The following is a 57,671-nucleotide window of genomic DNA, read 5'->3' on the forward strand; positions in this document are numbered from 1 at the left end:
ATCAAATCTAAAATTTTCATTTCAAATTTCGCCTTCCTTATATTAAATAAGCAAAAATCCATCATTTATTCCCATTGACTTCAATGTTAATTTTCTTTTTATAGCCACTTTTGTCACAAATTTTACTGCAAATTTTGTTGCTCACATCGAGAGAGACGCGATAAATCGGCGTCTCTACCTATCACACAAACATTTGCTGCAACAACCCCTTTTTCCAAATCGTAGCCTTTTCTATTTGTCCTTGGCAATGATTGATTTTTTCATCGATTGCCGAAAGAAAATTGGCGATTTTGGTTTGTTCTTTTATACAAGGAATAAAAATTTTATAAGCTGAAATTTGTGGGACTGTTAATTGCGGAACACCTGTGCTTTCAATTGCGAAATTGACATTGTTAATTGCTTCTTCTAAAAATTTTGAAATAACTTCTTGTTTAGGAATTATAACAATTAGACGGACAATCGCATTGAAGTTTTCTTTACGAACATTAGCAAATCCTAAGTTACCTCTACCACTCACTGTAACACAATTTGCTTGATACTGAAAGGTTGTTGCATAACCATAAATTCCCTCGCCAGCTCCGTTAGCATAAATTGGATAAATATATTTTCCGCTCTTTTCTTTCTCATAATCTAATTTTATTAAATCGCCTCCAGCAGAAAATTTTCCTAATTCCCCCAACTTCTTCTCCTCCCAATCCGCAAAATCATTCCCTGAACCTGTACCGAGCGAAGTCGAAGTATCATCCTTAAACCTCAGTTCTTGAGAGAATATTTTCTGCATCACACCTTTTTTGTATTGCTCCAAAAGGATTTTCTTTTGTTTTAAGGCGGATAGTTTTTCATCTACTGCGATTAGGAATGTGGCTATTTTGGTTTGCTCGGGAAGGGAGGGAAAAGATATTCCTATTTCCGAGAGAGCTGCCGAATTAATTGCTGGATAACTTGTACCAGTACACCTTAGCATTACTTCAGCAACAAACTTTTCAGTATGCAAAAATTGAAATAAAAATTGTCTGTCATTTTTCGTTCTAATTTGAGCATAACCAGTGGATGCCACATAATCGCCGTCTTTATTAAAAAATAAATTATTTTGTTGATATGGCCTTACAGTTTGGAAAAGAATGTCTTCTTTAACCAAAATTCTTTGAGCTCTGCTCGGGGCTACATCTTTATTTATAATATTTTCTTTTACTAATAGACCATTTGTTACACTTTCCAAATCTATATAAACAAAAGAAATAGGAAGTGAATTATTCTTAGGATTGAATGTAGAAAATTTACTTAATTTCTCATGCTCCCATTCCCCTTTAAACTCCGGAAATCTTAATTGTGGTAGTAGTTTTTCCATGGTTATTTTTTTGGGTTTTTAGGTTCTAAGAACGATTTAGCGTTTGTACTGGTTACTATTTTTTTACCTGTTTTTGCTTCTAGTTCTTTCATAGCAACTTTAGCAACATTACCACCTTGTTGTGCTACTTTTTTACTTTCGGCAAAACCTTTTGGGTTTACCGCCTGCGAAATATCCTTAGTAGAAACTTCGGCAAGCATGTTTAGAATCAATTCTGTATTGGTCATGTTGTCTCGCAGGTTTTCTTTCTTTAGACCTTTTAATACTTTATATTCTTTAGTAGTTTTTCCAGCCCAAGCTTTGGTAATTATATCTGTAAGTGTAGCAAATTGCTGTCCCTCCTTTAGTCCTATACTTTTCCATTCGTCGGTCAACTCTTTGCGAATTTCAATACTTTTTAGGCGTTGGTTAATCCAGTTTTCAGAATAGCCTAATTCTAAATATTGTGCTAATGCTCTGTCAATAGTGATTTCGGGATCTTGCATTTCATCTAATCGTTCACTAGCAATTTGTGCTAACCATAATTTAAAAGGCTCTGCTTTTGGGGAAGGAATAGATTGAATTAACCTAAAAAGTTGTTCGGTATCTGCAACATCGGTCATTCGCAATTTGCCATCTGGAGCTTGCATTTTCAACTGTCCGATTTTTTCGGACAGTTCACTTCCTTCTTTAGTTAGTTTTGATTTTAAATCACTCCAATATTTTCTTGGTCGCTCACTATTAGTCAAAATTTCTATTACATCAATAATAGAAATATACCATTTTTCTTCAGCGTTATCCCAACAGGTACGGACTTTAGTATCTTCAAAAAGTTGAATTTTATTTTGTTTTTCCATCTTAGGTCAGTTTAAAAATGCAGTACTGTATTTCGTTTTACCCGCTGCAGTTGTCAAGTAATCCTTGCCAACTGAAATTGCTTCTAATTCCTTTTCTTTCAGGATGTTTATACTATGTCAACTTATATTTTGTTCAGCCGTGTCAAAAAGTTCCGTTAATTGAATTTGATTCATCCAGACATCTCCTTTTTTAGCAAAAAAAGCTACTGATGCTTTACCGTATTCTGTATTATAAATAATAATTTCTTGTTCTTCTTTTATGTTTTACTATCTAAAAAGGCATTTCAATTCCTAATTCGGCACAAAAAATCGCAATCGCTTTGTCAGTCTCTTCAATTTGAATATCCAATGCTTTTATTTCATTTGCAATAGCATTAATATCAATACTGTCTTCGGCTTCAAACGTATCTACATAACGAGGAATATTCAGGTTGTAATCCTGAGACAACATGAAATCTAGAGTTGCAATTCGGCTGTATTTATCTTCTTCGAGGCGGTTGCTGTAAGTATTTATGATTTTGTGAATGTGTTCGTCTAGCAAAACGTTCTGGGTTTTTACCTTATCAAAATGTTGGCTGGCATCAATAAACAAAACGTCTTTTGGGTTTTGTCTTGTTTTTTTCAACACCAAAATACACGTTGGTATTGAGGTTCCATAAAAAATATTCGCTGGTAAACCAATCACGGCATCGAGATAATTTTTATCTTCAATCAAATATTTACGAATGTGACCTTCGGCACCGCCACGAAACAAAACGCCGTGTGGCAGTACGATCGCCATAGTTCCGTTATCGTCTAGCTGGTGTACCATGTGTTGCACAAAAGCAAAATCAGCTTTGGAACTTGGTGCTAGTTTTCCGTAGGCCGAGAAACGCTCATCAGTCATAAATAATGGGCTTGCGCTCCAGTTGGCCGAGAAAGGTGGGTTGGCCACAATGGCTTCAAAACGCTGGTCAATGTGTTGCGGCCGTTCTAAGGTGTCTTCATTCTTGATGTCAAAACGTTTGTAATGAACATCATGCATAATCATGTTCATACGACATAAGTTGTAGGTCGTAGGATTCATTTCTTGGCCGTAAAAAGCACTAACGTCTTTAACTTCTTTGGCAACACGCAACAATAAAGAACCCGAACCACAAGTAGGATCATACACACTTTTTAGTTTGTCTTTACCCACGGTTACGAGTTGTGCCAGAACGCTACTCACTTGTTGAGGCGTATAAAATTCTCCCGCTTTTTTACCAGCTCCACTAGCAAATTGTCCAATAAGGTATTCGTAAGCATCGCCAAGGACATCGCTATCTGTGTTTTCTAAATCAAAATCAATTTCATCTAAATGGGTAAGTACTTTTACAATCAATTCGTTTTTATCACTCTCGGATTTTCCGAGTTTGTGCGAAGTTAAATCCAGATCCGAAAACAAGTTTCCAAAATCTTCTTCGCTTTCTGATCCCATGGTGCTTTGCTCAATGTGAGTGAGCACTTTAGCTAGATCTCCTAAGATGAAATTATTTTTTCCACCGGCATTTCCTCTATGCGCCAATTCAGAAAACAGCTCGGAAGGTTCTAAGAAAAAGCCCAGTTTATCAATAGCGAGTTGTTTTACTTCCTGTAGTAGCAAAGCCTCGTCAACATGGCCGATAATGTCCGCAAAAGTTAATCCGTCCGGTTGTAGTATTTGGTTGGCATACAAATCCATCTTGGTACTCAGGTATTTGTAGAAAATAAAACCTAATATGTAATCTCTAAAATCGTCGGCATCCATTTTACCACGTAGGGTGTTTGCGATGTTCCAGAGTTGGTGTTCTAATTTTTGTTTTTGTTCGGCTGCCATTAAATGTGTTGATTCAAAATTTATGTCAGTAGCTAAAATTGCTTTACCTACTATAATTATTTCTTTCTACTATGTTAATTGTAAATTAGTTGCGACTAAAAAGCATTTCTGAATTCCCAATATGCAAGAAATTTACTTTGCTAAGATATTGAAAAAATAAAGTTTATACGTACGTTAAAAGGCAAAGAAGTTTTATTTGTGGAACTTTTTTAGGCTGAAGGAATAAATGCTGACTGTTGATTTGCGTATTTTTTGCACTTTAGAAATAACGATGTTGTTTTGGGACTGTAAATGTGCGCATTAAAAAGTAGTAAAACCAAAAAACCCACTGCGAACAGTGGGTTTTTGTGAAGGCAGAAGGATTCGAACCTTCGACCGTCCCGATTAACAATCGGGATGCTATATCCAACTGCCTATTTGTTTGATTCTTGAATCATTTTTTCAAGCCTTTTTCTGCTTTTCCATTTTTTAACCTCCAATTCTCTTTTATATGCTAAGGATTTTGTGTCAAATTCTTCATGGTAAACCAGCGTTTTCGAAATGTTTTTAACCAAAAAACCCACTGTGATCAGTGGGTTTTTGTGAAGGCAGAAGGATTCGAACCTTCGACCGCCCCGATTAAAAATCGGGATGCTATATGCAACTGGCTAATGGTTTGATTCTTGAATCATTTTTTCAAGCCTTTTTCTGCTTTTCCATTTTTTAACCTCCAATTCTCTTTTATATGCTAAGGATTTTGTGTCAAATTCTTCATGGTAAACTATTACCCAATCTTTTGACTTTGAAGTAAATCCAGCATGATTAGATAAATGTTTACGCAAGCGCTCTTGCAAACTTTCGGAAGTATGACCAATGTAATATTGATTTAGTGCTGCTGAATATAAAATGTAGAAATAATTCATAGCTTTTTCGATATGTATTAAACCAAAAAACCCACTGTAAACAGTGGGTTTTTGTGAAGGCAGAAGAATTCGAACCTTCGACCGTCCCGATTAAAAATCGGGATGCTATATCCATTTGGCTATTTGTTTGATTCTTGAATCATTTTTTCAAGCCTTTTTCTGCTTTTCCATTTCTTAACCTCCAATTCTCTTTTATATGCTAAGGATTTTGTGTCAAATTCTTCATGATAAACTATTATCCAATCTTTTGACTTTGAAGTAAATCCAGCATGATTAGATAAATGTTTACGCAAGCGCTCTTGTAAACTTTCGGAAGTATGACCAATGTAATATTGATTTAGTGCTGCTGAATATAAAATGTAGAAATAATTCATAGCTTTTTCGATATGTATTAAACCAAAAAACCCACTGTAAACAGTGGGTTTTTGTGAAGGCAGAAGAATTCGAACCTTCGACCGTCCCGATTAAAAATCGGGATGCTATATCCAACTGGCTATTTGTTTGATTCTTCAATCATTTTTTCAAGCCTTTTTCTGCTTTTCCATTTCTTAACCTCCAATTCTCTTTTATATGCTAAGGATTTTGTGTCAAATTCTTCATGATAAACCAGTGTTTTCGAAATGTTTTTAAATAAAAAACCCACTGTAAACAGTGGGTTTTTGTGAAGGCAGAAGGATTCGAACCTTCGACCGCCTGCTTAGAAGGCAGGTGCTCTATCCAGCTGAGCTATGCCTCCATTACTGTTGTAAAAAAGTCGGGGTGGCAGGATTCGAACCTGCGGCCTCCTGCTCCCAAAGCAGGCGCGATAACCGAGCTACGCTACACCCCGAAAAACTAAATAATAAAGCGGAGGGACAGGGACTCGAACCCTGGCACCGATTACTCGGTGACAGTTTAGCAAACTGCTCCATTACCACTCTGGCACCCCTCCAAGCTCAAAGAAACGTGTCTTGTTTTGCGGTTGCAAACTTAGGACTTCTTTACGTTACACACAACTATTTTTAAGATTTTTTTTATTCTTTTTCGGCTAGCTGATAAAAACACTTCACAATCAAACAAATACAATTAAATAAATATAAAAATGATTATCCTACCGCCAAAATGTGAATTTGCCTAAAAAAGTTTAAATTTGCTAGATAAACTAACAGAATCATAGTTATGAATAAAAGAGTTGTTATCGTATCTGCCGTTAGAACACCTATCGGAAGTTTTATGGGGGGATTATCAACAGTTACTGCACCACATCTAGGTGCAGCAGCTATAAAAGGTGCTTTGGACAAAATAAATTTAGATCCAAATCTAATTGATGAAGTATTTATGGGCAATGTCGTTCAGGCTGGTACAGGCCAAGCTCCCGCTCGTCAAGCCGCTATATTTGCAGGATTAAGTGATGCAGTGGCCTGCACCACTATTAATAAAGTGTGTGCTTCAGGAATGAAAGCAGTAATGTTAGGCGCACAAGCCATTCAGTGTGGTGATGCCGAAATTGTAGTTGCAGGTGGAATGGAAAATATGAGTTTGATTCCGCATTACCTTAACTTAAGAAATGGGACAAAATTTGGCCCCGCTACAATGATCGATGGCATGCAAAAAGATGGATTAGTAGATGCCTATGACAACAACGCAATGGGAGTTTGCGCTGATTTATGTGCTACTGAATATCAATTTAGCCGTGAAGATCAAGACAATTACGCAATACAATCTTATCAAAGAAGTGCAAATGCTTGGAATGAAGGGAAATTTGATAATGAAATTGTTCCTGTTGCTGTTCCACAAAGAAAAGGGGATCCAATTATGGTAACCCGAGACGAGGAATTTACCAATGTAAAACTTGAAAAAATACCCACATTAAATCCAGTATTTACAAAAGACGGAACGGTGACTGCAGCTAATGCTTCTACCATAAATGATGGTGCCGCTGCAGTAATCTTGATGAGTGAAGAAAAAGCGATTTCATTGGGATTAAAACCACTAGCATATATAAAAGGATATGCTGACGCGGCCCAAGAACCAAAATGGTTTACCACAAGCCCAGCTAAAGCGTTACCAAAAGCATTAGACAAAGCAGGAATAAATATTGATGAGGTAGAATATTTTGAGTTTAACGAAGCATTTGCAGTAGTTGGATTGGCAAATACTAAAATTTTAGGTTTGGATAATGATAAAGTCAATGTAAACGGCGGAGCAGTTTCTTTAGGGCATCCGCTGGGTTGTTCTGGAGTTCGTATTATTGTTACCTTACTTAATGTTTTGGAACAAAATAATGCTAAAATCGGTGCTGCTGCCATTTGTAATGGTGGAGGTGGTGCTTCGGCAATTGTAATCGAAAGACTTTAAATAATTATACTTTATGGGTTATACATTTTACAACGTATAACCCATAATTATTAACCTCTAATTGTATATAAATGTTTGGAATATGTAATCTAGCAATGATACCTCTTCGGTCTGAACCTAGTGATAGAAGTGAAATTGTCTCTCAAGTTTTATTTGGTGAACATTTTGAAATTGTGGAGCAGCTCAAGCAGTGGACCTACATTAAAATGCAGTTTGATGGTTATCAAGGATGGATCGATTTTAAACAATTACAGCTAATCTCTGAAGTGAGCTATAACCAATTATCTTCAGAAGCTATTGTTTTAAATGCTGATTTGATTGAATACATTACCACTCCATCAAATCTTTTGATTCCTATTCCTCTCGGCTCTTGTTTGTCGTTTTTAAACCACTCCGACATTAACACTGCTAATTTTGAATTTGAAGGCACAAAAGCGATTGGTATAAAAAACAAATCATCTTTAATAACTACAGCATTTATGTATTCGAATGCGCCTTATTTATGGGGTGGAAAAACGCCTTTTGGCATTGATTGTTCTGGGTTTACCCAAATGGTTTACAAATTAAATGGCTATAAATTACTTCGCGACGCCTCGCAGCAATCCACGCAAGGAGAAGCGCTGAGTTTTATTGAAGAAAGTGAAGCTGGTGATTTGGCCTTTTTTGATAATGATGAAGGAAACATTATACATGTTGGAATTATTATGGATGATAATTATATTATTCACGCCAGCGGTAAAATAAGAATCGACCGATTAGATCATCTCGGTATCTTCAATGCCGAGACTAATAAGCATACCCATAAGTTAAGGGTTATTAAGAAAATTATTTAGATACTGATTTAAAAATATCTGCAAAGAATAATATGAAAGATAATTTTAAATGGTTCGTGGTATAATTTATCTATACGTTTTTATTTAAAAACAATTGATTGATTGTTCTTTGATCGTGCTTTTCATTAATAGAATTTTATCTAGATGATTACTTAGTTGATAGCTGTATTGCGTCACCTAGCGTGTTTTTGGCTAGCAGTATTATGAATAAAGAGGAAATAACGTGGACAATCCCGAAAGCTTTCGGAGTATTGAGAAGCCGAAAAATGGGTAGTTCTAAAAAATGAAAAAGTTCTTTTTCATTCTTACAAAAAGGTTATAGCTATTAATTTAAAACAATAATACTAATTAAAAATAACTCTCTCCCAACATTAAAAGCTGCTAAAATATACTTCTTCTTTATAAAAACAGCTGTTAAACTATGTGAATATTTAAATATTTCCATCATAAAAAACTATTTTTGTTCATCACATTTTTTAAAAAATATCAATGGATCAGGATAAATTTATTTTTTGCTTAGAGGCCGTTCCTGATGCAGAAATTCAAAATAATACAGAAGTAGTAAAGCATTTAGAACAATTAGCTTTGGATTATGATATATCAAGTATATACAAAACTTGTGATACTATTGAAGGACTTGAAGAAAGTTTAGGTGCATTGCTTTATGATGATCATAATTTTAAAGATTATGAAATTATTTATTTAGTGATGCAGGGGCAAGACAATACAATTTGTATTCATGATTACTATTACAGTTTAGAGGAAATCGCAGAACTTTTTGAAGGGAAACTAAAAGGCAAAATTGTTCACTTTGCCAATGAAAAAGTATTGGATTTAAGTAATGACGAAGCACAGTATTTTATTGATGTAACTGGAGCAAGAGCAATTTCAGGTTACGGTGCTGCTTTTAATAATTTTAGCAGTATCCATTTAGATAAAGTGTTTTTTAGCTTATGCCAAGATCAAGACAACCTCGTTGAAATTGTGGAAGAGCTGCATCAGAAATTTTATGCGCTTTGTAAATTGCTAGATTTTAGATTGTATTATTAAGCGGATAAAAATTACCCGCTTGTACCTTTAAGTATAAGTCATATTTTTAACTAACTATTTATAGATCATTATTTTTATTTGCAACATCCTTCCTAATTTATAATCACATCAAGATTACTTCTCATTTGTAGTATAACGATATTTATATGCACAAATACATTTATTATCATATCTTATTTCAATACTTAAGAGTGAATATATAATTTCATTATATAGAACTGAATTCCTCGAAAAAAAAACATAATAGAAATCGATTTTAGATTATAGTAATTAGGTGTTTATACCGTAAAATGTTGTTTTAAATACTGTTTTCTATCTTCTATAGTATTTTTTATGGAGAATAAGCAATGGATTTTTAAAACTTCGCTACTGTATCAATATTATCACTTCTTTAGCAACAAGCACAATATATTTTCTATTAAAATTAATCTTCACTCCTATTAATCAATCAATTAAAATAAACTGATAAAAAAATAAATATTTGTCCTCGAACACATTTATTTAATAATTCTCTTGGTTTATAATAACGTTTTCATATATTTGTTCTTTAAAATTCATTTAATTGAATTTAAATGTTAAAAAACAATGTTAAATATCACTTTGATTATGAAAATAAAACTTTACTCTATTTTATTTCTTTTATTAATTAGCCTTCAATATTCCGCTTATGCGCAAATAAGCTCATCGGGTAGTTGGAACCCTATTGGTAATGTCAACTTAGTTATAGTTACAGATGATATTAACAATGGAGACGGAGTTGGAGATGGCGCATTAGCAATTATTGGCAAATCAGCTGTTATTGGTCAAGGTGCATCCTATACATTTGATGGAACGATGCAAATTGGGCAAACAATATCAATTAGCACCAATACTTACAATCAAAGAGCTTCCTATATTAATTTAAAAGTAGAATTATACAATTTAACTGATAATAAAATACTTGCTAAAACTCCATCAGATATAAAGTTTGGTACTAATGATAAAGTTCCAGTTAACACTGTCCTCAGTTATAATCCAACAGCAAATGATTTAGGAGATGTATTGCAAGTTCGTTATATAAGGACAGATCCTGATGGCAACACTTCCAGAGTATTTGCCATTGATAATTTAAGCTTAAATGGAAATTTTGTTTCGTTAAGTTTAGGAGAATCTTGTCCATTCTCAATAAGCAAAGATCTACCATTACTGCCTTCAAATACTAATATAGAGGCTCAAATCATAAGTGCTGTAAACAAGTTTTCTACTCTGTATTTGGGGAGCACTGCACCTTCAACGAGCGCATTAAATAGTGCAGTAACGGCCTATAATAATTTAGGTATAACCGTCACAGCTGGAGTTATTAACGGAAACACTCAAACTAATTTTCAAGGTTTAACATTCTTAAAAACTTTTGCACAACAACTAAAGGCCAATCCTGCAGATGCAACTACAAAGACAATGGCCAATAATACAATATGGTGGATTGCAAAACAATTTTGCTCAGGAAGCATTCCTGTAGACATTCAATTATATGATTATGAAGATTTTGCAAGACCCGCTATACTACTTAAAGATTTTTTAGACCCTGTAGTAAAAAATTTATTTTCATATACATTGTACCAACATTCCGTTCAATTTGAGCATTTCTGGGCTCCAGTGTATGACTCTGCATATCAAGAAGCCAATGGTGCTATAATTACAGATGTGGTTTATAACATAGGCGACGTTTTGTTAGCTTACAGCTTATGGCAAGATACTCCTGAGGAACGTTATAGATATATGCGAGCTTATAAGAGATATATGAATCGATATTTTTCTTATACTGTGGGAACAACAGATGGTATTAAACCTGATGGAACGGGCTTTCACCATTGGGTTGCCTATAATAATTATATGTATTCTTTTAACACAGCAGCTGATATCCTATCCTACTTAACTGGGACAGATTTCCAAGTAGAGGAACCGAATTATAAAGTTTTTCGAGATGCCTTTTACGCACAATTTATACAGTCTAATGATTACAATTTTAGTGGTGGGCCTACAGGGACTCAACGTACAGGGACTCAGGCTTTATCAACCGCAGGTAGGAACCCACAGAGTAGAACTAATACTTTATCTCAAGCTTCTCTTAAAAGATTAGCAATAGTAGGGGGAAGCATTTTGCAATTATCAACTGCTGACCCACTTTTAGCAGGTATGTATAATAGAATATATGGTATAGACACACAGTTCAATTCCAGCACTGTGACCCCATTTGCTGGTGGTTTTTTCCAATTTAACCATGCAGTAGCAGGCGTTTATAGATATGAAAACACTAAAACCCTCGTATTTAATAAAGGATTTACCAATAATATGTGGGGAGCAGAAGCTTATATAGGTCAAAATAGATATGGTCGCTATCAAAGTTATGGCGCTCTAGAAGTTATATATCCAGGCGATAGAGCATCTGGAAACGGATATGATTTAACACTTAATACTTCAAATTCATCATGGGATTGGAATTTTAATCCTGGAACTACTGTAATCAGATTACCATGGGCGGATTTACACACAGAAAGAGGACGATTAGACGAGTTACAACAAAAAAGATTTGTAGGTTCACTAACTTTAAAAAATAAAAATAGTGCGCTTTTGTCTAGCATTCATGGGACTTTTGGCATGTTTGCAATGGATTTTCAAGAAAAAACAGGGCAAGGATTTTCTAATATTTATGGTCCCGAAAAACATAATAGTAGCTTTACTTTTAAAAAATCTAATTTTTTCTTTGATGATATAATTGTGTGTTTGGGTTCTGGAATTTCAAATAATGATACTGCTAATGAAACAGTCACTACTTTATTTCAAAGATTAGATAACAAAGGAATCGGTGTAAATGTAAATGGAACAACGCAAACATCAGGAACATCAACTTATGCAGGGACAACCGCGAACAATTGGATTCTTAGCAATTACGGAACAGGATTTTACCTAGTTTCTGGAAACGATAATCTTGTTGTTAAAAAAGAAGCACAACAAACCCCAAATCAAAATCAGACATGGCCAGTAACATTGACTACTCCAACTAATCCTATCAACACTTATTACACAGGTTATATTAATCATGGTACAAATCCATCTAATAAGAGCTACGAATATGTGCTAAAACCTAATAGCAGTGCCTCAGAAATGCAAGCTTTAGATATGGCTATCCAAAATGCAAACAAACCGTATATTGTTCGTCAACAAAATAGCAATGCTCATATCGTGGAGCATATTGCTAAGAAGATTTGGGGTTATGCAATCTTTACTGCTGCAAGCAATTTGACTTACGATTTTATTACAGGAGTGAGTGGATCTTGCTTAGTAATGACACAATTAGATCAACCAAACGGCACTTTACTTTTATCAATTAATAATCCAGATATTGGATTTACTTCGCAAGCTAGAACTCCATCTATTGCTGTGACAAGACAAGTAACATTGCAAGGAGAATGGACATTAAATGGCACTTATCCAGGTGTAGCAGTACTACCTTCTAATACAAATCAAACTACAATTGAATTCACATTAGTGGATGGATTAGCAAAAGAAGTTGCATTAACCAATGCAGCGTTGAGCAGCCAAGAGTTTGAAAAATCAGCTATACTAGTGTATCCAAATCCAGTTAGTGATATTGTTACAATAAGTGGATTAGAAGCAGTGGCTATAAAAAACGCATCTATAATTTCTATTCTAGGACAAAATCTAGGAAATTTTAAAATTAGAAATAATCAAATAGATGTCTCTAATTTAAGTGATGGTGTTTATTTATTAAAATTACAATTTGAAGATAACAAAGTAGTTACAAGAAAAATAGTAATTAAAAAATAAATTTTTCCTAGATTTTTCAGCCATCAGATACGGTATACCAAATTGCAGTTCGTTAAGCATGAACAGATGGAACTAGTAAATTCTTTACTGCAGTATACAACGTAGCTAGAGTAGTAGCAATAGACAACTAAAAAGTCAATGGCATATTTGTAAAAATTGATAAAGCTTCATTTAAAAAATAATTACTTAACAAAAACAATTTAACTTTAAAAATCAAAAACTATGAAGAAAATTACTTTTATGCTTTTAGCAATTGCTGGTTTGACAGCAACAACACAAGCTCAAAATCATTATTTAAAAATTGTGCATACTAAATCAGATAATACAGCTTCAGGGGCACGTCTTATTATTCCTGATAATGATTTAATCGATGTTACTGCAACACAATCAAAAACAATAACTTTTAAGATAATGATACCTACAACAGTAGCAAACACTACTAATTTCGGTAAAATTATGAGTAAAAATGACACGTATGTTCTTAACTCTGCTGGACAGTATGGAATTAGCTTTGGAAGTGCGCCAACATCAGCACCAAATTCCCATAAAGATATCAGATTAATAGCTACAAATACTTCACCTATATCGCCAACTAGTGGAACAAACTCAACACTGACTCCTGTTACTGGTAACAATAACAACAATGCAATAGCAACAACATTAAATGATGGAAATTGGCATCACTTTGCGCTTGTATTAAATGACACAGATGGTAAATCCCGACTTTATTATGACGGAGTTCTACTTGTTACTTCCAATGCACCAACTGCTATAAATATGTCTAGTACAAAAGATCTTATATTCAGTGGTTCTGCCACTGGAGGCGGTGGTGTTACAATGAATATTGATGATATCCGTATATGGAATTCTGCTTTTACAGATAGCCAAGTAGTTACAGATGCAGCAGCTACTGTGGCAGCGACAACAGCGGGTTTACTAGTTGCTTTTGACTTTGAGGGAATACCAGCAAATCAAGCTACTATACCGGATATTACAGGAAACACAGTTGACGCTAGTTTGAACCGCGGTGGCGATAGTGGTACTAATTTAATAGAAGGTGATGCAATACCAACACTTTCCAAAAAATCTACTATTTTATCACAAGGTATTTCAGTTTATCCAAATCCTACAAATAATGTAATAAATATCATTAAAAAAGATTCAAAAATTGAAATTAAGAGAGTTAGTTTAATTAATATACTTGGACAAACTGTCTATTCTGATGCAACTGAAAAGTCAATAAATGTAACAGCTTTTGCAAAAGGACTTTATATTCTAAATATTGAATCAAATGATGGTGGCATATCAACTTCAAAAGTAATTGTTGAATAAGGTTTTTTAATGAAGATTATTTATGAATTAATCAAGACGGACTAAAATATTATTTAGTCCGTTTTTTGTTAAATTAAAAATAAATTTTTCTTTAATTTCAAGCATGAAATTTCTAAATCACTTAAAATGAACACAAATTTTAAATTTAATTTTGTATATATGAAAACGTTTTCGTAATCTTGTTCAGCTATTATATATAATATCAAAATTATTAATTTTTAAGTTTTTTTTATCATTAAAATACGATCTTAATTTTAAAAAAGTTAATGATAAAATTGATGTGTATATTTAAAAAATCGAAGGATTTTAATTTTTTCGTGAAATGATAAATCATTGTTTAACAAATACAAACGTAACGTAATCAATACACTACAAAGATTTTATTGCCGTTGTATTCAAGTTACTGGCTAGAAAAAACCCAACATCACATAACATAATCCCTTATGACTTACTCTATTTTTAATTTTAAGAAGCAAGATGCATTATCAGCATTATTTTTATTAACATCATGCATCGGATTTTCACAAAACGATTACAAACCTGCGGTAGAATCTTTTGAGACTGCACAAGCCTTAAATGCTTATAAAGCTACTAATGGCAAAATTTCTATAAGTGACTCTCATAAAAAGTATGGGAAATCATCTTTGCAATGGGAATGGAAAGGAAAAAGCTCGATAGGAACTTCAAATTTTAAAATATTGACCGCAGAAGAAAGTCCATTAGAGTATGGATTATTTTTTCCGTCAAGTCCTACATTACAGATGGCCATCTATAATGAAAAATCTCAAAATGGAAAAATCACAATTTCATTTGAAAAAAATGGTGCAAAACAAGTAGAATTTGATGTACCATTAGCTTTTACAGGTTGGAGAACGATATGGGTCCCTTTTTATGAAATGCAGGGTAACGCTCCTAAAAAATTAGCAGCTGTCGATTACGATTATTTTAGAATAACAGCATCAGAGCCTACTGGTAAGCTGTTTTTTGATGATATTATTTATTCTCAATATCAGGATGACCGACACCAATATCCAGACGAGATTGTACCCTTTATAAAGTCAAAACAAAACTTATCAGAAGACCACTGGATGCCATTGATTGTTAATTATGATCGTATAAAAAATTTAAAGCCAGCTCCCATTACAGATGCAACAGAAGCAGATCTTAAAAAACTGGAAATCATTATCGATCAAAATTTAGGAAGTGATAAAAAGTCTAAAGTAAACTTAAAGTCATTACGTGAGGATTATAAAAAATTAAATCTAACAGATAATGGCAAAACAATAGTAGGTCCACCATTAACATTTAAAGAGCATCAAGATTATTACGATGAAAAACAATTAGGACCTAGAACTTTTACTGATGTTCAAGATTTTGGAAAGACCTTAAAAAAAATAGCTAGTTCATATAATAATGGAACTCCAGCCGAGCAAGAAGAAATGAAAACCATGTTCCTTAATGGAACAAAATATTTTCTTGATCAAGGTTGGCAAGCAGGCTCTAATGGCGGTACAAGACATCATATAGGTTATAATGTTAGACAACTTACAGAGGCAGTTTTCACCATGCGTCAAGTATTAAAGGACAATAATTTATTAGCTGAAGTTGGTGCAAGTTTGCATTGGATTTTCAATATAGGTAACCTATTAGACGATCCTAATAATTTCCATGTGAATATTGATTATTTAAATACACAATCGTATTACCATTTAATGCTTATTTTCTTATTTGAAAACCAAGAAATGCAAGCTGCAATGGTACAAGCGTACTCCAATTATATTTCGATCACCTTAGCGCAACAAAGCGAAGAATGGGGTTTTAAAGTAGATGGCACGGCATGGCATCACAATGGGAGCTATCCCGCTTATGGACTTGGAGCATTCCAAAATGTTCCAAAAGTGATTAAGACGCTATCAGGAACTCAGTTCAGAATAGGCACTTTAGGACATCAGAATTTTAAACATTCCTTTTTAACGTCAAGAGCATATAGTCAATTATACAATTGGGGATTTGGAAATGCAGGACGTCATCCTCTTGAGAATAACAACATGCAATCTTTAAAACCACAGTTTTTAGAAATGGCTTATTCAGGAAATCCTGAGGGCACTTCTGCTATTGACACCGATGTTGCAGCTGCTTATCTAAGACTTTGGGGAAAAGAAGATCCTAAAACTACAGCAATTTTTGCGGAAAAAGGAATTCAGCCAGAAGTATTATCAGGATACCGCTCCTTGCCTTATGGCGCAACTGGCATTTACAGACGCGATGATTGGGCAGCAATTATTAAAGGTTATAGCAAATATGTTTGGGCTTCAGAGATATATGTAAAGGCAAATAGATACGGTAGATACCCTGCAAATGGAACTATACAATTGTTAAATGCAGACGGTGAAACAGCAAGTGGTTTTGTGCAAGAAGGTTGGGACTGGAACAGATATCCTGGAGCTACTGTCATACACTTACCACTAAAAGAGTTAGAACCAAAATTACCACTGATTATGTTCCGTTCTAATGAGTCCTTTGCTGGATCAACGGTATTAGGTCAAGATGGAATTTTTGGAATGATTTTAAAGGAATCTAAGGGTTCTAATGCAGATGGAAATGAATCAAACCTCGGATTTCCAGGAAAATTAACAGCTAAGAAATCAGTGTTTTCTTTTGGTGGTAAAATGATCGCGATTGGAACAGATATTGCCAGTATTGACGAGAAAAATCCAACACAAACTAACATTTTTCAGTCTTCTATAAAAGATACCAAATCTGCTATAGTAACCGCTTCAGAAACGATAACGAAATTCCCTTATGATACGGAACTAAAGATTAATAAAAAATCAGGAAACTGGTTAATTGATCCTTACGGAAACGGCTACAACATTTTGTCAAACACAGCTGTAAATTTCAAAAAAGCGAAGCAGCAATCGTACCATAATGAATATTCTATTAATACTGGAATAATCGAAGATCCTGTTAATGGAGCGAAAGAAACATACGGTGATTTTGCTTCTGCTTGGATTGATCATGGTTTTGCACCAAAAAATGCGTCTTACCAGTATGTTATTTATCCGTTTTTGAGCCAAGAGAAGCAAAATAATTTTGGAAAAATAGTTAAAAACGACAAATCATTTGAAATAAAAAGAGCAGACAGTGTAGCACATATTGTTTTAAATAAAGAAACAAATACCACATGTTATGTCATTTTTGAAGCCAATCAAAGTTTAGATAAAGAAATTGTAAAAGAAGTTTCGGCACCAGCTTTAATAATGGTTAACCAAAATAAAAAAAATGCTTTAACCATTAGCGCAGTTCAACCTGATTTGAATTTTCCAGAGTATAAACCCGGTAAATTTAGAAATTATAGTAGAGCCGTAGAATTAAAAATTACTTTAGTTGGAAAATGGACCACTGCATCTCAAGATTATATCAAAAACATAGATAATTCAGGGGCTAACACTATCATTACATTAGAATGTATAAATGGCTTGCCTAGAGAGTTCATAATGAATAAAATATAAGTAATAACCTTTCTTTTCTATAGTCTCGAAAAATAGCGAGATTAAATTAAAATTATAAAGTAAATAGAAAATTATGAATCGTATTTTTTATATCCTTTCATCAGTCATTATTTTAAGTACTTCCATTTCTTATTCGCAAGAAGCAGCTATTTGGAAAAAATTTACTGGCGAAATAACCGATCCTAAAATACCAACTTTGTTTGATTACTCCTATGCGGGATATAAACTTGGATCCGAAGGTATTCCTGATCAATTTGCTAACTTAAAAACATTTAATATTGTAGATTTTGGAGCAATACCTAATGATGCCATTTCTGATCAAGTAGCCATTCAAAGTGCAATTGATGCCGCTGAAAAAAATAAAGGAGGTATCGTTTATTTTCCAAAAGGAGAGTTTCTGGTAAATGTAAAGCCCGATAAAACAAATCCTATTGTGATAAAATCCTCCAATATTATTTTGAAAGGAAGCGGTATGGGTAAAAATGGTACTGTTGTAAATATGGTAGATCACATGCTACAAAGAACTCCTGACGAAGCGGAATGGAAAGTAAGCTATATGTTTACTTTTATATCACCCAAGGGAGAAAATGCAAAAACAGCAATTGCAAAAAGTGTAAATGAAGGTGATTTTACCATAGAGGTAGCAGATGGAAGTTTGTTCAAAAACACAAAGTACGTGCAGTTAGAAATGCCATACAATTTAATTGCTGCAAAAGAAGCCTTGAAGGGAAAAGAGCCTCGCCCACACTGGGAGCGCTTATTAGAAAAAGGAGTAATGTATATAGAAAACCATGAAATTAAGAGTATATCAGGTAATACGATTACATTACAAGATCCAGTTATAAATACTATAAAAACGGAATACAACTGGATCGCTAAACCTTTCTATCCTTTAGAAAATGTTGGGGTTGAAGACATTTTTTTTAAAGCTAATTTTAATGATGCGTTTGTGCATCATAAAGATTTTTTACATGACAATGCTTGGTCTATGATTTCAATGCAAAGAGTGGCTAATTCATGGGTTAGAAGATGTAAATTCAGCAATATGACTGGGGCAGTATCTTTAAGTAATAGTTATGCATCTTCCATTTTAATGCTTTTAATTGAGGGAAATGCAGGACATAAATTGACAAATGTTGCCGAGTCTAGTAGAATTTTAACTGGATTGATAACGGATAATACTACTAGCGGTCAATTTCATGGAGCGGCTATGTCTCATAGAACCTCTGGATCTGTGATTTGGCGTGTGAAAACGCCTAAACAAGGATGGGATTCACATGCAGAAATTCCTAAAAACAATTTAGTGGATAGGTATGAAGCTTCTAAGATGACTAATCATGGCGGTTTTCATGGTAATGAACCACATCATTTAGAAGGTTTAACGCTGTGGAATTACAAACGAGTAGGTACACCTGAGCTTAATTATGATTTTTGGAAATTATCAGGAAGAGGAATGTACTGGGGATTTTCAGTTGTAAATCCTATAATTGTTGGTTTACACGGATCAAATACAACTTTTAATGAAGTAAATCTTGGATATCTAGAAAGCTTAGGTAAAGCTGTTCTTCCAGAATCACTGTATGAAGCTCAATTAAAATTCCGTTTGAAAAAGACACCAAAATGGGTGACTTCAAGTCTTAGGGAATGGGAGAAGATGGAGAAACAGTAGATTTATAATTTGATAATAATGTCTTAGCAATAAATATAGAGATTAAAAAACTCAACTGATGAATAAGAATTTTTTATACAAAATAATTGTACTGAGTGGTATTCTTTCTGTGATGTCTTGCAAAACAAATATGCAGAAAGAAACAGTTAAAAATAACGATACTTCAAATGTAAGTACTACACAAATTTCAGAAGAAAACCCGTATGCAGATGCTAATAAGCCTACTAGCTATCAAAGTAACATAGAAGCTTACTATAAAAGCAACACTCCTTCTAAAGTAGATTTACCTTATGAAACGGAGGAAGAATATCAAACACGTATGCAGTGGTGGAAAGATGCTAAATATGGTATGTTTATCCATTGGGGTTTATATTCTGCATTAGGAGGCGAGTACAATGGGAAAGTAACACCAAAGATTGCTGAGTGGATACAAAATACGCTAAAAATACCTGCTAGTGAGTATAAAAAATTAGTGGAGCAGTTTAATCCAGCAAAATTTAATGCTGATCAGTGGGTTTCAGTTGCGAAAGATGCTGGAATGAAATACATGGTCATTACTTCAAAACACCATGATGGGTTCGCATTGTTTGATTCAAAAGTTTCTGAATATGATGTGATGAGCACTCCTTTTAAACGTGATATTATCAAAGAACTAAAGACGGCTTGTGATAAACAAGGGATAAAATTTGGCTTATATTATTCTCATGCTATCGACTGGGATCACCCAGAAGCATATATTGGTGAGGGTGTATTAAGGGAGCGAATGAATACAGTGGATTTTGATGCTACAAAAATGGATAGAGCTAAATATCTAAAAGAAAAATCTTTTCCACAACTTAGAGAAATATTAACCAATTACGGTACTATTGACATCCTTTGGTTTGATATGGGTAAAGGATTGGACAATGAAGAGATTCGTCAGTTTGTAAAAATAGCAAAGGAATTGCAACCAAATATTATTGTTAGCTCAAGAATTGGTGATGAAGTAGCGCCAACGAGTATTAATAAAGATATGTACTTTGACTTCTTTACACCATCTGATAATTATTTTACGGGTGATGATCTTGCTATTCCGTTTGAAATGGCAGGTACTACTAACACCTCTTGGGGATATAGAAAAGACGATCAAGAATGGAGAAAACCACTATTTATGCTTAATTCATTGATAGCATCAGCTAGTAGAAATGGAAATTATCTTTTAAATGTTGGCCCAATGGCAAATGGTCTGATGCCTGAGGAACCCGTTAAGAATTTAAAAATTGCGGGACAATGGCTTAAAGAAAATGCAGAATCTGTCTATAGCACCACTCCTTCCCCTTTTCCATGGAATTACAACTGGGGATATGTGACTCAAAAACCAAATAAAATATACTTAAATGTCTTTAATTGGCCAGTCAGTAATGAAATTGAATTAAATGGAATCTTGTCAAAAGTGGACAAAATCCATGTACTAGGATCAAATAAAAATGTAGCATTTAAACAAAATGGACGTTTTTTGACTATTGATTTGGCAGGTGTCCCAAAAAAGGAATTTGCTACGCCCTTAGTTGTTGACTATAAAGATGCTGTTTTAAAAATCGATCATACTATATCGCAAGGAGTTCACAATGATATACGTTTAGATAGAATTAATAGTGAGTACTTGAAAGAGGAATCATTGTCTTCGTGGCAGTTCACAGTTCATACTCCTGGAAAATTTAAAATCAATATCTTATCTAATGAAAAGGGTAATCATTCAAAACCAGAATGGACAGGCTCAGAACAAAAAGGAAGTGTTCAAGTGGCAGGAAAGATTATCCCTGTAACTTTAAAAAGAGATACTGAAAAAGTAAATCCTACTCTATTTTTTTATAACGAAATAGGCAGTAATGTTGGTGAAGTTGAATTTTTGAAAAAAGGAACCTATACTTTACAATTAAAAGGTTTCAAAATAGGTGCTGATAAATGGACAGAAGGTTTAGGACTGGATAGAATTGAGTTGATAAAGATGTAACACTTATTTTTATGAAACATGTTGACAAAATTAAATTGTTTTATCTTGCTATAATTCTAGCTGTTACAGGCTTGAATGGAGTCAACGCTCAAAAAGTAAAGCAGCCCAATATTATTTTGATAATGACAGATCAGCATCAAGCAGAAGCTTTAAGCATCGCTGGAAATACTGACTTGAAAACACCAAATTTAGATAAATTAGCAAAAAGTGGCATCAGGTTTGAAAAAACCTATGTCACTTTTCCCTTATGCACTCCCTCTCGATCCAGTATGTTTACAGGCAAAATGCCACATAATTTAGGGGTGAATTCTAATGAAGAAGGGGACGAAATTATCAAACCTTCTGAAAAAGGATTAATGCTGGGCAATGTATTACAGCGTGCAGGTTATGATTGCGCTTATGGCGGAAAATGGCATGCTCACGAAGCAAGTATGGTTGCTGGAAACGGCTTTGAAATGATCGCTCCTATGGGAGATATTGGTTTAGCTGAAAAAAGTATTGCGTATTTACAATCACGAAAGAAAACGGAAAAGCCATTTTTTCTAACCGTCTCCTTCGATAATCCCCACAATATTTGTGAGTGGGCAAGAAATGAACCTCTCGCTTACGGTAATATTACCGAAGTCCCGCTAGATCAAACACCTCAATTACCTAAAAATCATATACAAGCTGCTACATTCCCCGAAGTTTTAAAACTAGAGCAAGAAGCGAGTAAAAAAATCTATCCTACAAGTAATTATACGGCAGAGGATTGGCGTCAATATAGGTACACGTATTATAAATTAGTTGAAAAAGTAGATGCTGAAATAGGAAAAATATTAAATGCAATTGATGATCTTGATTTACGTAAAAACACATTAATCATATTTACAAGTGATCACGGAGATGGTAATGCCTCTCATGGCTGGAATCAAAAAACTGCACTAATTGAGGAATCTATCAAAGTGCCTTTTATAGCCAGTTTTGAAGGGAAGATTTTAAAGAATCAAGTTAAAAACACTTTAATTTCTAATGGATTAGACTTATATCCAACGCTCAGTGAGTATGCAGGAGTAGACATACCAAAAACTTTGATAGGTAAAAGTTTAAAAGCTGTTTTCGAAATACCAAATAGTTCAATTGAAAGGGATTTTATTGTAACTGAAACTAAGTTTGATGGAAAAACAGCTTATGGAACAAGCGGAAGAGCAGTAATAGGAAAGCGCTATAAATATGTTTTATATAGTTGGGGCAAAAACAGAGAACAATTATTTGACCTTGAAAATGACTCATTAGAAATGAATAATTTAGTGAACTCAAAAACACATATTAAGATAAAAGATCAATTTAGGAAATACTTATACAATTGGTGTAAAGAAACGAATGACACCTCATTTCTTAAGAAATTGATCTTACCAAGCGACAGCAAATTGTCGTCTAGTTCACTATTTGATAAACCATATTGATAAAAAACTTAAGCAAATTCGCATATTTTTAAAAAATCTAATAACTGTAAATCTGAAGTTAAAAAGTTAAGTAGTTATGAGCGTATTTAAGTCTGACAGAAACGAATTTAAGTATTTAAAATTATGTTTTTTTATATGCATTACGATAGCTTCCATATCCTGTAATTCTTTAAGTGAAGTAAATTTCAATAGAAACTTATTAACGGCAAATAACTGGATTATTGAGCAGCAACCTGGCGGAAAAGTTGAGTTTAGCAATAATGTAATGGAAATCACAGATGCTAAAGGCTGTACCCTTTGGTTTAAACATAAGCTAAGTGCTCCTATTACAATTGAATATGACGCCACAGTAATTAATGCGAACGGCCCTTTAGATAGAGTATCTGATTTGAATTGCTTTTGGATGGCTAACGACCCAAAAAATCCTAATGATTTTTTTAAAGAATCGAAAAACAGACAAGGACTTTTTCCTAATTATCATGAACTAACGCAATATTATGTAGGTTACGGCGGCCATGATAACACTAAAACGCGGTTTAGAAGATATGACGGAAATAAAGACAGACCTCTTTTACCAGAACATGATTTAGATGATAAAAAATTTATGATAGTTCCTAATAAAAAACTTCATATAACTCTTATCGTAAATAAAAATCAAGTTAAATATTTACGTGATGGCGAAATTATATTTGAAATTGTAGATAAAAGTCCATACTTAAGCGGATATTTTGGAATTCGCACCGTAGAAAACCACATGAAAATTGAAAATTTAAAGATTTCAAAATAATGTTTCGATGTTCAATAGAAATTTTAAAAATTATACAGTTTGCCATTTCGGACCATTATTTTGAATAGTATTAGGTTTTATTTTTATTAGTCGAACTTCACAGAAACTCAACATAGTGTTCAAATCCATACTTTGAACGCGCTAAGCGCCATTAGCTTGTATCAACATTTCAAAAGATAGATATTAGGGCAATTTCCTCTATGTAAATTGATTTAAAAATTACTACCACAATTTTTTTTTACATCTTCTGGACTTTACGTCATTTTTAAGAATATGGCTGTTCTATTTTTTAATATAATAATTGTATAGGCGTTAATTTATTTGATAGCGTCAAAAATGAATTGCACTATTATTTTTTTTTAGATAAATAGCATCAATTTATAAATCATACTTCATTTAAATCAGTACGAAATGAAAAGGTTTAAAGTGATAAAAAAATAAGTCTATAAATTATCAATGAAATTGCTTTTAATGAAATAAGATAATACGTTAACAAAATCGCTTAAAGCAGTGACTTTATTAAACTATTGAAAGCAAAAAAAGATATAATGCTTATAATTCGTTAATATATTAATTAATCACAAAATAAAAGAACATAAATTTTTTTCTATGAAAACGTTTTTATATTTTTGGAATTACTATTTTACAACCAACATATACTTATGAAAAAAAAACTTACCTTAAAACATCAACAAATTTCAGATGTTTTTAAACAGCTCCTTATTGGTGTCTTTTTACTTGCGAGTGTAGTTTCTGCACAAGCACAAACTAAAATAATTACAGGATTAGTAACTGATGAACAAAAGATACCGATTCCAGGTGTTTCAGTTGTATTGAAAGGTGAAAAAACTGGAGTACAATCAGACATGAATGGAGAATTCAAAATTCAAGCATCGGCAACAGACCAATTGACACTTTCTTTTGTTGGCTTTGAAACAAAAACCGTAAATATAGGAACTGCAGCAGTCCTGAATGTCGTTTTAGAAACTTCCACTATCGGACTTAAAGATGTTGTGGTCACTGCTTTAGGAATAAAGAAGAGCAAAAGAAATTTAACTTATGCCACACAAACTGTGGAAGTTCAAGATTTAACAAGAGCAAGAGACTTAAATGTAGCCAATTCACTCTCTGGAAAAGTAGCAGGTATTGATATTTCACGTTCTTCTTCAGGATTAGGTGGCTCAACAAGAGTTACTCTTCGTGGTGATCGTTCAATCAGTGGAAACAACCAAGCGCTGTATGTAGTTGATGGAATTCCTATTGATAATTCAGGAGGTGGACCTGAATCAGCAGCTGGAGCAGGTGCTACTAGAGGTAGAGACTTAGGAGACGGAATTTCAAGTATAAATTCTGATGATATTGAGTCTATTAATGTACTCAAAGGCGCATCAGCAACTGCATTATATGGAAGTAGAGCTGCAAATGGAGCTATAATTATTACCACTAAAAAAGGAGGCGATAAAAAAGGACTTGGCGTTTCATATAGTGTTGGTTTTCAGGCAGACACACCACGAATTCTTCAAGAGTTGCAAAACGAATATGGTCAAGGAAACGCTGGAGCATATATAAAATCAGCTGAGCAAAGTTGGGGACCTAAAATGACTGGATCACAAGTTCCAACATGGAGCGTAGATCCTGCTGATGCTGGTAAAACTTATGCATTTAGTGCGCAACCCAATAATATTAAAGATTTTTATAGTACAGGAACTAACTTAGTAAATACAATTGCTTTAAGTGGTGGTATAGAAAAAACACAAGTGTACTTCTCTTATACAAATACTGATGCTACTGGTATTGTTGATAATAACAAACTTAAAAGACATAATGTCAATTTAAGACTTGGCAGACAATTTGGTGAAAAACTAACTCTCGATGCCAAGGTAACTTATCTTAATGAATTGATTAATAATCGTCAAAGAACAGGAGATGCTTTTGACAACGTAAATAGACACGTATCACGTTTACCTAGAAACATAACTACTGAGGACGCCAAGAATTATAGTTATGTGGATGCTACAGGATTTACACGTCAAAATTTTTGGAATCCAGGTTCTAATGGGGGGAGTAATCCCTATTGGACAAAAAATAATGTAACAGCTATCAATGAACGCAACCGTATACTAGGCTTTGCCTCATTGAATTATAAAATTCTTCCAGAGTTAAGTTTAACTTTTAGAACGGGCTTAGATAAATATATTGACGATGTAGAATTAAATTGGGCAAACAATACCTATACAATTGCCGAAAAAGGAAATTATAGAATTGAGCAAAGAGATGTAATGGAATTAAATAATGACTTCCTTTTTAGTTATGACAAAGACATTAATGAGAATTTTACCGTTAGTGCTAATTTTGGAGGAAATATTCAACAGAATAAAATTATATCAAGTTTCACTGATAATGGGGGTTTAATCATAGAAAATTTCTTTACGACTGGTAATGCTGCCGCTGGAACGTTTGATAGATTTATAGTAGAGAGGGAGAAACAATCTTTGTATGCTACGACTGATATTGGGTTTAAAAATTTAGCTACTTTAACGCTTACTGGTAGAAACGACTGGTCTTCTACGCTACCAAAAGGAAATAATTCATACTTTTTCTCCTCAGCGGGTATCAATACTATTGTCTCTGATATCTTTACATTGCCAGCTGTGATAAACTTTGCAAAGATTAGAGCTTCTGTAGCTCAAACAGGTAATGATGCGGATCCATACAATCTGACCCAAACATTTACTAGTGCTGTAGGTGGTAATGGTGTTATTATTAATCGTGATCCTCGACTTCCTATTTCTAATTTAAAACCAGAAATAACAACTTCGCAAGAAGCAGGATTGGATTTAAGACTTTTAGATAACAGAATTAATATCGAGTTTACTTGGTTTAATAGTAATTCTAAAAACCAATTACTACCTGTAACACTTCCAGCAGCTTCGGGCTGGACTTCAGAATTTATTAATGCTGGTAATGTACAAAATAGTGGAATCGAACTTACCGTTGGAGCTAAAATCCTAAAACAATCTGAATTGAAGTGGGATGTAACTGTCAACTATTCTAAAAATAAAAATGAGGTGATAGATATTTCGCCAACATTAAATGAGTTCGTTTTAGGTGGTGGTGATTTTATGAATACCGTAAAAGTGATAAAGGGAAGACCTTATGGAGAGTTATTTAGTCGTGGTTATACACGTAATGCAACAGGACAAGTAGTTGTTGATGCTAATGGATTACCCATAATTACAGGAGCGCAAAATGTTTATCTAGGTAATACAAGACCTGACTGGACTGGAAGTGTTATGAATAGATTTTCTTACAAAGAGGTATTTTTTAGCTTTTTAATAGGAGCACGTATTGGTGGAGTAGTTTCCTCATACACTAATGCAAATACTTATGGTGATGGTATAGCTGAAGCTACATTAGCAGGTCGCGATGGATTTGTTTTTGATGGTGTTTTCGCTGACGGCACAGCTAATAACAAAACAATTACAGCAGAGCAATATTGGACTAAAGTAGGTGGAAGAAATACTCCTGCAGGTGAAGTGTTTACATATAGTGCTTCTAATATTCGCTTAAGAGAAGTCGTTCTAGGATTTAATTTGCCAAAAGAAATATTTAAAAAGACCGTTTTCCAAAATGCAAGTTTATCCTTTTCAGGTAGAAATTTATTTTTCTTTAAAAATAACGCGAAAGGATTTGATCCAGAATCAGTGGTGGGAACAGCCAATAGTTCCGTGGGTATAGAAGCTTTTTCGGCTCCATCAACCCGTACTTATGGCGCTACACTTAACTTAACATTTTAACGAACTAAAAAACACAGAAGCTATGAAAAAGATATTAAATTATACACTTCTTATAGTGCTTACAGTAAGTATTGTCGCTTCCTGTACGGCAGACTATGAGGAATTAAATACCAATAAAAACAAAATATCAGAGATAAATAATGCATCATTAGAATATGTATTTTCAGCAGCACAATATGGTGGGATTTTTGGTAGAAGAGGACCATTTCAATTGTTTCAAGCACTTTACTCTGACTTACAATCTCAATATTTTGCCACAACTGCTAGAAACTTCACCTCAGATAGAAATCAAATGGTAGGAAACTGGTTAAACGGTGGTTGGAATCATTTTTATGGCATTGCCAATGCACAAATGGATGTTGTACTAGATAATACCAAGCCTGGAGGAAAATTGGAAGACCCAGTAAAAAATGCTATTGCTAAAATATGGAAAGTTTATATGTTTATGCCTGTAACAGATTATTGGGGGGCAGTTCCGTATTTTGAAGCAGGTAATGGTAAAAATGTGGTGTTATATGATAGCCAAGAAGATATTTACAATGATTTTTTTAAAATTTTAAAAGAAGCTACTGTAGTATTAAATGGGTATACTGGTACAGCTAAAGTTTTTGCTAAAGGAGATTTGATATATGGTGGAGACGTTAAAAAATGGCTAAAATTGGGTAATACTTTACGATTAAGAGCTGCCATGCGTATTTCTATAAAAAAACCAGCTATGGCAAAAATAGAAGCTGAAGCGGCGGTAGCAGCTCCTGGAGGCTTACTTCTATCTAATGCTGATAATGCATTTTTAATATCATCGGCTACAACTCCTAATCCTCTTGCAGATATTTCAAATTATTCAGAATTTAGGATGAGTGCTGCAATGGAAAGCGTTTTAAAAGGATATAATGATCCACGTTTACAGAAATTCTTTAATCCAGCTGCTTCAAGTGGAGCCTATAAAGGAATAAGAAATGGTATGACTCCAACTCAAATGTCACTACCATCAAATGCAAATAATGCAAATTCAAATATTAATTCTGCTTTTGGTTTTGATAATAGATTTATTGCCCCTTGGACAGTCTTTACAGCTTCTGAAACCTATTTTTTATTAGCTGAAGGAAAATTGAACAATTGGGATATGGGAAATGGAACAGCAGAAAGTTTTTATAATGCTGGTATTACAGCATCGCTTGATCGTTGGGGTGTCAAAGATGCAGCTGTAATTAGCACATATATAACTGGAACTAGCTTGCCAATTGCTTTAGGAGATGTAAACAACACACCAGCATTGACTACTATTCCTGTTGCATTTGCAGCTACGGTTGCATTACAACGCGAACAAGTGGGTACTCAAAAATGGTTGGCATTATATCCTTATAGCCCAGAAGCCTGGTCTGAATTTAGACGTACTGGTTTTCCTAAACTTTATCCTCGCTTAAATTCTGACAACACTGACTCACCTGCTACAGATGCCGCTAGCGTTAGAAGAACAACCTACCCTCCTATTGAAGCTGCTGTAAATCCGCAGGGACTTGCATCGGGAATTGCAAAATTAGGCGGAGCAGATAAAACAAGTACTAAAGTTTGGTGGAATCAATAAATAAAAACACCATTTTCATACAACTGTTCTTTAGTTTATGTAAACTTTAAACAGCACTTGTAAATAGCAGAAAACAGTTGTTTCTGCTATTTACAAGTATTTTTTTTATAAATTGTCACTAATATTAAATCAATTCTAAATGAAACAAAATCTAATTTTGAGCTGCTTATCTGTATTGAGTTTCGGCTTATTTGCTCAAACATCAAACACAACTACTGCAGTAAAAAAACCCAATGTTATTTTTATTTATGCTGATGATTTGGGCTATGGAGACTTAAGTTCGTATGGTGCCACTAAACTTAATACACCACACTTAGATAAACTAGCCCGTAATGGCGTCCGTTTTACTAATGGTCATGCCACTTCTGCAACTTGTACACCTTCCAGGTATGCGCTACTTACTGGCGAATATCCTTGGAGAAAATCAGGAACTGGAATTTTACCAGGTGATGCCGCTTTAATAATTCCTACCAACAAAACTACCTTGCCAATATTATTTCAAAAAGCAGGTTATAAAACAGCGATTGTCGGAAAATGGCATTTAGGACTGGGAGAACAAGTTGCTAAAAATTGGAACGGTGAAATTAAACCCGGACCAAATGAGGTTGGTTTTGATTATTCTTATATATTTCCAGCGACTGCAGATCGAGTACCAACCGTTTTTATGGAAAATCGTAAAGTGGTCGCGCTAGATCCTTCGGATCCTATTTTAGTAGATTATAAAAATAAAGTTGGCAATGATCCCACTGGAAAAGAACATCCTGAATTACTAAAAATGAAATCTTCACCAGGACAAGGACATGAAAACACTATTGTAAATGGAATAGGAAGAATTGGCTATATGAGTGGAGGAAACAAAGCTAGATGGGTCGATGAGGAAGTTTCAACTACTTTTTTAACAAAAGCTAAAGAATATATTGAGGAAAATAGTAAAAGCCCATTTTTTTTATATTTCACTCTTACAGAACCACACGTTCCCCGTATGCCTGCAACAATGTTTAAAGGAAAAAGCGGTTTAGGTTATAGAGGTGATGTTATTTTACAACTCGATTGGACAGTAGGCGAAATCATGAAACAACTGGAAGAGTCGGGTATAACTAATAATACAATGGTTATTTTTTCTAGTGATAATGGAGCGGTATTGGATGATGGTTATCAAGATGAAGCAGTTACGCAATTGAATGGACATACGCCAAACGGAATTTTACGCGGTGGAAAGTATAGTGTATTAGAAGCAGGAACAAGAGTGCCATTTATAATAAGCTGGCCTGGAGTGACTCAACAAAAAGTTTCTACAGCCATGGTAAGCCAAATGGATTTATTAGCCTCTTTCTCTAATCTATTAAATCAACCTATTCCAGCGGGTGACGCTCCAGATAGTGTAAATACGATAGATGCATTTTTAGGAAAATCAGATATTGGAAGATCAGTGCTTATCAAGCAAGGTGGGAATGTTTTAGGTAAAGGAGGAACATTAGGAATTGTAAAAGACGGTTGGAAATTTATACCGCCAAATAATGGAAGCCCCTATGAAAAATTAGTAGACATTGAAACGGGAAATTCCACTGATCCTCAACTCTATAACTTAAATGATGATTTAGGTGAAAAATATAACATAGCCAAAAAATATCCAAAAAAAGTAAAAGAATTAGCAAAGCTACTTGAAAATGAAATAAATAAATCTTAAGAGCATTATTCACTAAAAAAGAACTGCAGATTTACTGTTATTAAATGAGAATATAAAAAATAGTATTCAAACGACAGTATTTTTTAAGAGATTTAGTAATTACTTACACCGCAGATTCGCAGATTTTTTATTTTAAATTTTTAAAGATCTGTGCATCTGCGGCTAATTTTTTAAAGAAACTTAAAATACAAACTTCAATTCTTTAAATTTTATTAAACGCTGATAAACTTTTTACAGAATTAATTATTAACCAATGGAAATACACCGCAGATTCGCAGATTATTTAAATTAAAATCTGTGAATCTGTGGCTAATTTTTTAAAGAAACTTAAAATACAAGCCTCATGACTTCTAATTTTGCATATTGCTGATAAAATTTTACAGAATTAACTTTTGACTAATAAAAATACACCGCAGATTCGCAGATTATTTAAATTAAAATCTATGAATCTGTGGCTACTTTTTTAACAAACATAAAATACAAGCGTCAAGACTTTTAATTTTGTATAATGCTGATAAACTTTTTACAGAATTAATTATTAACCAATGGAAATACACCGCAGATTCGCAGAATATATGATTTAAAATCTGTGAATCTGTGGCTGCTTTTTTAACGAAACATAAAACGCAAACCTGACTACTCTAAATTTTATTAAACGCTGATAAACTTTGGAAAACCAACATAGTAACTAATCAAAAAGCACCGCAGATTCGCAGATTATTTAAATTAAAATCTGTGAATCTGTGGCTAATTTTTTAACGAAACATAAAACACAAACCCGAATACTCTAAATTTTATTAAACGCTGAAAACTTTTTAAAGAATTAACTATCAAACAATAGAAATACACCGCCGATTCGCAGATTATATAATTTAAAATCTGTGAATCTGTGGCTAATTTTTTAACTCAAGCTAAATACAATAACAGTAAACATTTTCAATTTTATTTGACGATCTATAATCCTACTCTATTATGAAAATGAAATTCATCCACTTATTCCTGATTTATTTATTAATCAATTCTCTATCTATTATTGCTCAAAAAAAAGAAATTTTCGAAAAATTAAATTTAGGCCTTCCCGCTCTCGAATCAGTTAATCTGCAAATCCAGAGAGGTCAAAGCAAATTAGCCGCAAAAAATCTTTTAGAATATTACCAACAAAAACAAAACTTGTTTCTTAAAGTCAATAAACAAGATCTTACTTTTATTAAGCAGAATTATTCTGAAGATGTAAAAAATACTATTGCAAAAGCAGAATTAGTTTTAGATAAAAACTTTATATTTAGAGATGATTGGGATATGGAAAAAACCAATATCCCCTATCAATTTAAAGGACAAATTGACTGGAAAGCAATGCCAAATGGCGATGAGGAATGGTGCTTTATGTTGAATCGTCATAAGTATTGGATTGATTTAGGAAGAGCTTATTATTTAACTGGTAATGAAAAATATGCTAAAGCTTTTGTAGAGCAAGCAGAGCATTGGATCGACAATAATCCATTAGAAGATCGCTTAAAAAAATTATCATGGAGACGAATCGAAGCGGGAATTCGTTGTGAAAACTGGGTAAAAGCATTCGAATATGTAAAAAATGCTAAAAGTATAACGCCTGCATTTTTGACTAAATTTATGTTATCACTATATCAGCATGGTGAATATTTGAATAGTTCATTTTCAGCATTTTCACAAACCAGTAACTGGGGTGTGTTAGAATTTCAAGGTTTATTTACGCTGTCTCATTTTTTTTCAGAATATAAAATAGCTCCGCAGTGGCAGAGAGATGCACTTGCCAATTTAGAAACCTGTATTAAGTTACAGGTTTTAGACGATGGCAGTCAATGGGAGCAATCACCTATGTATCATAACGAAGTTTTTCACTGTTACATGAACGTAAATCTTATTGCTCAAACAAAAAATTTAAAATTGCCAGAAATTATTATAGATAAAACCAAGGATATGGCTTACGCCAACGTAAAATGGCAGAAACCTAATTTTCATCAACCACTTTTAGGTGATAGTGATGATACTGATTTAAGAGGAATTCTCACACTAAGTAGTTACTTATTTGACGATCCTGTTTTGAAATCAAGAGCTTTTGATAACTTAGATTACGAGACTTATTTTTTATTAGGTTCAAAAAATAGTGATCAGTATAAAAACATACTAACGAAAAATCCAGATTTTACCTCTATCTATCAGCAGAGTTCAGGAGATTTCTTTATGCGTTCCAGCTGGAATCGAGATGCGGCTTATACAGGATTTCATTTAAAAAAATTAGGTTGTGGACACGGTCATGATAATTTGCTGCACTTTACAATTTATGCTAATAATCAAGATTATTTAATAGACAGCGGCCGATTCTCTTATGTTGATAATGACTGGCGCAAATTTTTTAAAAGTAATAGTAGTCATAATACATTAAGTGTGGATAATCTTCCTAACAGTATTTACAAAGATTCATGGCTTAATGAAACCGAAGCGAGATCACAAGGCGATTTTACTGTAACGACGTCACTATATGATTATGGAGAAGCTGAAAATACCGCTTACAAAAGATTAAAAGATCCTGTTTCTATAAAAAGAAGAATGTTATTTCTAAAACCTAATATCTGGGTTGTATTTGACAGTTTTTCAGCTAACGGTAGTCACACTTATACGCAATACTTTAATTTCCCAGACAAAAATATCGTTATTAAAGACGATGGATTGAGCACAACTTTTCTGAAAAATAATTTAAGAATCCAGCCCGTTAAAAATACTACTATAAAACTAGTGGATTCCTGGTTTTCTCCCGAGTATAATCTTAAAAAAGAAAATTTACGAGCTGAAATTAGTAGAGAAGGTAATGGATTTGACTCATTTATTTCCGTTTTATACTTTCCTGAACAAACAAATTTAAAGTATCAAAAAATTCCAGTATATAATAGAAGTGATATTTTATTGCTTGACAGTGAAGCCGAGGCAATAAAAATTACTAGTAACGATGTGGAATACACTTTGCTTGTAGTTCATAACTCACCTGTTCCAGCGGCTAATTTTTTCAAAGTCAATAATATTTTAGTACGGGGAGAAGTAATTTTGATCGAAAAAAACAAAAAAGAAACTACAACTTATATCATCAAAGAATAATTAAAAATAGTCGCTATTAAAATTTATCCTAAGTAATTAGCAGAAAATAATGCCGCTATTCTTTACCATATAAGCCATATAAGCTTTCAGTATAATCTTTTAAAAGTTTTGAATTAAGTAATAGTAATTATATAATGTCGTATTTTTAAATATAACAAAAAGAATTTAACAAGCTGATTTTTAGTTGTTTTTCCTAATATTGATGCTTTTGACTTTACGACTTTTAAACTTTCGACTTACTTAGATAAGATTAAAGGATAATTGATTAGTATCAATTCAAGAACACATAAGTAACTAAACCATAACAGCTAACTACGACAATAATTTATTCACATATTTTACAATCTATTTAAATAAATTATTTCGGTAGGATATTGTCATATACTTTGATTTTTCTGTTGCATAAATGCAATTTATAATTACAAAGAATGACACAGCGAAAGTAATGCTATCTTATAAACATCACTGAATATAATACTGCAACATTTAGAATCATGCTCTTTGAATAATAGCATATTTATAAAAAATTTAAAAATTTTGCTGAAAACAACATGGCCTAAATACTGATCTTTTAAATCGTAAAAATCATTCTGTAATCGATTGATTATATTTTCATAAATCAATACTAATTTGGCGTTTTTTTTACTAACAATTTTTTAAATAGATATAGGAATCCTTGCATACAAATTGTAGATCAGCATAAAATAAAAATTATACCTTAAAATGTAGTAACATCAAATTAAAACTCATTCGTAAACTATAGTAGTATAATAGCAAGTAATGAGATTTATATATTTAAATTATATTATGCAAGTATATGGTCAATATAATTGTCGTGGTTAAACCTTCACGTCAATATTAAAAAAACCTCCATTACTTTTACTTCAAATTAATCAAAGAAAATTTAAATAGCTTATTTAATAAAAAACACTTTACGCACTTTAATGTCTTAAAAATATTAGAATTCTTGACCGAACAATAGAATTAAAGCATTAAATGATTAAAATCTACTATATTTTTTCATATTTAATATTTTTTATTTGGTATTATGAAAACGTTTGCATAATATTGTATCATATTACTACTAAACCAATTTAAAATGTTTATGAAAAAAAATTTAAAATTGAAAAGTCAATCTTTAACAAGTGTGTTTAAATACTTATTTATTGGCATTCTCATGACAATTGCCCCTGTATATGCTCAGGCGCAAAACAAAACAATTTCGGGCGTAGTTACTGACGATTTAAAAGAAACGCTTCCCGGAGTAACAGTTACTATTAAGGGATCAAAAACCGCTGCGCAAACTGATGTAAATGGAAAATTTATGATCACCGCAAGCCCAAAAGATCAACTTGTTTTTTCTTATATCGGGTTTGAAACAACATCAGTACTTATTGGTGCAAAAACAGTGATCAATGTAAATCTAAAGTCACAAATGAGCGACTTAGATGAAGTGGTAGTTATTGGTTATGGAACTACTAAAAGAAAAGATCTAACAGGAGCTGTTGCTTCTGTAACCATGAAAGATCTTGCTAAAGCGCCAGTTCGTTCCTTTGATGAAGCATTAGCGGGTCGTGTAGCCGGAGTTCAAGTAACATCAGCAGATGGTCGTCCAGGTTCAGGAGTCAATATTGTAATTAGAGGAAACAACTCTGTTACACAGTCTAGTAGTCCTTTATATGTCGTTGATGGTTTTTTATTAGAAGATCAAAACAATAATACTATTAATCCAGCTGACATTGAGTCAATTGATGTGTTAAAAGATGCATCAGCAACAGCTATTTATGGCGCAAGAGGAGCTAATGGTGTTATTGTAATCACTACAAAAAAAGGTAAAGAAGGTAAGCCAGTATTTAGTTTTTCTAGCTCAACGGGAGTTCAAGAAAACATCAATCCTATTGAAATGATGAGTCCTTACGAGTTTGTAAAATATCAAATAGAACTGACTCCAGAACTTACAGGAACACCAAAAACTCCTACTGAACTGTATCTTGCTGATGGAAAAACATTAGATTATTATAAGACACAACCAGCTATTGACTGGCAAAGTAAAACTCAACGTGCCGCAATTATTACTAATAATAATCTTTCTGTATCGGGCGGGACTAAAAAATTAAAGTATGTGTTTTCTGGTTCTACAATAGATCAAGATGGTATTCTATTAGGATCAAATTATAAAAGATATCAGGGTAGAACGGTATTAGATTATAAAATTACTGATAAACTAAAAGTGGGTGTTAATGCTAATTATAGCTTCTTGAAGCAATCTGGTGTAAATCCTGTAGTATCAGAAACGGGTAGTTCAACATCAAATATAATGGTAGCAGTTTGGGGAGCTAGACCAGTGCTTACTGATCCTTCTATGGAAGATTTCTTTATCGATCCAGATATTGATCCTCTTAATGATTATCGAGTAAATCCAGTCATCAACTTGCAAAACATGTATCGTGTAAACAATACTAAAAACTTCAGTGCTAATTCATATCTTGAATATCTTTTTACAAAAGATTTAAAACTAAGATCTACTTTTGGTATCACTGAAAATCGCTTAACGCAAAATAGTTTTGACAACTCAAGAACTCAATATGGAAATCCAGCGGGCTCTAATGGAGGACCACAAGGGAGTATTATCAACATTAGTTCAAGTAACTGGTTAAATGAAAATACATTAACATGGAATAAAAAGTTAACTAAAAAGTCAAAAATAGATGTATTAGGCGGATTCACAGTACAAAAATCAGATCGTTGGACTAATGGGATTTCAGCTAAAAGATTGCCTAATGAAGATTTAGGCTTGGATGGACTTTATCAAGGAGTTCAACAAAGAGTGGATTCTACAGCGTCTGTTTGGACCATGTCATCATTTTTAGGAAGAATAAATTACAATTATGATTCTAGATATTTAGTTACTGCCTCTTTTAGGGCAGATGGTTCTTCTAAATTTCCATCAGAAAATCATTGGGGTTATTTTCCTTCAGCGGCAGCATCTTGGACATTTAAAAACGAAAAATTCTTAAAAAGAAATAAAGTATTATCAGAAGGTAAATTACGTGTGAGCTATGGTGTTACAGGAAATAATCGTGTAGGTGATTTTGATTACCTTACAAGATATTTTAATCCAATAGGTTCAAGTTATGTTTTTAATAACCAATACGTTTCTGGAGTTGTAGCTACTAACCTTGGTAATTCTCAGTTGAAATGGGAGTCAACAGAGCAAGTAGATGCCGGACTAGATGTTGGATTCTTTAATCAAAGAGTAACAATTTCTGCAGATGTATATAGAAAGTTGACTAAAGATTTATTATTGCAAACACAACTTGCCCCTTCTTCTGGATTTGGTACCGCTACTAAAAATGTAGGTAGTGTAGAAAATAAAGGACTAGAATTAAGCCTTACTACTAGAAACATTCAAACAGAAAATTTCTCTTGGACTTCTAGCGCTAATATTTCATTCAATAAAAATAAGGTAGTTGCTTTAGGTGAAGATGGAAGTTCGATACAAAGATCAATACCATGGGACAATTTTTCTAGAAATATCTCAGCTTATATCACGAAGGTAGGTGAACCTTTAGGTTTAATGTATGGTTACGAATCATTAGGAACTTACAAATATGAAGATTTTACTCAAGATAGTAATGGTCAGTATTTTCTAAAAGCTGATGTAAATACGAGTGGCAAACCGCGCACGGGTGATATTAGAACTAGAACACAACCTGGAGATCCAAAATATAAAGATCAAAATGGTGATTTAGCAACTACAACCGCTGATTACACAGTAATAGGAAAAGGACAGCCAATTCATACTGGTGGATTTAGCAATAATTTCACTTATAAAGGTTTTGATTTAAATGTGTTTTTACAGTGGTCTTATGGTAACGATATCATGAACGCAAACACACTAATGTTTGAAGGGAACGCGCAAACGAAAACATTCTTAAATCAGTATGCAAGTTATAATAACCGCTGGTCAGCTGATAACCCTACATCTGATATACCTAGAACAAGAGGATATAATACAGCATCATTTGGAGGATATTCTTCAGCTATTGTAGAAGATGGTTCGTTCATAAGATTAAAAACAGTTTCTTTAGGATATAATTTCGAATCAGAATTTACTAAAAAATTACGTTTAAAATCATTAAGATTTTACCTTTCTGGACAAAACTTAATTACTTGGACTAAATATTCAGGATCAGATCCAGAGGTTAACTCCTATGGTTCTGCATTAACTTCAGGATTTGATTTTTCATCTTACCCACGTGCTCGCACAATAGTTTTTGGAACAAATATTTCATTTTAATAACATAATATCATTTACAAATGAAAAAAATATATATCACATTAGCATTAGTAGCCATGTTGTCTACCTCGTGCGAAGAATTTCTAAATACTAAACCAGTTGATAAAATTGGTAAAGAGCAATACTTCACTAATGAAGAAGGATTATTGCAAGGTTTAGCCGGAGTATATGACCCATTAGGAGCGGCACCCTTATACGGAGAAGCATTATATACCAAACTAGAAGCTTGTACAGATGAAGGCTTTTATGCCAGAAGTGGTCAGAAAACAGAACCTATGGTATATGTTTTTAATGCAACTGATCCCAATGTTTCTAATATGTGGAATACCCTATATGATGGATTAAATAGAGCTAATGATTTAATTGCGAATATTAATATCCCAACAATGGATGAAGGTAAACGCCAAGTTATCTTAGGTGAAGCATTATTCTTAAGAGGCTATTATCATTTTATGTTAGTGAAAGGATTTGGAGCAGTACCGATGAAGACATCTCCTACAACCACACCAAATGGCACACAACAACCCGCAACACCTATCGCTCAGATTTACGCTCAGATAGTGAAAGATATGACAGAAGCAGAAGCTAAAGTATCTACTTCAACCAGTTTAGGATATTCAAGTAGAGTGTCTAAAACTGTTGTACAAGGAATACTTTCAAGAGTTTACTTGACTATGGCAGGATACCCACTTAATGATACTGCAAAATATAAAGACGCCTTAGCTTATGCTAAAAAAGTTGTGGATTCAGGTGAACACGCTTTAAATGTTACGTTTAATCCAGACCCTATTTATAATACTTTTAATCCTTCTTACGGAAATACTTCTAATAATGGATACCGTCAGATTTTTATCAATCAAGTACAAGATGTTTATGATGTAAAAGAATCTATGTGGGAAATTGATTTTAAAGGAAATCGTAGTGATGGATATGTTGAAACGGGTCGTTTAGGAAATACTAATGGAATCACTTTTACTGGAGCTGCGTTATTCAATCAGATAGGTTATAGCTATGGTTTTATTAGAGGTACTGGACGTTTATTTAATAGTTATGGTGAAGGCGATTTGCGTCGTGACTGGGTTTTAACTACTTATACTTTTAATAATACCACTGGTGCTAAAAATCCAATTGTAAAATTAGCCGCAGCGCGAGCTTCTGAATTTCCTTATGGTAGAGACTGTGGAAAATGGAGAAGAGAATATGAAGGACCACTTTCAAAAGAGAAAAATCACAATCCAAATAATTTCCCAGTACTAAGATATGCTGATGTATTGTTAATGATGGCAGAATCAGAAAATCAAGTTAGCGGTCCAACTGCTGCAGCTTACAATGCTGTTAACCAAGTGCGTCGTAGAGGATATAATCTTCCTATTAATACAGTTAGCATGATTGCTGATTTACCAGCAGGATTGTCTAAAGCTGATTTTCAATTAGCAATCGAAGATGAACGTATGCGTGAATTATGTTTTGAAGGAACACGTAAATCAGATTTAATTCGATGGGGCAAATTTGTTCAAACTATGAATGCAGTTGGTGCAGAAATGTCAACTGCCCCAACAACAGGAAATCAGCAATATGCAGGTTTTGGTGGAAGCAATGTAGCACCTAAACATTTATTATATCCTATTCCTTCAAGAGAAATAGCTTCTAATAAAGAGTTAACACAAAATCCAGGTTGGTAAAACCTATTATACTGCTTAATAAGTAGTATTGTATCACTAATAAATATTGAGCGCAATCAAAATTTTGTTTTATAGCAGCAAAGTTTGATTGTGCTCAATTTATAAAATGCAAAAAATAAAAATGTATTTCCGCTTGAAAACAATCCTAATAAAGCAGCATTTATTTTACTTATATCAATTACCTAAATAAATTACCAAATTTCACTCATTATGAAAATAATATCTTCCCTCCTATTCATTTTTGTTCTTTATAGCTGCGGCATGAAGACAACAAAAAATGATGACAAACAAGAAATGAAAGCGCTTATTGATGAAAATTTTGTTTTTGCTGCAAAGCAATATCAATATTTAATGAAAAACACGCCAAAAGACTCCTTACCAAAAACATTCAAAAACAATAAAAACATTAACAGCGATGCTTACTGGTGGTGTAGTGGTTTTTATCCTGGAACCTTATTTTATATATATGAATATACTAAAGATCCTTCAATACTAGCAGCAGCAAATCAAAAGTTGACTGTTTTAGAGCCAGTAAAATACTTTACTCAAAATCATGATTTAGGTTTTATGATGTATTGTAGTTTTGGAAATGCTTACCGTTTAGATAATAAACAAGAATATAAGGATGTAATTCTTCAATCAGCTAAATCACTTGCTACTAGATACCGTCCAGATGCAAAAGTGATTCAGTCTTGGGAAATATCTGAAGGAGCTTTGCGCCAAAAAGGATTTGTAGGTCCAGTTATCATCGATAATATGATGAATTTAGAAATGCTAGAATGGGCTAGCTTAAATAGCAATGACAAAAGCTTTGCAAATATAGCAAGAACCCACTCCAATACAACTATAAAAAACCATTTCAGACCTGACTATAGCTCTTACCACGTATTAGATTACGATTTGACAAATGGAGATGTTAGAAAAAAGGTGACAGCACAAGGTGCAGCTGATGAAAGTGCTTGGAGCCGCGGTCAAGGTTGGGCTTTATATGGTTACATCATGATGTACCGTTTCACTAAAGATCCTGCTTACTTAAAACAAGCTAAAGGAATAGCTCAGTTTATATTAAATCACCCAAATTTGCCTGCAGATAAGATTCCATATTGGGATTTTGACGCTAAAGAAATACCAAATGCTTTACGTGATGTATCTGCAGCTTCTATATTTGCTTCTGCTTTATTAGAATTAGGGCAATACACAACAGGTGCAGAGAAAGAAAAATATGTTTCATCGGCAAAAACAATGATAAAATCAATGTCTAGCGATAAATATAGAGCTAAACTTGGAACTAATGGTGGGTATCTTTTGATGCATAGTGTAGGATCAATTCCTCACAACAATGAAATCGACGTGCCATTAACTTATGCTGATTATTATTTTGCAGAAGCATTATTGAGATACAAACAATGGTATTTATAATTTCAAAAAAGAAAACTTCGTTTCTAAAATTATAATATCAATTTCACTCCTACTCTATTAAGTTTAAAAATGTTGTGTTTAAATGTTTTATAGCTATAATTTTTATGATCTTATACAAATTGACAGATATTCAATACTTGTCAGATTTAAATAATTAAAGACAATTAAATGATTTATAACTATTCCGTGCATTCTATTTTAAAAAGGTTGAGTTAGAGTTAGATTCAGCTTTAGGTTGAATTGCATCCAGTTTTAGGTTGAGATGCATCGAGTTTTAGGTTGTGATGCCTCCATCTTTAGCTGGAAAAATGTAATTAGTAAAGATAAATAGCTTTAGCCAAACAAAATATTTTGGCTAAAGCCCAATGCTTAACTGTTTTAATTTTCTCCAGAAAAAGCTGGATGCTAGTGAAACAATTATAATATTCAATAGTTACAAAAATAGAAAGTATAATACTCTTTCTTAGTAAAAAGAACCAATATCCAGTAAAGAAAAAAAGATGAAGAAAAAAATTTTTATGCTTTTAATTCTATCAGTACTTAATCTGAATTTATTTGCCCAGCAACAAATCGTCAAACCAGCTGACCAATTAGATTGGTGGAGCGGTTCAAAGTTTGGTATGTTCTTACATTGGGGACTATATTCCCAAGCAGCTGGTGATTGGAATGGAAAGCGTTATAAGGGCAATGAGCATTTTATGATATATGAAAAACTATCTATAAAAGAATATGCTAGCTTAGCCAATGATTTTAACCCTACACTATTTAAGGCTGATCAATGGGTAAAAATGGCCAAAAATGCAGGCATGAAATACGTTGTCATTACCACTAAGCACCATGATGGTTTTGCGATGTACGATTCACCTAGCAGTGACTATAATATTGTCAACAAGACTCCTTTTCAGCGTGATCCACTGCAGGAATTAGCCCAAGCTTGCAAAGAAAATGACATGAAATTAGGCTTTTACTATTCATTGGGTAGAGACTGGGAAGATCCAGATGTACCAACGAATTGGCCTACAAAAGGAGGACGAAGTAATTTAGTCGACTTTCCAGATGAAGATAAAAAAGACATCTCAAAATATTTTGAAAGAAAAGTAAAACCTCAAATAAGAGAATTACTTACTAACTATGGACCTGTAAGCGTACTATGGTTTGATACTCCTGAACTAATTACCAAAGCGCAAAGTGAAGAACTATTAACTATGATAAAAACGTTGCAGCCAAATTGCATTGTGAATAATCGTATAGGAAATGGTCTAGGTGATTATTATGTTTCTGAACAACAAATTGCTAAAGATGCCAACCCAAAACCATGGGAAGCTTGTATTACCATGAGCAGAGGTTGGGCTTTTAATCGTCATGATAATGAATGGAAATCCCCTGAACTACTGGTTAGACAATTAGTCGAAATAGTGAGCAAGGGTGGAAACTTACTGTTAAACATTGGCCCAAAGGCGGATGGTACGTTTCCTCCAGAAGCTGTAGAACGTTTAAAAGCAATAGGCGAATGGATGACCATTAATAGCGAAGCAATATATAATACAAAACCATGGAGCGTAATTTCAGAACAAGTTTCCTCTAAAACATTAGCTGGAACTATGGTGCACGATTCTGATTCAGATACTACTTCAAAAACAATTTTACCAGATATTTATTTTACTTCTAAAGAAAATATTGTTTACATAATTGCTCGTAGTTGGACTGCACCGGACTTAGATATAAAAGCTCTTGTAAAAGAAAAATATAAAATTAAATCTATCAATTTATTAGGATCAAATACTAAGATAAATTGGAAACAAAATAGCACGGCACTTAATATAATGATGCCTAAGGTTTTACCAACTGAAATACCTGTATATGTGTTTAAAGTGACATTAAAAGAATAAAATTTAAGAAAACAACCTTTAGTGATTGCGTTTAATAACTATGTTTTACAAATTAGAAATGTTTTATGTTTGTAACATTTTTTAAATTTCTGTAAAGAATTTTCTTTTATAACTAAAGTTGATTATGAAGCTGTCTACTAATATAAAAATTAAATTATTGACAGTAAGTATTTAAATTGTAAGCAGATACATTAATTTAAAAAGTAAACTATAAAATGAAAATAATCTAATAATATGTTACTAATTATTGAGTAGGAATTTGTTAGATTTTAAACTAAATTTTAAAAAAAATAAAATAATGATCAATAGAACACATTCTCTTTTTTCAGTGAAACTACTTTTGGCAATCTGCTTTTTAAGTAGCATTTACAGCATCGCACAAACACCAAATTCTAAAAACACTAAGCCTAACTTATTAATTATTATGGCTGATCAGTGGAGAGGGCAAGCGATAGGATTTGAAGGTAAAGAGCCGGTGATGACCCCTTTTTTAGATAAATACGCCAAGGAAAGTTTAGTATTGGGACAAATGGTTAGTAATTATCCGGTATGCTCTCCAGCAAGAGCTATGTTAATGACGGGGCAATGGCCTGTAAAAAACAAGGTGTATAGCAACGTAAATTCTGCTTCTGCTCCTTTTGGAGTTGAGTTACAAGATGATGCAATTACTTGGTCGGATATTTTAAAAAAGAATGGATATTCTAACGGTTATATAGGTAAATGGCATTTAGATTCTCCTTATAAACCCTATATTCCTACTTCAAATAATATCGGCAAAGTGGCTTGGAACGAATGGACCTCTCCTGAAAAACGTCATGGTTTTGATTATTGGTATTCTTACGGAACTTATGACGTGCATAATAGACCCATGTATTGGGATACCAATGCTAAAAGAGATGAATTTCATTACGTTGATCAATGGGGACCCATTCATGAAGCTGATAAAGCAATTGCTTTTATGAAAAACGAAAATGGAAATATTCGTAAAACAGATGCTCCTTTTTCTCTTGTAGTTTCAATGAATCCGCCACATTCAGAATATGAAACGGTTCCTGAAAATTATTATAACCTATACAAAGACATTCCCTTAGAAGATTTAATCAAAGATGGAAATATCCCTCCTGCAGGAACTAAAGGTGGAGATCAATATCGACATGATATTAAATATTATTACGCTAATATTACTGGTGTAGATGAACAAATAGGGAGAATACTTCAAGGTTTAAAAGACCAAAAATTAGACGAAAATACAATTGTCATTATTATGGCAGATCACGGAAATTGCTTAGGAAAACACTCTGAAGTATCTAAAAATAATATTTATGAGGAATCACTTCGAATCCCCTTTATCGTGAATTGGAAAGGTCATGTCAACCCTAGAATGGATAATACATTTTTAGGAAGTTTACCTGATATATATCCAACTATTTTAGATATGATGGGTATGAAAAACCAAATCCCAACTGATATTGATGGAAAAAGTTATGCCTCTTATTATCTAAAAGGAAAAGGTAAAACACCCACTGAGCAATTCATTATGGGTGCTATTATCAGTGATAATGTCGATATCAATACTGGTTTTAGAGGAGTTCGAACTAAAGATTATAAATTATCGTATGTGAAGAAAAACGGAATAAACGAGCTAGTTTTGTTTAATATGAAAGCAGATCCATTTGAGATGAATAATATTTATAAAGCAGATCATCCCATGGTTAAAAAATTAACTCCAGTTTTAAAAAAATATTTAAAAGAGACAGCAGACGGGTTTTTATTGGAATAAGATAATTACCATCTTTCAGTAAAGCATAAAAAGTTAACTAGATAACAACAATCAAATCATTCACAAATACATAGAGTGACACCATGCAAGAAAAAGAAAAAAATCACGATAATACAATATTAGATATTGCAAAAGCACTGAAGTTATCACCTGCTACAATATCAAGAGCATTAAATAACGGAACCTATGTGAAGGCAGAAACTAAGAAACGTGTTATTGATATGGCGGAGAAATTAGGCTATAGACGTAATTTAATGGCTTCTAGTTTACGCAATAATAAAACCAACACTATAGGATTGCTGGTCCCGCGTATATCAATGTTTTTTCATGCTGCCGTAATTACAACAATTCAAAACGAGCTTTATAAGCACGGTTATAATTTAGTTATTTGTCAATCCAATGATTCGATCACACTTGAAAAAGAATTGGCGTCTACGATGTTTTCTTCACGTGTAGATGCATTAATTGTCGCTTGTACTCTTGAAACAGAGGATTTTAGTCATTTTGATGTATTTGTCAAAAATAATATTCCTCTTATTTTTTATGATCGCGTTCCCACCAAGCCTTACAATGCTACAATAATTAAAGGCGATGATTTTAGAGGTGGATATTTAGCAGCACAACATTTACTGGAATTAGGTTGCAAAAAAATAGCTCATATTTCAGGTCCACTAACATCAAATCTATATATAGATCGCCTTGCAGGTTATAAAAAAGCGTGTGATCAGTATAAGGTTGCTATAAATGAAGATCTTATTTTTCATCAAGAATTAACACATGAAAATGCTAGAAAAGTAATGGAAATCATGTTTGAGGGAGATAATAAACCCGATGCGATTTTTACTGCTAATGACACGAGCGCCATTGCGGCCTTGGAATATGCACGTGAACATAATATTAAGGTCCCTGAAGATCTTAAAATTGTAGGATATTCTAATGATTCTCGTACGGAAATTGTAAGACCATCACTCACAACTATTGAGCAATTCCCAGTGTTATTTGGTGTTAAAGTGGTTGAAATTGTTCTAAAAAAATTAGAAGAAAAATCAAATGATGTTGAAATTTCAGTGCTGTCAGATGTTACCACCACTCCTGTACAATTAATACGTAGAATGTCAACATAAAACTAATATGGTGTAATAAATCCTGTAGGTAAAGGATAGTTTTAGAGTAAAACAATATCTTGTTTTTTAGTAACAGAATACAAATTTTAAAATATATACAATGAATACAAATTTTGAAAGTCGCTATGCAGTAAGTCCAAATGAAGCAAAGCAAATGGATACAGCATCATTACGATCTAATTTTTTAATAGAAAATCTATTTGTTGACGATCAAGTTAATTTAACGTTATCGCACTTTGACCGATATATCGTTGGTGGAGCGACGCCAAAAAATGAAAAATTGGCTATGCCAAATCCAGATAATATAAAAGCAAATTTCTTTTTAGAAAGAAGAGAACTTGGGATAATCAATGTAGGAGGAAAAGGAATTGTTTCTGCAGATGGAGAGCAATACGAACTTGATTATAAAGAAGCCTTGTATTTAGGCAAAGGTATCAGAGAAGTATATTTCGAATCATCAGACGCAAATCATCCAGCAAAATTTTATTTGAACTCTGCTCCCGCGCACCATACTTATCCCTCCCAAAAAATTACAAAAGCTGATGCAGAAATTGTAGAGTTAGGATCAATGGAAACAGCTAATCATAGAATTATAAATAAATTGATTGTGAATAGCGTGGTTCAAACTTGTCAAGTTCAAATGGGAATGACAGAGCTAAAAGCAGGAAGCGTATGGAACACTATGCCAGCGCACACCCACGACAGACGTATGGAAGCCTATTTCTATTTTGAGGTTCCAGAAAATCAAAGCGTGTGTCATTTTATGGGTGAACCACAAGAGACAAGACACATCTGGATGCAAAATGAACAAGCTGTAATTTCTCCTAACTGGTCTATACATTCAGGAGCTGGAACATCAAACTATAGTTTTATATGGGGAATGGCTGGCGAAAACCTAGATTATGGAGATATGGATCACTGCACTATTAACGATTTAAAATAAAAACAACATGAACTTATTTGATTTAAAAGGAAAAACGGCACTTATCACAGGTGGTATTCACGGATTGGGAATGGCAATGGCGGAAGGATTAGCTAGAGCTGGTGCTGAATTAATCATTACTAACAATACACTTGAGCCTCTTGAAACAGCAATAGAATATTATAAAAACGCAGGATATACAGCAACAGGTTATGTGTTTGACGTTACTGATGAAAAAGAAGCCGAAGCTCAGGTTGCAGCAATGGAAGCGGCACATGGTAAAATAGATATTTTAGTTAATAATGCTGGAATTATTATGCGCGTATTAGCTATTGATATGTCAGTAGAGGATTTCCGTAAAGTTATTGATGTAGATTTAGTAGGTGTTTTTATTATGTCTAAGTTGGTTGCTAAAAGCATGATTGCTAGAAAATCAGGAAAAATCATAAATATTTGCTCGATGATGAGTGAGCTAGGACGTGATAATGTAAGTGCTTACGCTTCTGCAAAAGGTGGATTAAAAATGCTAACTAAAAATCTGGCTACCGAATGGGCTAAATATAACATTCAAGTAAATGGAATTGGTCCAGGATATTTTGCTACTTCTCAAACAGAGCCAATCCGTGTTGATGGACATCCTTTTAATGATTTTATCATTAGTAGAACTCCAGCAGGTCGTTGGGGTGAGCCAGAAGATCTTGCGGGAACTGCTGTCTTTTTAGCTTCTGATGCAAGTAAATTTGTAAATGGTCAAATTATTTACGTAGATGGTGGAATTCTTGCTACCATTGGCAAACCTGCAAATGAATAATACTCATAAAAGATAAAATAGTATCAATATTATTAGGGGTAAATGATTAATTTGCCCCTTGTTATAGGTATTGTAATTTTATTCTTGACAGTTGGAATCAACGTTTTACTAATACTTTATAACCCATACTATGAAATCAAACAAATTTTTTCTCTCACTATTTTTCCTGTTGCCTTTCGCTCTATTTGCACAAACAAAAAAAATGATTAGTATTCAAAACAATACAGTCTACGAACGAAAAGAAGCGGTTGTTGCTATAAAATGGGAATCTATTTTAGCGGCATATCCTCAAATTGATACAAGCAATTTTATAGTAATTAATAGCAATACTAAGAAACAAGTACAATATCAGTTGGAACGTCGAGGCTCTAAAATAATTCAAAATTTATTAGTACAAGTTACTGTTAAAGCTAAATCAGTAGTACAACTTTCGATACAAAAAGGCAAACCTCAAGTTTTTCCAGTGAAAACTTATGCTCGTTACGTGCCTGAACGTATGGATGATTTTGCTTGGGAAAACGACAAGATTGCGTTTCGCACTTATGGTAAAGCACTTGAAAAAACAAAAGGAGATGCTTATGGTAATGATATTTGGGTAAAACGTACTGATAAAATGATTTTAGACAAACGTTATAAGTCGGAAGATTATCATAAAGATAGCGGAGACGGTTTAGATTATTATCATGTTGGTTTCACACTTGGCGCCGGTAATATGGCTCCTTATGTGAATGATACAGTCCGCTATTCCGGAAATTATCACCAATGGAAAATAATGGATAATGGACCATTGCGATCTACTTTTAAACTTACTTATGATGAGTGGAATGTCAATGGACTTAAAGTTAAAGCAACCAAAACAATGTCATTAGATGCTGGATCTCAATTGTATCAGTTAGAAAATGTTTATTCTTTTAATGATACTAAACCTTTGACAGTTGTCGCTGGAATAATTAAAAGACCTGAAACGGGTATCATATCTTTAAATGAGCAAGAGGGAATCATGAGCTATTGGGAACCTAAGCATGGTGAAGATGGTACAACTGGCGTAGGTGTAATTTTGACAACTCCTGTAAATACAATGTTAGTAGGAAAAGAGCAAATGTTAGCGCAAACTGAAGTAAAAAATAATGAACCAATTGTATACTATACGGGTGGCGCATGGGATAAGGCTGGAAAAATTACAAATAATGTACAGTGGATTGATTATTTAAACAGATTTGCAATGGAGATAAAAAATCCACTAATTGTTAGTATAAAATAATAAATAATAAAATATGAAGGTTCTTGATTTGTTTCAATTAGAAGGTAAATTAGCATTAGTTACAGGCTGTAAACGAGGAATAGGTAAAGAAATGGCAATTGCTCTTGCTGAAGCAGGTGCTGATATAATAGGCGTTTCTGCTTCATTAGAAGCTAATGGAAGTGAAATTGAAAAAGCCGTTATTGCAGCAGGTAGAAAATTTTATTCATACCAATGTGATTTTTCTAATCGTGATTCTTTATATGATTTTATTAAAAATGTAAAAACAAATCATCCTGTAATTGATATTTTGATTAATAATGCTGGCACAATTTTGCGCAAACCGATAGCTGAACATCCTGATGATTTTTGGGATGAAGCCATTGCAGTTAATCAAACAGCGCCCTTTATTTTAACACGTGAAATAGGGAAAGAAATGCTAAAAAGAGAGCAAGGCAAAATTGTTTTTACCGCTTCTCTTTTATCATATCAAGGTGGAATTAATGTGCCAGGATATGCTGCTAGTAAAGGAGCTGTGGCACAATTGACAAAAGCTTTCGCAAACGAATGGGCCGCTAAAGGCATAAATGTAAACGCTATAGTTCCTGGATATATCTCTACAGAAAATACAAAAACACTTAGAGAAGACCATGAAAGAAGCAGTTCGATCTTAGGGCGTATTCCTGCAAATCGATGGGGACAACCAGCGGACTTTAAAGGTCCAATAGTTTTTCTGTGTTCGGCTGCTGCCAATTATATTCATGGAAGCTTAATAAACGTCGATGGTGGGTGGATGGGAAGATAATTAATTAAGCAATTTTAAAAATTGTTGATAAAAGGTAAGAAAAAATTTAACTTATTAAAAAATTGAGCAGTAAAACTATGGGAAAAGTACTTTGTTTTGGAGAAATCCTTTTAAGATATAGTATGGGAGAAAATTTCCCACAAGAACAAGATATGAATGCGTATGTAGGTGGTGCAGAAAGTAATGTAGCCTTGGCTCTAGCCAAATGGAACATTCCGGTTTCATACTGCACTGCGTTACCCGATAATTTTCTTAGTGACAAAATTCTCGCGTACTATAAAGAGAATAAAGTAGAAACTACTGCTACAATCAAATCAGGTGAAAGAATTGGATCATACTATTTAAACCAAGGTGCCGATGTAAAAAATGCTGGTGTCATTTACGATCGTAAATACTCATCGTTTTCTGAATTAAAAGGTTCTGATATTAATTGGGAAGCCATTTTTGAAGGGGTTACTTGGTTTCATTTTACTGCTATTTCTCCTGCTTTGAATGCTGATATCGCTACACTATGTGAAGATGCATTAAAGGTTGCGTCAAAAAAAGGTATTACTATTTCCTTAGATCTAAATTTCAGGGAAAAACTTTGGAAATATGGTAGCGACCCCATTATAGTTATGCCAAATTTAGCTAAGTATGCCACTGTTATCATGGGCAATATATGGGCTGCTGACAGAATGTTAGGAATTAAAGTCGATGATAAAATCGCAAATACAACCTCAGACGCCGACTTATTAATAGAAGCTGAAAATTCTTCGAGAGCTATTTTAAAACAGTATCCTAGTTGTCATACAGTTGCCAATACTTTTCGCTTTAGTGAAGGAGAAAATGTCAAATATTTTACCACCTTATTTCAAGAAGATAAACTATATAATAGTAAAACTTTCCATACTGATAAGCCTATAGATAAAGTGGGAACAGGAGATTGTTTTATGGCTGGTTTGATATATGGAATTATAAATAAAGAACAACCACAAGCTATTATTGATTTTGCTTCCAGAGCAGCTTTTCAAAAATTATTTATAAAAGGCGATGCCACTACATTAGAAGCGACAGAAATTATAAAACTAATCAACCAAGATGAATAAAAAAGAACGGGTCATTCAACAAATCGTGGAGTCAGGATTACTGCCTTTATATTACCACGAAAATCAAGAAGTAAGCATTAATATATTACGGGCACTTTATCATTCAGGTGTGCGAATATTAGAATATACTAATCGCGGTGCTAATGCGTCCATCAATTTTAAAGCACTTAAAACAGTTGCGGTAAATGAAATGCCCGATTTGTTACTAGGCATAGGCACTATAAAAACAGCTGAAAAAGCACAAGAATATATCAACTTGGGAGCTGATTTTATTGTAAGTCCTATTGTTTCTGCTGAAGTGGCCACCTTAGTGTATAGCAATGAAATGGCATGGATTCCGGGATGTTTATCACCAACAGAGATTCATCAGGCGCAAACACTTGGTGCGAGTTTAGTAAAAATTTTTCCGGGCAATTTAGTGGGTCCTTCCTATATACAAACCATAAAAGATATATTTCCTGATCTTATATTTATGCCTACAGGTGGAGTGGAACCAGAAGAACAAAATTTAAAATCTTGGTTTGGAGCTGGAGTTTCAGCCGTAGGAATGGGTAGCAAATTGCTAAAAACTGATTTAATTGAAGCTGGTGATTATGATACACTTTCTGATTATATCTTTAAAGCAATGAGTTTAATACAAACGTGCAGAAATGCCTAAATTATAAAATCTATAAAAGTGTTGAATTTTAATATTCATTTTACTTTTTCAAAATTATCCTTTAAATTATAACTATTGCTACCATAACTATTTATCCTTTTTAAACGCTTTTGCTCTATGGAAATAAAAAATAAAAATTATCGCTGGAAAATTTGCGGATTACTATTCTTTGCAACGACAATAAACTACTTAGATAGACAAGTATTGTCGCTAACTTGGAGTGATTTTATTGCTCCTGAATTCCATTGGACTAATAATGATTATGGAAATATTACAGCTTTATTTTCGATATTTTATGCGATATCATTGTTGTTTGCAGGTCGTTTTGTCGATTGGATGGATACGAAAAAAGGATTTCTCTGGGCAATTGGGATTTGGTCTGTTGGAGCCTGTTTACACGCCTATTGTGGAATTGCAACTGCCGGAATTATTACAGGAAATTGGTTTGTAGGTTTTGAAGAAGCTAAAGATATTATTGCCACTGTAAATGATACAGGTATGGTCATTAATGTAAGTGTTACCCTTTTTATATTTGCACGTTTTGTGTTAGCAGTGGGTGAAGCAGGAAACTTTCCAGCGGCTATTAAAGCAACTGCTGAATATTTTCCTAAAAAAGATAGAGCGCTCTCTACTAGTATTTTTAATGCAGGTGCTACAGTTGGAGCTTTAGCTGCGCCAATCTCAATTCCATTTATTGCAAGAGCATTTGGCTGGGAAATGGCCTTTATAATAATTGGTGCTTTAGGCTTTGTATGGATGGGATTTTGGATTTTTATGTATGATAAACCAGAAAAACATCCAGAAGTAACGGCTACTGAATTAGCATACATTCAACAAGATGATATTGCCGATAGTAAATTGGAAGGATATGTTCCCGAAACGTCAGCAAAAGTTTCTTTGATGCAATGTTTTAAATACAAACAAACATGGGCTTTCGCTTTTGGCAAATTTATGACTGATGGAGTGTGGTGGTTCTTTTTATTTTGGACACCAGCATATTTAAGTTCTGTGTACCAAATGGATTCTACACAAGCAGCTCTTCCATTATTTGTGTTGTATATGATTACTTTACTTTCAATTATAGGAGGTTGGTTACCAACATATTTTGTCGAGAAAAAAGGAATGGATCCTTATGCGGGTAGAATGCGTTCGATGTTAATTTTTGCATTTTTTCCATTATTAGCTTTAATAGCCCAACCATTGGGTCATATCACCTATTGGATTCCAGTAATAATAATTGGCATCGCAGGTGCTGCTCATCAAGCTTGGTCTGCTAACATATTTACTACCGTTGGGGATATGTTTCCTAAAAAAGCTATCGCCACTATTGTTGGAATTGGCGGATTAGCGGGCGGAATTGGTTCGACATTAATTAATAAAGGATCTGGAATGTTATTTGATTTTTCAAAAGAAACCAATATGGCTTTTATGGGATTCCAAGGAATTGAAGCAGGATATTTTATCATTTTTTCAATATGTGCGGTTTGTTATCTAATAGGTTGGAGTGTGATGAAAGTTTTAGTTCCTAAATACAGTCCAATTACAGATATGTAATGGAAAATAAGGATACAACTAATTCTTTTTATACTTTAACGATTAGTAATAGTAATTAGAATTAACGTTGTTAATGGATTAATATAAATCAAAATTTAATTTGGTTTTCCTTTATCATAACTAAACACAGGTCACTGCAACAAGTGATTTTGTATTCATTTTATAAAAATGATTGTTATTAGAAATAAATAATTCTAATAACAATCATTTTTCAATTAAAATACATTTGATAGTAAAGAGAATAATTATCACAATTTGTAAATTTAAAAAAACTTTTTTATGAAATATTTATTGGCCATATCGTTGGTTCTAACTTTATTTTTAAACCCTGTAATTACAATTGCTCAAGAAAAAAACAAGGACATTCCTAAGCCAAATATTATCATTTTTTTAGTAGATGATATGGGATGGCAAGATACATCAGTACATTTTTATAAAGAAAAAACAAAATGGAATTCGATCTACCATACTCCTAATATGGAAAGATTAGCAAGTGAAGGCATGAAGTTTACCAATGCTTATGCTACAGCTGTTTGTACACCAAGTAGAATAAGTTTACTCACTGGAATGAATCCTATCCATCATAAAGTGACCAATTGGACTTTTAAAAAAAATGAAAGCGAAGAGGGAGATTCTGATTTAGTAACGATTCCAGAATGGAACTTGAATGGTTTAAGTAATGATCCTACTCTCGCAAAATCTATTAATGCTACTCCATTTTCTGCATTATTTCAAAAAAATGGCTATCGCACAATTCATGTTGGCAAAGCACACTTTGGTGCTTACAAAACGGATGGAGAAAACCCTTTGAATTTAGGATTTGATATAAATATTGGCGGTCATGCAGCGGGACAACCTAAAAGTTATTTAGGAATAGAAAATTTTGGTAATAAGGATGGAGTTACTGATGAACGAGCAGTTCCTGGACTAGAAAAATATTGGGGAAAGGACATATTCCTATCCGAAGCATTAACACAGGAAGCCATTTTGAAAATGGACTCAGCTCAAAGTGACAAAAAACCTTTTTTACTTTATATGTCGCATTATGCGATCCATACACCAATTGAAGCTGATAAGCGTTTTATACAAAAATACCTAGATGCCGGTTTGCCATTAATTGAAGCTAAATACGCGTCATTAATTGAAGGAATGGACAAAAGTTTAGGCGATATAATGAATTATTTAGAAGAGAAAGAAATTGATAGAATACAATAATTATATTTTTATCTGATAATGGTGGTTTAAGTGCTCACACTCGAGCAGGAGAATTGCATACCCATAACACACCTTTACGTAGCGGCAAGGGATCGGCTTATGAAGGCGGTATCCGAATTCCATTTATTACAAAATGGCCTGGAATAACAAATAAAAATAGCATAAATGCTAATAATATAATTATTGAAGACCTCTACCCTACACTTCTTGATATGGCTGAAATTACGCCACAGTCAACAATTCAAAATATCGATGGAAAAAGTTTTGTGCCTTTATTAAAACAAAAAACAGTAAAAAACGATTCTTATTTATATTGGCACTATCCTCATGTTTGGGGTCCTGAAGGCCCAGCACTAAAATTATATAGCGCAATAAGGCAAGGCGACTGGAAACTAATCTATTTTCATGAAGATATAAAATTGGAATTATACAACACTAAAACAGACATCGGAGAACAAAATGACGTACTCAAAATATATCCTAAAATGGCAAAAAAATTAGCTAATCAGCTTGGGAAATATTTGCGTGTCGCAAATACAAAAATGCCTATAAATAAAGCAACAGGAAAAATGATTTTATTTCCAGATGATGCATATAAGTTGTAGATTTGGTTTTGTAGTTAAAGTGTATTCATTTGTAATAAAAACGTGATTTCACTTTATTAATATGACTGCAAATAATAAGATAGTACCTATGATGCAAGAAACAAAACAATACGATGTGAAATTTATTGAGTCAAATCAGTTAGAGATTAGTGGTAATGGCGATCATCCGATATGGAAAGAAGCAGCCATGCTCACTGACTTTTCTTCGCCTTGGGATATCGTTGTGCCTTCAAAAATTGAATTCAAAGCATTGTGGGATAATGACAATTTATACTTTTGTTTTACTGTGTATGATACTATGATCCATATCGAAAAAAAGGATGAAAGTATTCAAAGTATTGGAAATTCAGATAGAGTAGAATTATTTTTTAGACCTGATAATTCATTAAATCCATATTATTGCTTAGAAATAGACACTGCTGCTAGAATTATGGATTTTGTTGCGTATCCCAATAAAAATTTCGACTTTGATTGGAATTGGCCACAAGGTCATTTAGAAGTCAAATCATCAATAAATGAGGATAGCTTTACCGTAGAAGGTGCCATTAGTATATCGTCATTAAAAATGCTACATATATTAAATGATAATGTAATTGAAACTGGGATTTTTAGAGCTAAATACAATGAAATAGAAAAATCAATCTTTGAACCCACGTGGATCTCATGGGTCAACCCGAATACAGAAGAACCTAATTTTCATATCGCATCTTCTTTTGGAATGTTACAATTAATAGATAATAACTAATTTCTATAAAATAAAAACACTTTGCAAAATTTTACATTGAAATTCTGCAAAGTGTTTTAGTGAAAATTTTATTTAGAAACGTTGACCTACTAATTTAGATAAAATTTAGCCTCTGTTTAAAATGTGACTTATATTATTTTTTTATTCTAAAATAAAACTAACGGTAACATTTGCAATAATATTAATTTCTCCCATTGCGAGCGTCTCTCTTGGAGCATTCATATCACTACTTTCCATTAATTTCATAGAGGCATATCGTGGTTGCGGATAGTAATTTTGCGAGTTATCCGCTATTGTAATTGCACGACCCACTTTCTGACCTAAAACTGATACATAATCTTCTGCTTTTAATTTAGCTCCTTTGATAGCTAATTTTCTAGCTTCTGATTGATATTGCGCTAATTTTGATGATTCAAAAGTTACATTATCAATTCTATTAATTCCTGCATCTACTAAACCCTCCATTAACTGATCATAAACAGACAAATCTCTTAAAATAATTTCTATTGTTTGAGTGGCATTGTAATTATGCTTCTTTTTTTCATAATCATATTGTGGATTTAGAGCTACACGCTGTGTTTTAAAATCGGCTGTTGCCAAATTCATTTTTTTTATAAATTTCAATACAGCTTCAATTTTAGTATCATTTTGTCTTTTTACATCTTTTACGTTGTTGCCTTTAGTTTCAACTGTGACAACTATTGTAGCTTCATCAGGGATAACTTTTATTTTTCCTTCACCACTTACACTAATTTGAGGAATTTGTTTTACCTCTTGGCCGTAAGACATTGTCATAAATAAGACGGACATAATAAATAATGCTTTTTTCATAATTTTAAATTTTATTGTTTGTGGCTATCCGTTTTCAAAAGTTATGCCACTATAGTTTTCCTAATTTCTGAAGTACAAAAAGTATAATTATTGGAATCGCTAATAAAACTACCATCAACGTATGATCTACTAAAAGAGATGGCTCTTTTATTAAAGTAATTAAGTAGCCTCCTACTGCTCCTCCAAAATGTGCGGTATGCCCGATATTATCATTCTTAGCTCTCATACCATAAATAGAATATAATAAATATAAAATTCCAAAAAGATAAGCTGGCATTGGTATTATAAAAAAGATTCCTAGCATCATATCAGGTTGTAATAAAATAGCGGAGTATAACACTCCTGTTACAGCTCCCGAAGCACCAACTGCTCGATAACCATAATCGTCTTTATGAAATGCCATTGTGAGTAAATTTCCAAATATCAAGCTTCCAAAGTATATTAATATAAACGAGAAACCGCCCATTAAATTAATGACCACTGGCGCAAAAAACCAAAGTGTCAACATATTAAAAATTAAATGCGTCATATCAACATGTAAAAATCCTGAAGAGAGCATTCTCACTTGCTCTCCTGAGCGGATACTTCCAACGTGAAATTCATACTTTCTAAAAAATGAAAGATCATTAAAACCTTTATAACTAAGTAAAACATTAGCAAGAATTATTACTATTAATAGGGTATTCATAAAGTGTGTTTATTGTGAATTGTAAAGATAGTAATTCTGTAGTGCTACCACGGTAACTACTCGATATTAATAGCAATCTATATTTTTACCTTATCTTTGCAAAAAATAATACAGCATGCAATTTCTTGTTTTCATAATAGCATTTCCCATTTTGTGGCTTATCTCTATTCTTCCTTTTCGGATATTTTATTTTCTATCTGATCTAATTTATATTTTTGTCTATTATGTTATTGGCTATAGAAAAAAAACAGTAAGAGCTAATTTGGCTTTGGCTTTGCCAAACCTTAACGACAAAGAACGACTTGAAATTGAGAAAAAGTCATATCATCATCTTTGCGATATGTTTTTAGAAATGATCAAAACAATGACTATTTCCTCCGAAGAAATGAACAAAAGATTTACGATTACAAA

General features: G+C 33.2%; 38 protein-coding genes and 3 tRNA genes (1 of these 41 running past the window's edge). 31 read left to right on the forward strand and 10 right to left on the reverse strand.

All coding sequences use genetic code 11. The features are described 5' to 3' along the window. Positions 1–181: 181 nt before the first annotated feature. From RCH18_RS11215 to RCH18_RS11250, 8 genes are all read right to left on the reverse strand, one after another. Entirely contained in the window at positions 182–1,348 is a 1,167-nt protein-coding gene (locus RCH18_RS11215) for a restriction endonuclease subunit S (protein ID WP_326936851.1), read from the reverse strand. A 2-nt stretch (positions 1,349–1,350) separates the two neighbouring features. Continuing rightward, positions 1,351–2,184: a BRO-N domain-containing protein gene (locus tag RCH18_RS11220; protein ID WP_326936852.1), complete on the reverse strand. Its 834-nt coding sequence runs from the start codon at positions 2,182–2,184 to the stop codon at positions 1,351–1,353. 271 nt (positions 2,185–2,455) lie between these two features. After that, on the reverse strand, positions 2,456–4,018 hold the full coding sequence (locus tag RCH18_RS11225) for a type I restriction-modification system subunit M (RefSeq protein WP_326936853.1): 1,563 nt from the start codon (positions 4,016–4,018) through the stop codon (positions 2,456–2,458). Between the two features lie 647 nt (positions 4,019–4,665). Continuing rightward, positions 4,666–4,920, reverse strand: a complete 255-nt coding sequence (locus RCH18_RS11230; protein WP_326936854.1) for a GIY-YIG nuclease family protein — start codon at positions 4,918–4,920, stop codon at positions 4,666–4,668. Between the two features lie 119 nt (positions 4,921–5,039). Continuing rightward, a complete protein-coding gene (locus tag RCH18_RS11235) occupies positions 5,040–5,294 on the reverse strand; it encodes a GIY-YIG nuclease family protein (RefSeq protein WP_326936855.1) in 255 nt (84 codons plus the stop codon). 288 nt (positions 5,295–5,582) lie between these two features. Continuing rightward, positions 5,583–5,656, reverse strand: a tRNA-Arg gene (locus RCH18_RS11240). Positions 5,657–5,674: 18 nt separating this feature from the next. Then, positions 5,675–5,749, reverse strand: a tRNA-Pro gene (locus RCH18_RS11245). 18 nt (positions 5,750–5,767) lie between these two features. After that, positions 5,768–5,851 (reverse strand) — tRNA-Ser (locus RCH18_RS11250). Between the two features lie 227 nt (positions 5,852–6,078). Here RCH18_RS11250 and RCH18_RS11255 point away from each other — a divergent pair. The 30 genes from RCH18_RS11255 (at position 6,079) to RCH18_RS11400 (ending at position 55,741) form a co-directional block, all read left to right on the forward strand. Then, complete coding sequence (locus RCH18_RS11255) at positions 6,079–7,257, forward strand: acetyl-CoA C-acyltransferase (RefSeq protein WP_326936856.1); 1,179 nt, start codon at positions 6,079–6,081, stop codon at positions 7,255–7,257. A 71-nt stretch (positions 7,258–7,328) separates the two neighbouring features. Beyond that, positions 7,329–8,090 carry a C40 family peptidase gene (locus RCH18_RS11260; protein WP_326936857.1) on the forward strand — a complete coding sequence of 254 codons (762 nt, stop codon included), beginning with the start codon at positions 7,329–7,331 and terminating at the stop codon, positions 8,088–8,090. A 489-nt stretch (positions 8,091–8,579) separates the two neighbouring features. Further along, positions 8,580–9,140 (forward strand): DUF6642 family protein, encoded by a 561-nt coding sequence (locus RCH18_RS11265; RefSeq protein ID WP_326936858.1) that lies wholly within the window; start codon positions 8,580–8,582, stop codon positions 9,138–9,140. Between the two features lie 606 nt (positions 9,141–9,746). After that, entirely contained in the window at positions 9,747–12,968 is a 3,222-nt protein-coding gene (locus tag RCH18_RS11270; protein WP_326936859.1) for a polysaccharide lyase family 8 super-sandwich domain-containing protein, read from the forward strand. 222 nt (positions 12,969–13,190) lie between these two features. Continuing rightward, a complete protein-coding gene (locus RCH18_RS11275; RefSeq protein ID WP_326936860.1) occupies positions 13,191–14,300 on the forward strand; it encodes a T9SS type A sorting domain-containing protein in 1,110 nt (369 codons plus the stop codon). A gap of 443 nt (positions 14,301–14,743) precedes the next feature. Next, complete coding sequence (locus RCH18_RS11280) at positions 14,744–17,812, forward strand: chondroitinase family polysaccharide lyase (RefSeq protein WP_326936861.1); 3,069 nt, start codon at positions 14,744–14,746, stop codon at positions 17,810–17,812. Positions 17,813–17,885: 73 nt separating this feature from the next. Then, the gene (locus tag RCH18_RS11285; RefSeq protein ID WP_326936862.1) at positions 17,886–19,481 is read left to right on the forward strand and encodes a DUF4955 domain-containing protein; all 1,596 of its coding nucleotides are present in this window, start codon (positions 17,886–17,888) and stop codon (positions 19,479–19,481) included. Between the two features lie 58 nt (positions 19,482–19,539). Continuing rightward, positions 19,540–21,474 (forward strand): alpha-L-fucosidase, encoded by a 1,935-nt coding sequence (locus tag RCH18_RS11290; RefSeq protein WP_326936863.1) that lies wholly within the window; start codon positions 19,540–19,542, stop codon positions 21,472–21,474. Between the two features lie 11 nt (positions 21,475–21,485). After that, positions 21,486–22,919: a sulfatase family protein gene (locus RCH18_RS11295; protein ID WP_326936864.1), complete on the forward strand. Its 1,434-nt coding sequence runs from the start codon at positions 21,486–21,488 to the stop codon at positions 22,917–22,919. A 76-nt stretch (positions 22,920–22,995) separates the two neighbouring features. Next, positions 22,996–23,706, forward strand: a complete 711-nt coding sequence (locus RCH18_RS11300; protein ID WP_326936865.1) for a DUF6250 domain-containing protein — start codon at positions 22,996–22,998, stop codon at positions 23,704–23,706. Between the two features lie 662 nt (positions 23,707–24,368). Next, the gene (locus tag RCH18_RS11305) at positions 24,369–27,503 is read left to right on the forward strand and encodes a SusC/RagA family TonB-linked outer membrane protein (protein WP_326936866.1); all 3,135 of its coding nucleotides are present in this window, start codon (positions 24,369–24,371) and stop codon (positions 27,501–27,503) included. 22 nt (positions 27,504–27,525) lie between these two features. Further along, on the forward strand, positions 27,526–29,088 hold the full coding sequence (locus tag RCH18_RS11310) for a SusD/RagB family nutrient-binding outer membrane lipoprotein (protein ID WP_326936867.1): 1,563 nt from the start codon (positions 27,526–27,528) through the stop codon (positions 29,086–29,088). Between the two features lie 139 nt (positions 29,089–29,227). After that, positions 29,228–30,775: a sulfatase family protein gene (locus RCH18_RS11315; protein WP_326936868.1), complete on the forward strand. Its 1,548-nt coding sequence runs from the start codon at positions 29,228–29,230 to the stop codon at positions 30,773–30,775. Positions 30,776–31,753: 978 nt separating this feature from the next. Next, positions 31,754–33,904: an alginate lyase family protein gene (locus RCH18_RS11320; RefSeq protein WP_326936869.1), complete on the forward strand. Its 2,151-nt coding sequence runs from the start codon at positions 31,754–31,756 to the stop codon at positions 33,902–33,904. Between the two features lie 1,105 nt (positions 33,905–35,009). Continuing rightward, positions 35,010–38,204, forward strand: coding sequence for a SusC/RagA family TonB-linked outer membrane protein (locus tag RCH18_RS11325; RefSeq protein ID WP_326936870.1), 3,195 nt, complete (start codon positions 35,010–35,012; stop codon positions 38,202–38,204). 20 nt (positions 38,205–38,224) lie between these two features. Further along, positions 38,225–39,886, forward strand: a complete 1,662-nt coding sequence (locus RCH18_RS11330) for a RagB/SusD family nutrient uptake outer membrane protein (protein WP_326936871.1) — start codon at positions 38,225–38,227, stop codon at positions 39,884–39,886. 261 nt (positions 39,887–40,147) lie between these two features. Further along, the gene (locus RCH18_RS11335) at positions 40,148–41,305 is read left to right on the forward strand and encodes a glucuronyl hydrolase (protein WP_326936872.1); all 1,158 of its coding nucleotides are present in this window, start codon (positions 40,148–40,150) and stop codon (positions 41,303–41,305) included. Between the two features lie 500 nt (positions 41,306–41,805). Beyond that, entirely contained in the window at positions 41,806–43,194 is a 1,389-nt protein-coding gene (locus RCH18_RS11340; protein ID WP_326936873.1) for an alpha-L-fucosidase, read from the forward strand. Positions 43,195–43,492: 298 nt separating this feature from the next. Then, complete coding sequence (locus tag RCH18_RS11345; RefSeq protein ID WP_326936874.1) at positions 43,493–44,974, forward strand: sulfatase family protein; 1,482 nt, start codon at positions 43,493–43,495, stop codon at positions 44,972–44,974. 83 nt (positions 44,975–45,057) lie between these two features. Further along, positions 45,058–46,098 (forward strand): LacI family DNA-binding transcriptional regulator, encoded by a 1,041-nt coding sequence (locus RCH18_RS11350; RefSeq protein WP_326936875.1) that lies wholly within the window; start codon positions 45,058–45,060, stop codon positions 46,096–46,098. Between the two features lie 100 nt (positions 46,099–46,198). Further along, positions 46,199–47,041 carry a 5-dehydro-4-deoxy-D-glucuronate isomerase gene (gene kduI, locus RCH18_RS11355; RefSeq protein ID WP_326936876.1) on the forward strand — a complete coding sequence of 281 codons (843 nt, stop codon included), beginning with the start codon at positions 46,199–46,201 and terminating at the stop codon, positions 47,039–47,041. Positions 47,042–47,048: 7 nt separating this feature from the next. Further along, positions 47,049–47,831: a gluconate 5-dehydrogenase gene (locus RCH18_RS11360; protein WP_326936877.1), complete on the forward strand. Its 783-nt coding sequence runs from the start codon at positions 47,049–47,051 to the stop codon at positions 47,829–47,831. Positions 47,832–48,033: 202 nt separating this feature from the next. After that, a complete protein-coding gene (locus RCH18_RS11365; protein WP_326936878.1) occupies positions 48,034–49,092 on the forward strand; it encodes a DUF4861 family protein in 1,059 nt (352 codons plus the stop codon). Between the two features lie 13 nt (positions 49,093–49,105). Beyond that, on the forward strand, positions 49,106–49,876 hold the full coding sequence (locus tag RCH18_RS11370; protein WP_326936879.1) for an SDR family NAD(P)-dependent oxidoreductase: 771 nt from the start codon (positions 49,106–49,108) through the stop codon (positions 49,874–49,876). A 77-nt stretch (positions 49,877–49,953) separates the two neighbouring features. After that, on the forward strand, positions 49,954–50,964 hold the full coding sequence (locus tag RCH18_RS11375) for a sugar kinase (RefSeq protein ID WP_326936880.1): 1,011 nt from the start codon (positions 49,954–49,956) through the stop codon (positions 50,962–50,964). Beyond that, positions 50,957–51,622, forward strand: coding sequence for a bifunctional 4-hydroxy-2-oxoglutarate aldolase/2-dehydro-3-deoxy-phosphogluconate aldolase (locus tag RCH18_RS11380; RefSeq protein ID WP_326936881.1), 666 nt, complete (start codon positions 50,957–50,959; stop codon positions 51,620–51,622). The genes RCH18_RS11375 and RCH18_RS11380 overlap by 8 nt, the downstream gene beginning before the upstream one ends. A 117-nt stretch (positions 51,623–51,739) precedes the next feature. Then, positions 51,740–53,176 (forward strand): MFS transporter, encoded by a 1,437-nt coding sequence (locus RCH18_RS11385; RefSeq protein ID WP_326936882.1) that lies wholly within the window; start codon positions 51,740–51,742, stop codon positions 53,174–53,176. Positions 53,177–53,455: 279 nt separating this feature from the next. After that, a complete protein-coding gene (locus tag RCH18_RS11390; protein ID WP_326936883.1) occupies positions 53,456–54,391 on the forward strand; it encodes a sulfatase-like hydrolase/transferase in 936 nt (311 codons plus the stop codon). Positions 54,392–54,393: 2 nt separating this feature from the next. Continuing rightward, positions 54,394–54,996 carry a sulfatase/phosphatase domain-containing protein gene (locus tag RCH18_RS11395; RefSeq protein WP_326936908.1) on the forward strand — a complete coding sequence of 201 codons (603 nt, stop codon included), beginning with the start codon at positions 54,394–54,396 and terminating at the stop codon, positions 54,994–54,996. Between the two features lie 61 nt (positions 54,997–55,057). Further along, positions 55,058–55,741 carry a sugar-binding protein gene (locus RCH18_RS11400; RefSeq protein WP_326936884.1) on the forward strand — a complete coding sequence of 228 codons (684 nt, stop codon included), beginning with the start codon at positions 55,058–55,060 and terminating at the stop codon, positions 55,739–55,741. Positions 55,742–55,882: 141 nt separating this feature from the next. Here RCH18_RS11400 and RCH18_RS11405 read toward each other — a convergent pair whose 3' ends face one another. Further along, positions 55,883–56,572 carry an SIMPL domain-containing protein gene (locus RCH18_RS11405; protein ID WP_326936885.1) on the reverse strand — a complete coding sequence of 230 codons (690 nt, stop codon included), beginning with the start codon at positions 56,570–56,572 and terminating at the stop codon, positions 55,883–55,885. Between the two features lie 49 nt (positions 56,573–56,621). After that, a complete protein-coding gene (locus RCH18_RS11410; protein WP_326936886.1) occupies positions 56,622–57,260 on the reverse strand; it encodes a rhomboid family intramembrane serine protease in 639 nt (212 codons plus the stop codon). A 115-nt stretch (positions 57,261–57,375) separates the two neighbouring features. On the opposite strand from RCH18_RS11410, the gene RCH18_RS11415 reads away from it, so the two are divergent. Further along, on the forward strand, positions 57,376–57,671 hold the beginning of the coding sequence (locus RCH18_RS11415; RefSeq protein WP_326936887.1) for a lysophospholipid acyltransferase family protein. 574 nt of this gene lie beyond the right edge of the window; 296 of the gene's 870 nt are visible here — the first part of the coding sequence; its start codon is at positions 57,376–57,378; its stop codon lies beyond the right edge, outside the window.

The sequence above is a fragment of the Flavobacterium sp. PL11 genome, from assembly GCF_035985025.1.
GTDB lineage: Bacteria > Bacteroidota > Bacteroidia > Flavobacteriales > Flavobacteriaceae > Flavobacterium.

Bases quoted from the DNA above. Each gene is read 5' to 3' on its own strand.
- RCH18_RS11215 (WP_326936851.1), bottom strand. From the start codon at position 1,348: ATGGAAAAACTACTACCACAATTAAGATTTCCGGAGTTTAAAGGGGAA.
- RCH18_RS11220 (WP_326936852.1), bottom strand. From the start codon at position 2,184: ATGGAAAAACAAAATAAAATTCAACTTTTTGAAGATACTAAAGTCCGT.
- RCH18_RS11225 (WP_326936853.1), bottom strand. From the start codon at position 4,018: ATGGCAGCCGAACAAAAACAAAAATTAGAACACCAACTCTGGAACATC.
- RCH18_RS11230 (WP_326936854.1), bottom strand. From the start codon at position 4,920: ATGAATTATTTCTACATTTTATATTCAGCAGCACTAAATCAATATTAC.
- RCH18_RS11235 (WP_326936855.1), bottom strand. From the start codon at position 5,294: ATGAATTATTTCTACATTTTATATTCAGCAGCACTAAATCAATATTAC.
- RCH18_RS11255 (WP_326936856.1), top strand. From the start codon at position 6,079: ATGAATAAAAGAGTTGTTATCGTATCTGCCGTTAGAACACCTATCGGA.
- RCH18_RS11260 (WP_326936857.1), top strand. From the start codon at position 7,329: ATGTTTGGAATATGTAATCTAGCAATGATACCTCTTCGGTCTGAACCT.
- RCH18_RS11265 (WP_326936858.1), top strand. From the start codon at position 8,580: ATGGATCAGGATAAATTTATTTTTTGCTTAGAGGCCGTTCCTGATGCA.
- RCH18_RS11270 (WP_326936859.1), top strand. From the start codon at position 9,747: ATGAAAATAAAACTTTACTCTATTTTATTTCTTTTATTAATTAGCCTT.
- RCH18_RS11275 (WP_326936860.1), top strand. From the start codon at position 13,191: ATGAAGAAAATTACTTTTATGCTTTTAGCAATTGCTGGTTTGACAGCA.
- RCH18_RS11280 (WP_326936861.1), top strand. From the start codon at position 14,744: ATGACTTACTCTATTTTTAATTTTAAGAAGCAAGATGCATTATCAGCA.
- RCH18_RS11285 (WP_326936862.1), top strand. From the start codon at position 17,886: ATGAATCGTATTTTTTATATCCTTTCATCAGTCATTATTTTAAGTACT.
- RCH18_RS11290 (WP_326936863.1), top strand. From the start codon at position 19,540: ATGAATAAGAATTTTTTATACAAAATAATTGTACTGAGTGGTATTCTT.
- RCH18_RS11295 (WP_326936864.1), top strand. From the start codon at position 21,486: ATGAAACATGTTGACAAAATTAAATTGTTTTATCTTGCTATAATTCTA.
- RCH18_RS11300 (WP_326936865.1), top strand. From the start codon at position 22,996: ATGAGCGTATTTAAGTCTGACAGAAACGAATTTAAGTATTTAAAATTA.
- RCH18_RS11305 (WP_326936866.1), top strand. From the start codon at position 24,369: ATGAAAAAAAAACTTACCTTAAAACATCAACAAATTTCAGATGTTTTT.
- RCH18_RS11310 (WP_326936867.1), top strand. From the start codon at position 27,526: ATGAAAAAGATATTAAATTATACACTTCTTATAGTGCTTACAGTAAGT.
- RCH18_RS11315 (WP_326936868.1), top strand. From the start codon at position 29,228: ATGAAACAAAATCTAATTTTGAGCTGCTTATCTGTATTGAGTTTCGGC.
- RCH18_RS11320 (WP_326936869.1), top strand. From the start codon at position 31,754: ATGAAATTCATCCACTTATTCCTGATTTATTTATTAATCAATTCTCTA.
- RCH18_RS11325 (WP_326936870.1), top strand. From the start codon at position 35,010: ATGAAAAAAAATTTAAAATTGAAAAGTCAATCTTTAACAAGTGTGTTT.
- RCH18_RS11330 (WP_326936871.1), top strand. From the start codon at position 38,225: ATGAAAAAAATATATATCACATTAGCATTAGTAGCCATGTTGTCTACC.
- RCH18_RS11335 (WP_326936872.1), top strand. From the start codon at position 40,148: ATGAAGACAACAAAAAATGATGACAAACAAGAAATGAAAGCGCTTATT.
- RCH18_RS11340 (WP_326936873.1), top strand. From the start codon at position 41,806: ATGAAGAAAAAAATTTTTATGCTTTTAATTCTATCAGTACTTAATCTG.
- RCH18_RS11345 (WP_326936874.1), top strand. From the start codon at position 43,493: ATGATCAATAGAACACATTCTCTTTTTTCAGTGAAACTACTTTTGGCA.
- RCH18_RS11350 (WP_326936875.1), top strand. From the start codon at position 45,058: ATGCAAGAAAAAGAAAAAAATCACGATAATACAATATTAGATATTGCA.
- kduI (WP_326936876.1), top strand. From the start codon at position 46,199: ATGAATACAAATTTTGAAAGTCGCTATGCAGTAAGTCCAAATGAAGCA.
- RCH18_RS11360 (WP_326936877.1), top strand. From the start codon at position 47,049: ATGAACTTATTTGATTTAAAAGGAAAAACGGCACTTATCACAGGTGGT.
- RCH18_RS11365 (WP_326936878.1), top strand. From the start codon at position 48,034: ATGATTAGTATTCAAAACAATACAGTCTACGAACGAAAAGAAGCGGTT.
- RCH18_RS11370 (WP_326936879.1), top strand. From the start codon at position 49,106: ATGAAGGTTCTTGATTTGTTTCAATTAGAAGGTAAATTAGCATTAGTT.
- RCH18_RS11375 (WP_326936880.1), top strand. From the start codon at position 49,954: ATGGGAAAAGTACTTTGTTTTGGAGAAATCCTTTTAAGATATAGTATG.
- RCH18_RS11380 (WP_326936881.1), top strand. From the start codon at position 50,957: ATGAATAAAAAAGAACGGGTCATTCAACAAATCGTGGAGTCAGGATTA.
- RCH18_RS11385 (WP_326936882.1), top strand. From the start codon at position 51,740: ATGGAAATAAAAAATAAAAATTATCGCTGGAAAATTTGCGGATTACTA.
- RCH18_RS11390 (WP_326936883.1), top strand. From the start codon at position 53,456: ATGAAATATTTATTGGCCATATCGTTGGTTCTAACTTTATTTTTAAAC.
- RCH18_RS11400 (WP_326936884.1), top strand. From the start codon at position 55,058: ATGACTGCAAATAATAAGATAGTACCTATGATGCAAGAAACAAAACAA.
- RCH18_RS11405 (WP_326936885.1), bottom strand. From the start codon at position 56,572: ATGAAAAAAGCATTATTTATTATGTCCGTCTTATTTATGACAATGTCT.
- RCH18_RS11410 (WP_326936886.1), bottom strand. From the start codon at position 57,260: ATGAATACCCTATTAATAGTAATAATTCTTGCTAATGTTTTACTTAGT.